This is a genomic window from Paenibacillus solani (genome assembly GCF_050475945.1).
In the GTDB taxonomy this organism is placed as follows: Bacteria; Bacillota; Bacilli; order Paenibacillales; family Paenibacillaceae; genus Paenibacillus_AQ; species Paenibacillus_AQ solani_A.
This window is the reverse complement of the sequence record NZ_JBCMXJ010000016.1, coordinates 633,407-691,077: the sequence shown is the minus strand read 5'-3', so window position 1 is coordinate 691,077 and position 57,671 is coordinate 633,407. Positions and strand designations below refer to the sequence as shown.

At 42.6% G+C, this 57,671-nt stretch carries 45 protein-coding genes and 2 pseudogenes (2 of these 47 running past the window's edge); 37 read left to right on the top strand and 10 right to left on the bottom strand.

From position 1 onward, the window contains the following. From ABEQ74_RS21840 to ABEQ74_RS21795, 10 genes are all read left to right on the top strand, one after another. Positions 1–1,444, top strand: the 3' portion of a protein-coding gene (locus tag ABEQ74_RS21840; protein WP_430124229.1) for a UDP-glucose--hexose-1-phosphate uridylyltransferase. The gene continues 146 nt to the left of window position 1, outside the view; 1,444 of the gene's 1,590 nt are visible here — the last part of the coding sequence; its start codon lies off the left edge, out of view; its stop codon occupies positions 1,442–1,444. Positions 1,445–1,600: 156 nt separating this feature from the next. Beyond that, a complete protein-coding gene (locus ABEQ74_RS21835; RefSeq protein ID WP_430124228.1) occupies positions 1,601–2,764 on the top strand; it encodes an iron-containing alcohol dehydrogenase in 1,164 nt (387 codons plus the stop codon). 202 nt (positions 2,765–2,966) lie between these two features. Next, on the top strand, positions 2,967–3,500 hold the full coding sequence (locus ABEQ74_RS21830; RefSeq protein WP_430124227.1) for a protease: 534 nt from the start codon (positions 2,967–2,969) through the stop codon (positions 3,498–3,500). Between the two features lie 4 nt (positions 3,501–3,504). Beyond that, the gene (locus tag ABEQ74_RS21825; RefSeq protein ID WP_430124226.1) at positions 3,505–5,034 is read left to right on the top strand and encodes a flotillin family protein; all 1,530 of its coding nucleotides are present in this window, start codon (positions 3,505–3,507) and stop codon (positions 5,032–5,034) included. Positions 5,035–5,138: 104 nt separating this feature from the next. After that, the gene (gene glcT, locus ABEQ74_RS21820) at positions 5,139–5,990 is read left to right on the top strand and encodes a glucose PTS transporter transcription antiterminator GlcT (RefSeq protein WP_430124225.1); all 852 of its coding nucleotides are present in this window, start codon (positions 5,139–5,141) and stop codon (positions 5,988–5,990) included. A gap of 290 nt (positions 5,991–6,280) precedes the next feature. Further along, entirely contained in the window at positions 6,281–8,359 is a 2,079-nt protein-coding gene (ptsG, locus tag ABEQ74_RS21815; protein ID WP_430124224.1) for a glucose-specific PTS transporter subunit IIBC, read from the top strand. A gap of 59 nt (positions 8,360–8,418) precedes the next feature. Beyond that, the gene (locus ABEQ74_RS21810; protein WP_053489237.1) at positions 8,419–8,694 is read left to right on the top strand and encodes an HPr family phosphocarrier protein; all 276 of its coding nucleotides are present in this window, start codon (positions 8,419–8,421) and stop codon (positions 8,692–8,694) included. Beyond that, complete coding sequence (gene ptsP / locus ABEQ74_RS21805) at positions 8,687–10,408, top strand: phosphoenolpyruvate--protein phosphotransferase (protein ID WP_430124223.1); 1,722 nt, start codon at positions 8,687–8,689, stop codon at positions 10,406–10,408. The genes ABEQ74_RS21810 and ptsP overlap by 8 nt, the downstream gene beginning before the upstream one ends. Positions 10,409–10,736: 328 nt before the next feature. Beyond that, complete coding sequence (gene pulA, locus ABEQ74_RS21800) at positions 10,737–13,094, top strand: type I pullulanase (RefSeq protein ID WP_430124222.1); 2,358 nt, start codon at positions 10,737–10,739, stop codon at positions 13,092–13,094. A 190-nt stretch (positions 13,095–13,284) separates the two neighbouring features. Further along, the gene (locus ABEQ74_RS21795; RefSeq protein WP_430124221.1) at positions 13,285–13,914 is read left to right on the top strand and encodes a 50S ribosomal protein L25; all 630 of its coding nucleotides are present in this window, start codon (positions 13,285–13,287) and stop codon (positions 13,912–13,914) included. Between the two features lie 77 nt (positions 13,915–13,991). Here ABEQ74_RS21795 and ABEQ74_RS21790 read toward each other — a convergent pair whose 3' ends face one another. From ABEQ74_RS21790 to kduI, 4 genes are all read right to left on the bottom strand, one after another. Then, on the bottom strand, positions 13,992–14,876 hold the full coding sequence (locus ABEQ74_RS21790; RefSeq protein WP_430124220.1) for a transporter substrate-binding domain-containing protein: 885 nt from the start codon (positions 14,874–14,876) through the stop codon (positions 13,992–13,994). Between the two features lie 192 nt (positions 14,877–15,068). Continuing rightward, complete coding sequence (kduD, locus tag ABEQ74_RS21785; RefSeq protein ID WP_430124219.1) at positions 15,069–15,821, bottom strand: 2-dehydro-3-deoxy-D-gluconate 5-dehydrogenase KduD; 753 nt, start codon at positions 15,819–15,821, stop codon at positions 15,069–15,071. Between the two features lie 89 nt (positions 15,822–15,910). Continuing rightward, positions 15,911–16,660: a DeoR/GlpR family DNA-binding transcription regulator gene (locus ABEQ74_RS21780; protein WP_430124218.1), complete on the bottom strand. Its 750-nt coding sequence runs from the start codon at positions 16,658–16,660 to the stop codon at positions 15,911–15,913. Between the two features lie 40 nt (positions 16,661–16,700). After that, positions 16,701–17,534: a 5-dehydro-4-deoxy-D-glucuronate isomerase gene (kduI, locus tag ABEQ74_RS21775; protein ID WP_430124217.1), complete on the bottom strand. Its 834-nt coding sequence runs from the start codon at positions 17,532–17,534 to the stop codon at positions 16,701–16,703. 274 nt (positions 17,535–17,808) lie between these two features. Between kduI and ABEQ74_RS21770 the strand changes: the two genes are divergently transcribed. Then, positions 17,809–18,696, top strand: coding sequence for a glycerophosphodiester phosphodiesterase (locus ABEQ74_RS21770; protein WP_430124216.1), 888 nt, complete (start codon positions 17,809–17,811; stop codon positions 18,694–18,696). 119 nt (positions 18,697–18,815) lie between these two features. Here the strand turns inward: ABEQ74_RS21770 and ABEQ74_RS21765 are convergent. Next, a pseudogene (locus ABEQ74_RS21765) lies at positions 18,816–19,733 on the bottom strand (ArsR/SmtB family transcription factor). 170 nt (positions 19,734–19,903) lie between these two features. Between ABEQ74_RS21765 and ABEQ74_RS21760 the strand changes: the two are divergent. Continuing rightward, positions 19,904–20,119 (top strand): DUF2905 domain-containing protein, encoded by a 216-nt coding sequence (locus tag ABEQ74_RS21760; protein WP_430124215.1) that lies wholly within the window; start codon positions 19,904–19,906, stop codon positions 20,117–20,119. A gap of 65 nt (positions 20,120–20,184) precedes the next feature. On the opposite strand, the gene ABEQ74_RS21755 is transcribed toward ABEQ74_RS21760, so the two are convergent. The 5 genes from ABEQ74_RS21755 to ABEQ74_RS21735 form a co-directional block, all read right to left on the bottom strand. Continuing rightward, on the bottom strand, positions 20,185–21,054 hold the full coding sequence (locus ABEQ74_RS21755) for a YitT family protein (protein ID WP_430124214.1): 870 nt from the start codon (positions 21,052–21,054) through the stop codon (positions 20,185–20,187). A gap of 15 nt (positions 21,055–21,069) precedes the next feature. Further along, the gene (locus ABEQ74_RS21750) at positions 21,070–22,314 is read right to left on the bottom strand and encodes a cation:proton antiporter (protein ID WP_430124213.1); all 1,245 of its coding nucleotides are present in this window, start codon (positions 22,312–22,314) and stop codon (positions 21,070–21,072) included. Between the two features lie 3 nt (positions 22,315–22,317). Next, entirely contained in the window at positions 22,318–22,809 is a 492-nt protein-coding gene (locus ABEQ74_RS21745; RefSeq protein ID WP_053489224.1) for a cation:proton antiporter regulatory subunit, read from the bottom strand. A 237-nt stretch (positions 22,810–23,046) separates the two neighbouring features. Continuing rightward, a complete protein-coding gene (locus tag ABEQ74_RS21740) occupies positions 23,047–23,394 on the bottom strand; it encodes a hypothetical protein (protein WP_430124212.1) in 348 nt (115 codons plus the stop codon). Between the two features lie 143 nt (positions 23,395–23,537). Beyond that, positions 23,538–23,723 carry a hypothetical protein gene (locus ABEQ74_RS21735; protein ID WP_430124211.1) on the bottom strand — a complete coding sequence of 62 codons (186 nt, stop codon included), beginning with the start codon at positions 23,721–23,723 and terminating at the stop codon, positions 23,538–23,540. 203 nt (positions 23,724–23,926) lie between these two features. Here ABEQ74_RS21735 and ABEQ74_RS21730 point away from each other — a divergent pair, with 203 nt between their 5' ends. The 25 genes and pseudogenes from ABEQ74_RS21730 to ABEQ74_RS21610 all read left to right on the top strand — a co-directional run. Continuing rightward, the gene (locus tag ABEQ74_RS21730) at positions 23,927–24,547 is read left to right on the top strand and encodes a copper amine oxidase N-terminal domain-containing protein (protein ID WP_430124210.1); all 621 of its coding nucleotides are present in this window, start codon (positions 23,927–23,929) and stop codon (positions 24,545–24,547) included. A gap of 42 nt (positions 24,548–24,589) precedes the next feature. Then, the gene (locus ABEQ74_RS21725) at positions 24,590–25,024 is read left to right on the top strand and encodes a zinc ribbon domain-containing protein (RefSeq protein ID WP_430124209.1); all 435 of its coding nucleotides are present in this window, start codon (positions 24,590–24,592) and stop codon (positions 25,022–25,024) included. 266 nt (positions 25,025–25,290) lie between these two features. After that, a complete protein-coding gene (locus tag ABEQ74_RS21720; RefSeq protein ID WP_430124208.1) occupies positions 25,291–26,847 on the top strand; it encodes an extracellular solute-binding protein in 1,557 nt (518 codons plus the stop codon). A gap of 29 nt (positions 26,848–26,876) precedes the next feature. Next, positions 26,877–28,670, top strand: a complete 1,794-nt coding sequence (locus tag ABEQ74_RS21715) for a sensor histidine kinase (protein ID WP_430124207.1) — start codon at positions 26,877–26,879, stop codon at positions 28,668–28,670. A 35-nt stretch (positions 28,671–28,705) separates the two neighbouring features. After that, entirely contained in the window at positions 28,706–30,313 is a 1,608-nt protein-coding gene (locus ABEQ74_RS21710) for a response regulator transcription factor (protein ID WP_430124206.1), read from the top strand. A 627-nt stretch (positions 30,314–30,940) separates the two neighbouring features. Further along, a complete protein-coding gene (locus ABEQ74_RS21705; protein ID WP_430124205.1) occupies positions 30,941–31,147 on the top strand; it encodes a hypothetical protein in 207 nt (68 codons plus the stop codon). A 251-nt stretch (positions 31,148–31,398) separates the two neighbouring features. Further along, complete coding sequence (locus ABEQ74_RS21700) at positions 31,399–32,370, top strand: ABC transporter permease (RefSeq protein ID WP_430124204.1); 972 nt, start codon at positions 31,399–31,401, stop codon at positions 32,368–32,370. Positions 32,371–32,386: 16 nt separating this feature from the next. After that, positions 32,387–33,304 carry a carbohydrate ABC transporter permease gene (locus ABEQ74_RS21695; protein ID WP_430124203.1) on the top strand — a complete coding sequence of 306 codons (918 nt, stop codon included), beginning with the start codon at positions 32,387–32,389 and terminating at the stop codon, positions 33,302–33,304. 93 nt (positions 33,305–33,397) lie between these two features. Then, a complete protein-coding gene (locus ABEQ74_RS21690; RefSeq protein WP_430124202.1) occupies positions 33,398–34,936 on the top strand; it encodes an extracellular solute-binding protein in 1,539 nt (512 codons plus the stop codon). Between the two features lie 133 nt (positions 34,937–35,069). Next, a complete protein-coding gene (locus ABEQ74_RS21685) occupies positions 35,070–39,770 on the top strand; it encodes an S-layer homology domain-containing protein (protein WP_430124201.1) in 4,701 nt (1,566 codons plus the stop codon). 693 nt (positions 39,771–40,463) lie between these two features. Further along, positions 40,464–41,611 (top strand): annotated as a pseudogene (locus ABEQ74_RS21680) (IS3 family transposase). Positions 41,612–42,505: 894 nt separating this feature from the next. Continuing rightward, positions 42,506–43,483, top strand: coding sequence for a C39 family peptidase (locus ABEQ74_RS21675; protein WP_430124200.1), 978 nt, complete (start codon positions 42,506–42,508; stop codon positions 43,481–43,483). Positions 43,484–43,633: 150 nt separating this feature from the next. Continuing rightward, on the top strand, positions 43,634–44,425 hold the full coding sequence (locus ABEQ74_RS21670; RefSeq protein WP_430124199.1) for an FkbM family methyltransferase: 792 nt from the start codon (positions 43,634–43,636) through the stop codon (positions 44,423–44,425). Between the two features lie 97 nt (positions 44,426–44,522). Next, positions 44,523–45,914, top strand: a complete 1,392-nt coding sequence (locus ABEQ74_RS21665) for a bifunctional folylpolyglutamate synthase/dihydrofolate synthase (protein ID WP_430124198.1) — start codon at positions 44,523–44,525, stop codon at positions 45,912–45,914. A 2-nt stretch (positions 45,915–45,916) separates the two neighbouring features. Beyond that, complete coding sequence (locus ABEQ74_RS21660; protein WP_430124197.1) at positions 45,917–46,405, top strand: flavin reductase family protein; 489 nt, start codon at positions 45,917–45,919, stop codon at positions 46,403–46,405. 58 nt (positions 46,406–46,463) lie between these two features. Next, on the top strand, positions 46,464–47,207 hold the full coding sequence (gene thyX / locus ABEQ74_RS21655) for an FAD-dependent thymidylate synthase (protein WP_430124196.1): 744 nt from the start codon (positions 46,464–46,466) through the stop codon (positions 47,205–47,207). Between the two features lie 23 nt (positions 47,208–47,230). Next, positions 47,231–47,713, top strand: coding sequence for a dihydrofolate reductase (locus tag ABEQ74_RS21650; RefSeq protein WP_430124195.1), 483 nt, complete (start codon positions 47,231–47,233; stop codon positions 47,711–47,713). 5 nt (positions 47,714–47,718) lie between these two features. Further along, positions 47,719–49,176, top strand: a complete 1,458-nt coding sequence (locus tag ABEQ74_RS21645; RefSeq protein WP_430124194.1) for a coproporphyrinogen-III oxidase family protein — start codon at positions 47,719–47,721, stop codon at positions 49,174–49,176. A 20-nt stretch (positions 49,177–49,196) separates the two neighbouring features. Continuing rightward, positions 49,197–50,972, top strand: a complete 1,776-nt coding sequence (locus tag ABEQ74_RS21640) for a non-ribosomal peptide synthetase (protein WP_430124193.1) — start codon at positions 49,197–49,199, stop codon at positions 50,970–50,972. A gap of 118 nt (positions 50,973–51,090) precedes the next feature. After that, positions 51,091–51,942 carry a hypothetical protein gene (locus ABEQ74_RS21635; protein WP_430124192.1) on the top strand — a complete coding sequence of 284 codons (852 nt, stop codon included), beginning with the start codon at positions 51,091–51,093 and terminating at the stop codon, positions 51,940–51,942. A 45-nt stretch (positions 51,943–51,987) separates the two neighbouring features. Continuing rightward, a complete protein-coding gene (locus ABEQ74_RS21630; RefSeq protein WP_430124191.1) occupies positions 51,988–53,301 on the top strand; it encodes an ATP-grasp domain-containing protein in 1,314 nt (437 codons plus the stop codon). Positions 53,302–53,337: 36 nt separating this feature from the next. Beyond that, on the top strand, positions 53,338–54,258 hold the full coding sequence (locus ABEQ74_RS21625) for a hypothetical protein (protein ID WP_430124190.1): 921 nt from the start codon (positions 53,338–53,340) through the stop codon (positions 54,256–54,258). A 23-nt stretch (positions 54,259–54,281) separates the two neighbouring features. Then, positions 54,282–54,518 carry an acyl carrier protein gene (locus ABEQ74_RS21620; protein ID WP_430124188.1) on the top strand — a complete coding sequence of 79 codons (237 nt, stop codon included), beginning with the start codon at positions 54,282–54,284 and terminating at the stop codon, positions 54,516–54,518. Between the two features lie 57 nt (positions 54,519–54,575). Next, on the top strand, positions 54,576–56,381 hold the full coding sequence (locus ABEQ74_RS21615) for an ABC transporter ATP-binding protein (RefSeq protein ID WP_430124187.1): 1,806 nt from the start codon (positions 54,576–54,578) through the stop codon (positions 56,379–56,381). Position 56,382: 1 nt separating this feature from the next. After that, on the top strand, positions 56,383–57,671 hold the 5' portion of the coding sequence (locus tag ABEQ74_RS21610; RefSeq protein WP_430124186.1) for an ABC transporter ATP-binding protein. It continues 493 nt past the right edge of the window; 1,289 of the gene's 1,782 nt are visible here — the first part of the coding sequence; it begins with the start codon at positions 56,383–56,385; the stop codon falls past the right edge of the window.

The following is a 57,671-nucleotide window of genomic DNA, read 5'->3' as shown; positions in this document are numbered from 1 at the left end:
CAGCGAGCCATATCTTGACGAAGTGAATGATCCGATGCCGGATAGTCCTCAGGCCATGCTTGACGTGATGATCGATTATGCTGCGGCGCATGGAATGATCCCGGAGAATACTGACACGTACCGGGATTTGTTGGACGCTAAAATCATGGGAAGGCTCATGGCGAGACCTTCGGAAGTCATTGCTCAGTTCCGGGCGGTCCAGCAGGAGCAGGGGATCATCGAGGCTACCCGGCAGTTTTACAATCTGTGCATCGACTCCAACTATATTCGCATGGATCGTGTAGCCAAAAACGAGTACTGGCAGCATGCCAGCGTATATGGCGATATTGAGATTACCATCAATCTATCCAAGCCGGAGAAGAGTCCGAAGGAAATCGCCATGGCTAAACTGCTGCCTCCACCGATCTATCCGAAATGCCAGCTCTGCCGGGAGAATGTGGGTTATGCAGGCAGGGTCAATCACCCGGCGCGGCAAAACCTGCGCATTATTCCGCTGGAGCTAAACGAAGAACCATGGTTCTTCCAATACTCGCCGTATGTTTACTATAACGAGCATTGCATTGTGTTCCATCACGATCACGTGCCGATGAGGCTGACCAAAGCGACGCTTGCCCGTCTTCTGAGTTTTGTTGATGCCTATCCGCATTATTTTCTCGGATCGAATGCGGATCTCCCGATTGTGGGTGGCTCGATTCTAACGCATGATCATTTTCAAGGAGGGCGTCATACCTTCCCGATTCAGAAAGCACCGAAGGTAGCCGGATTTACGCACAGGGATTATCCTGGTGTATCTGCAGCCATCGTGAAATGGCCGATGTCGGTGATCCGGTTATCCTCAAACGACCGTGAATCGCTTCTGGAATGCGCGAATGGCATTTATGAGGCTTGGAAAGTCTACAGCGATTCTTCGGTTGACATTGAGGCCTATAGCGAAGTGGATGGAGAACGGGTCCGCCATAATACGGTGACTCCGATTGCCCGCCGAAATGACGAAGGCATCTATGAAATGGATCTCGTTCTGCGGAACAATCGAACAAACGAGCAGCATCCGGAAGGGATCTTTCATCCTCATCGGGAAATGTTCCACATCAAGAAGGAGAACATCGGCTTGATTGAAGTGATGGGACTGGCGATCCTGCCGGGCAGGCTCAAGGAAGAACTCGATCAAATCGCCGATATTCTGGCGGGGAACGAGGAGCTGTACGCAAGCAGCAAGGCAGCGGACCATCCGCTAGCAATCCATGGGGACTGGATCGAGGAGCTGCGGGGACGGGGAGCAGCCGTGCCGGATAAAGCTGGGGCGGTCGAGCTGATTCGTCAGGAAGTCGGTCACAAATTCACAACGATTTTGGAACATGCCGGGGTGTACAAACAAACTGCGGAAGGACAGCAGGCATTCCAGCGGTTCCTGGCCCATATGGGTTACATTGCAGACGATAAATAATGTGTTACGGATAGCTATACCTCTAATCATAATTCAGACAGCCGATCTTTCTCCGGAAGGACGGCTGTTTGTTTTGCATAATGGGAATGGTATAGAATGAAAAAGCATCGCAAGATTGAATATAGATGCGAACAAGCAACGATGGAGGTAATATACATGAGACCTTTTGTCTTTCATAATCCGACTCAGTTGATCTTTGGCAAGAGCAAACTGAGCGCTTTAAGCGGTGAAGTGGCCAAATATGGCCGGAATGTTTTGCTGGTGTACGGCGGCGGCAGCATTAAGCGAAGCGGGCTGTATGATCAGGTAATCGCATTGCTGAAAGAAGCGAATGCGGTGGTAACAGAGCTTGCAGGGGTGGAACCGAACCCACGTTTGTCGACAGTTCATAAAGGCGTGGCATTATGCCGCGAGCATAATATTGATCTTATATTGGCTGTTGGGGGCGGAAGTGTAATTGACTGCTCCAAAGCTATTGCCGTTGGTGCCAAGTATGACGGAGATATGTGGGATTTCGTAGAACGCAAAGCCGTTCCGCAAGCGGGTCTGCCGCTTGGAACTGTGCTTACGATGGCTGCAACAGGTTCCGAGATGAACGGCGGGTCCGTCATCACGAACGAAGCTACCCTAGAGAAAATGAGCTGGGGAAGCCTACACGCGTACCCTGCATTTTCGATTCTGGACCCCGTCCATACATTCTCTCTTCCGCGAGATCAGACGGTGTATGGTATCGTGGATATTATGTCTCACGTGCTGGAGCACTATTTCCACCAAGACACCAACACACCGGTACAGGATGGCTTCTGTGAAACGATTCTTCGCACGGTTATCGATACGGCTCCGAAGCTGGTTGAGGATCTGGAGAACTATGAGCTCCGGGAGACGGTTATGTATTGTGGAACGATGGCATTGAACGGCATGATTAATATGGGAATGGCAGGAGACTGGGGAACCCATAATATCGAGCATGCGGTATCTGCCGTCTACGATATTCCTCATGGCGGCGGACTGGCGATTCTGTTCCCGAATTGGATGAAATTTAATCTAAAGTCGGATCCACAGCGTTTCAAATCGCTTGCCGTGAACGTATTCGGAATTGACCCTGCAGGAAAAAGCGATGAAGCCATCGGATTGGAAGGAATCGAGGCCCTTCGCCGCTTCTGGACTTCCATCGGTGCGCCGAGCACACTGCGAGATTACAATATCGATGATAGTCAGATCGAAGCTATGGCGGATAAAGCGATGCGATTTGGTCCTTTTGGCAACTTCCGCAAGCTGCAGCGTGATGACGTCGTGGAGATTTATAAAATGTCGTTATAAGGGTTGTCCTGTCGTGATATGACAAGGAGTAGCAATGATTATAAGTCTGCCGGTTGATACCGTGCAGGCTTTTTTAATGCGGTGCCGAATATAGATTATGAAGAGATTTTCATACGTTTGAGGCAAATAATTGAAACTTTAGCAAACATTTTGCCGTATTACTTGTTATACACAGTAAGGAATTCCAGAGGGGGCAATCAACATGGAAGCGTTATATTGGGGCTGTCTGATCGGAGGCGTGATTTTTGCCATCGTCACCGTGGTGCTTGGAGACATTCTTAGCTCTGCACTTGATGGATTGCTGGACTTTTTGTCAGTAGATTTTCTCAATCCGGTTGTGATCGCCGGAGGGATCACGGTATTTGGCGGAGCCGGAATCATGCTGACAAAATACACGGAATTGACGACAGGTGCTCATGTAACGCTATCTGTGTTGGCGGCTATCGTCATTTCGATTCTCGTCTACTTCGGATATGTTAAACCGATGGAGAACAGCGAGAACTCGACGGGATTCTCCATTAAGGAGCTGGCGGGCAGGATCGGCGTTGTTACCGTACCGCTTCCTGCAGAAGGATATGGTGAAGTGATGGTCAAGATTGGTGCAGGCAATACACTGCATATCGCATCAAGCTTTGATCGCCAAATTCTTCCCGCAGGCGTCCGTGTGGTGGTTGTCGATGTGGTTGAAGGTGTCCTGAGAGTGTCTGAACTGGAAGAACGAAAAGGAGAGGGATGATTCAATGCCAGAATACTTAGTAATTCCATCGATTGTTGTAGGTGTCATTGTCGTGTTAGGACTTGCGTTCTGGGCCCGTTACAAAACGGTGAGCCCGGATGAAGCGATGATCGTAACCGGTTCTTTTTTGGGAAGTAAAAACTTATCGGAGGATGAATCCGGCCGTAAAATCAAAATCGTTCGCGGCGGAGGTGCTTTTATCCTTCCCGTATTTCAGCGTTCCGAATTCGTATCGCTCTTATCTCATAAACTGGATGTAATGACCCCTGAAGTTTACACGGAGCAAGGGGTGCCAGTTATGGCAGATGGGGTAGCCATCATTAAAGTGGGAAGCTCGATCGAAGATGTGGCGACTGCAGCCGAGCAATTTATGGGCAAACCGATTGAAGCGCTGAAGGGTGAAGCCCAGGAAGTGCTGGAAGGCCATCTGCGTGCCATCCTTGGTTCCATGACGGTTGAGGAAGTATACCGTAACCGCGACAAGTTTGCACAGGAGGTTCAAGGTGTTGCAGCAAGAGATTTGAAGAAGATGGGTCTGCAGATCGTTTCCTTTACCATCAAGGATGTTCGCGACAAACACGGATATTTGGAAGCGCTCGGTAAACCGCGGATCGCAACAGTCAAGCGGGATGCAGAGATCGCTGAGGCAGAAGCGATGCGCGATGCGCGGATTCAGAAAGCGCGTGCCGAAGAAGAAGGTCAGAAGGCCGAAGTTATACGTGATACGAATATCGCAGAAGCCGAGAAGGAGCGGGAGCTGAAGGTCGCGTCCTTTAAGAAGGAGCAGGATACGGCGAAGGCCGAAGCGGACCAAGCTTACCATATCCAGGAAGCCCGTGCCAGACAAACAGCGGTTGAGGAGCAGATGAAGGTTGAGCTCGTTCGTAAGGAACGCGAAATCGATTTGCAGGAAAAAGAAATTACGATACGCGAGAAGCAGTACGACGCGGACGTGAAGAAGAAAGCCGAAGCGGATCGCTATGCCGTTGAGCAGGCAGCCGAAGCGGATAAGGCCCGCAAAATGCGCGAAGCGGATGCCTTGCAATACTCCATTGAAACTCAGGCTAAAGCCTCTGCCGAACAGAAGCGACTCGATGGTTTGGCTGTTGCGGATGCTGAACGTGCGAAGGGTACAGCTGAAGCTGAAGTTATCCGCCTCCGCGGTATTGCCGAAGCTGATGCCAAAGAGAAGCTGGCCGAAGCGTTCCAGAAGTTCGGAGAAGCTGCGGTGCTCGATATTATTGTGAAAATGCTCCCTGAGCTTGCAGGCAAGATTGCTCAGCCTATTTCGTCTATCGAGAAGCTGACGGTTGTTGATACAGGCAAAGGTGAAGGAGCAGCTCGCGTGAGCAATTATGTGACAGAGCTGATGTCGACTGCGCCTGAAATGCTGAAGAGTGTATCCGGGATCGATGTGGAGGAGCTCATTAAAGGCTTGACGACCAAAAAATCAGCCCCAGCCCAACAACCGGTGGCTGCTGAGCAGGAGCTGGTAAGGGTACCCGTAGAAGCTAGCGCCGCTAAGGAAGAGTAGTACCAGCAGCAGCGGGAGGCGATTCATACGATGGATTTTGCCGTGCTCCCATATTTCTGATAAGATATCCGAGTATACGCGTATGAATCAAATGAGGTGCGAATGTGAGCAGCTTACAAGTGGCTAAAGTGTTGAACAATAATGTAATCATAGCGAATCATCCTCTGCACGGCGAGGTTGTTGTTATCGGAAAGGGCATCGGCTTTAACCGCAAGACGAAGGATCGCATTCCCGACTCGGCTGCCGAGAAAATGTTCATTTTGACGAAGCCGGAGGAGCAGGAACAGTATAAGCAGTTGGTCCCTCACATCGATGAGAAGCTGATTGAAGCGGTGAATGATATCATTCTAAATGCCGTCAAATCCAGCGATGCTCCGCTAAACGAGCATATCCACATTGCATTAACCGATCATATTGCATTTGCGATTAAGCGTCATGCTCAGGGACTCTATATTCATAATCCTTTTTTATATGAAACCCGTGAGATGTATCCAGAAGCTTATGAGATGGCAGAGTATGCTGTGGATACGATTAGAGAGAAGCTGGGGGTTGATCTGGGGCAGGAAGAAATCGGATTCATCGCCCTTCATTTTCACAGTGCACTAACGAACCAGCACATTTCAGAGGTTCGCAAGCATTCCGAGCTGATCGCGGATCTGGTACATACCGTCGAACAGCAGTTGGATTTCACCATACCCAGGGATACGCTGGATTACTCGCGCTTGCTGACACATCTTCGGTTTGCCATAGAACGGGTTAGGCGAGGTGAAACGGTAACTGAGATAAGTTCGCTTGATGGTCTGCTGAAACGGGAATATCCTGAGATTTATTCTTTGGCATGGAAGTTGACAAAGATCATGGAGCAGCGGTTGAAGAAGCCCGTATATCCCGCGGAGGCTGGTTATTTGACCATTCACTTGGAGCGGTTGGTCCAGCGTAAAGAGCAAAACGGTTAAATGTGAAGATTTTATTAAGCCCCTTATATGTGGTTGCATCGCTAAATGAACGATGTTACAATACGATCAGTTATGAATCATACAACAACAAATGAAACGTGTAACTGATTCGATCAGGCATGAGTATTGCAGGAATTTGTGGTTGCTATTACCCAATTTTGGGTAATCTAATCCAAGAGATTAGCCAACCATTTTCCCGCAGTTACTCATGCCTTTTTTATTTGTCTGTTGTAAAGATGCGTCACAGTAAAGTATGTATCAACAACTGGTTAGAGGGGGTGAGGATACTCATGTTTAAACGGCTTTTTGGCGTATTGCAAAGGGTCGGGAAAGCTTTGATGCTGCCAGTAGCTATATTGCCTGCGGCTGGACTTCTGCTTGGTCTTGGGAATATGCTGGTTAATCCCGATTTTCTACAGTATGCACCGTGGCTGGATGCGGCTTGGGTACAAGCAACTGCTACAGTCATGATGAATGCAGGCCAAATCGTATTCACGAATTTATCTCTGCTGTTTGCAGTGGGGGTTGCTGTCGGCTTGGCCGGAGGCGAAGGTGTGGCTGGGCTTGCTGCCATTATCGGTTACCTTGTAATGAACGTTACCATGGGAAGTGTCATTGGGATAACACCGTCCATGATCGGTACGAATTATGAGTATGCGAGCGTGCTGGGTATTCCAACCTTGGCAACGGGCGTATTTGGCGGGATTATCGTCGGTATATTGGCCGCAAGCATGTATCGTAGATTTTACAAAATAGAGCTGCCGTCTTACCTGGGCTTTTTTGCCGGCAAACGGTTTGTTCCGATCATGACCGCTGCGACATCCGTTTTGCTGGGTCTTATCATGGTATTTATATGGCCACCTATCCAGTCTGCGCTTAACACTGCATCCCATTTCATGCTGGAGCAAAATCTGACGCTGTCCGCTTTCGTGTTCGGCGTTGTGGAACGGGGATTGATTCCGTTCGGTTTGCATCACATTTTCTATTCTCCATTCTGGTTTGAGTTCGGGGAATATGTGAATAAGGCGGGTCAAATGGTGCGCGGTGATCAAAATATATTCATGGCCCAGCTTCGGGATGGCGTAGAGTTTACCGCAGGTACCTTTATGACAGGGAAATATCCGTTTATGATGTTTGGCCTTCCCGCCGCAGCACTCGCCATCTATCATGAAGCGAGACCGGAGAACAAGAAGTTCGTGGCGGGCATCATGGGGTCGGCAGCTCTGACTTCTTTCTTGACCGGAATCACGGAACCACTTGAGTTCTCTTTCCTGTTCGTGGCACCAATCCTGTTTGCAGTGCATGCGCTCTTCGCTGGTCTTTCATTCATGACCATGCATATCCTAGGCACTAAAATTGGCATGACCTTCTCGGGCGGCCTGATCGATTACATGATATTCGGTGTCATTCCGAACCGGACGCCATGGTGGAATGTCCTTATTGTTGGTGCTATCATGGCAGTAATCTATTATTTCGGCTTCCGGTTTGTCATTCGGAAATTTAATCTCAAGACGCCGGGACGTGAAGAGGCCGCTGCCGCAACGTCAACCGCCAGCTCTCAGGAGGCGGGCGGCAGTCCTAATGATCTCCCGTCCAACATTCTGTCTGCACTTGGCGGTCAGCCTAACATCGCGCATTTGGATGCATGCATCACCCGGCTGCGTGTTGAGGTGAAAGACAAGAGTCATGTCGATAAGGGAAGGCTTAAACAGCTGGGCGCATCAGGGGTCCTGGAGGTGGGGAATAATATCCAGGCAATATTCGGCACTCGCTCTGATACCATCAAGTCGCAAATCCAGGACATCATGTCAGGTATCACGCCGACTTCTCCTCCTCAAGCTGCCGCGCCCGAAGCTATGCCAACTGCTCAAGAAGAGTTGCAGGCTGGACAGGACGGGGAAGCTCTAATCATGGAGGAAATCGTATCTCCAGTCGACGGAGAGCTGATGGATATATCCCATGTTCCTGATCCCGTGTTTGCCGAACGAATGACAGGAGACGGATTTGCGGTCCTGCCGCATAACGGAACGATTGTTTCTCCTGTAAACGGCACGGTATTCAATGTGTTCCCAAGCAAGCATGCCATCGGTATCATGTCCGATGGTGGTAAGGAAGTGCTTGTGCACATCGGTGTCAATACGGTTAAGCTGAAGGGGCAGGGATTTGATGTACTTGTGCAGGAGGGGGATCTGGTCACGACGGGCCAACCGATTATGCAGGTAGACTTGTCATATGTGAAGGAGAACGCTAAATCGATAATTTCTCCTGTGATCTTCTCGAACTTGCCGGAAGGAGCTTCTGTGAAGCTGAACAAGACCGGTGAAGTAAAAAACGGTGAACAAGACATCATAACCATAGTAAAACCTTAATCTTTAGCGTTATTTCTAGGAATTAAAAAATTATAATATACGAAAGTAGGATGATGAACATGCAACAAACATTCAAAATTATTGACGAAGATGGAATCCACGCACGCCCGGCAACAGCATTGGTAAATACAGCTAATAAGTTTCAAGACACCAATTCTTTCGCTGAAGCCAACGGTAAAAAAGTAACACTTAAATCGATTTTGGGTGTTCTGTCTCTTGGACTGGAACAAGGCGATACTCTTACATTGATCACAGAAGGCGGCAATGAAAGCGACGCATTAACAGCACTGCAAGAAGTGATGGTGAACGAAGGGTTAGGCGAGATTCATGAATAATCTGAAGGGAATTGCAGCATCCGCGGGTATCGCGATCGCTCGGGTCTTTACGCTGGTGCATCCTGATTATTCTGTTACTGAGAAAAAAGTGACGGATACCGAAGCGGAAGTGATGAAGCTGGATGGAGCCCTGGCTCAGTCCCAAACTGAGCTGGAAGCAATCAAAGAGCGCACGCTTCAGGAACTTGGTGAGAAGAAGGCTGAGATTTTCGAATCTCACCTTCTCATCCTGAACGATCCCGAGTTGATCGAACCGGTCAAAGCCAAAATTATTTCCGATAAGGTCAATGCCGAGTATGCACTTAATGAAACGGCAACGCAATTCATTCAAATGTTTGAGAATATGAAAAGTGCATATTTGCAGGAGCGGGCTGCGGATATGCGTGATGTAACCAAACGTATTCTAAAGCATTTGCTGGGCTTAAATTATGTTAGCCCTTCGGAGATCAGTGAAGAAGTAATCGTGGTTGCTGAGGATTTGACTCCTTCGGATACGGCACAGTTAAACCGCAACTATGTTAAGGGATTTACGACCAATATTGGCGGACGTACATCTCATTCTGCCATCATGGCCCGTTCCCTTGAAATACCTGCTGTGGTTGGGACGAAAAACGTACTCTCTACAGTCCAAAACGGAGATATGATCATCGTTGATGGATTGGAAGGAGACGTCATCATTAATCCCACGGAAGCGATTATTGAACAATATCGTGCCAAGCAGGACGCGTACGCTAAACAGGTCGAAGAGTGGAAGAAACTACGCTCTGAGCCAACGGTATCCAAGGACGGAGTCCATGTGGAACTGGCAGCCAACATCGGTACCCCGAATGACGTAGCTGGTGTCATGGAGAATGGTGGGGAAGCCGTTGGACTGTACCGTACAGAATTCCTGTACATGGGCAGAGACAAACTTCCTTCGGAAGAAATCCAGTACGTCGCGTATAAATCGGTATTGGAGAAAATGGAAGGCAAGCCAGTAGTAGTCCGTACGCTTGATATCGGAGGAGACAAGGAGCTTCCTTATCTGGATCTGCCGAAGGAAATGAATCCGTTTCTCGGATTCCGCGCTGTAAGGCTATGTCTGGAGCGTCAAGATATTTTCAGAACACAGCTGCGTGCATTGCTTCGCGCAAGTGCTCACGGCAATCTGCGCATTATGTTTCCAATGATCGCCACACTCAGTGAGTTCCGGGAAGCCAAGGCACTCCTCGAGGAAGAGAAGGCGAAGTTAATTAGCGAAGGTATACCAGTCTCTGAGGAAATTCAGCTTGGGATTATGGTGGAAATTCCGTCTACCGCTGTATTGGCAGATCAATTCGCTAAAGAGGTTGATTTTTTCAGCATTGGAACCAATGACCTGATTCAATACACGATGGCTGCTGACCGCATGAATGAGCGGGTGGCTTATCTGTACCAACCTTACAATCCGGCTATTCTTCGTTTGGTCAAAATGGTCATTGACGCTGCTCATCGTGAAGGACGCTGGGTTGGCATGTGTGGTGAAATGGCCGGGGACTCAACAGCGATTCCAATTCTGCTTGGATTGGGACTGGATGAGTTCAGCATGAGCGCGACCTCCATTCTTCCGGCTCGCAGCCAGATCGGTAAGCTGTCCCGCAGTGACATGCAGGCACTTGCAGCCAAAGCGCTAGAGATGGGATCGGCAGAGGAAGTTGTGGCTTTGGTTGAGTCAATAGAGACTGCAGCCGAGTAAAGCCGAACACCTTTTGAACCATCTTTGGGATATGTGAAAAGTACCCCTTTTGGAGACTTCACCAATCCTTTTCCAAGATGGTTATAACATTCAAAACATCTGTCCCTATGGGGCAGATGTTTTTTTGTTAAAAGAAAGACACCCGGCATATTTGCTAGTATAATAGCCTAAATAAATAATAAATTTGCTTGTAACCCAGACCAAATAAGGGCTTTTAGCATACTATGGTATATGAAAGCGTTCTAAATACATGTGCTAGAGGTCTGTCTTATGATTCAGGCGCCCATACTAGGAAGTAAATCTACTATAAGTGACGGTGATGATGAGTATGGACATGATCAAGAGCTGCACAAGCATCAGGCTGGGAGCAATCTACCGGAGAGAAGGAACACACTTTCAGGTATGGGCTCCAGAAGCGTTGAATTTGAAATTGGCTTTGTATGAATGTGCAGGAGAGTATAATGAGCAGGGCTTTGTGACCGATCATGAGGGGGGGACCCTGTATTCAATGGATCGGAATGATGAGGGAGTATGGTCGGTAGTAGTTAGCGGGGACCTTCACGGCACCTATTATATGTATAGAATCGAGTCAACGAACGGAGCTGTTTGTTACGCCGTAGACCCCTATGCCACAGCTGTGTCTGCCAATGGCTGCCGCGGGGCGGTCGTTGATTTGGCAAAGAGCAATCCACCGGGCTGGGAGCAAGATACGAGACCCAAGCTGCTGAAGCCCACGGATTCAGTACTTTATGAGCTCCATGTGCGTGATTTTTCAATTCATAGCGATTCGGGAATGAAATATAGAGGAAAATACAAGGCTTTTACTGAGAGCGGCCTGCGGGATTCCGAAGGGAATGCTATCGGGGTGGATCATCTTGTAGAATTGGGCGTAACCCATGTGCATTTGCTGCCGATTTTTGATTTTCGAACGGTCAATGAATTGGATGGATATGAAACAGGTTCTCTGAACCGTGAATACAACTGGGGCTACGATCCGCAGAATTATAATGTACCTGAAGGTTCATATTCTACAGATCCTATGGATCCTATCGTGCGTATCCGTGAACTCAAGGAGATGATCCTGTCCCTGCATGCACGAGGAATCCGGGTTGTCATGGATGTGGTATACAATCACACGTACACGGTCGACGACGGTCCGTTTGAACGGTTAGCGCCTGGATATTTCTATCGCAAGGATGTTAACGGAAATCTGTCGAACGGTTCGGGCGTAGGTAACGAGCTGGCTACGGAGAAGCTGATGGTGCGCAAGTACATCAAGGATTCTCTAAAATATTGGGCCGAGGAATATCATATCGACGGGTTTCGGTTTGATCTGATGGCTCTGATCGACAGAACAACGATGAAAGAAATCGTTAGCGAGCTGCGAAGAGAGGTGGATAGCTCTTTGCTGTTTTACGGGGAACCTTGGACGGGAGGTATGAGCCCACTGGTCGACCAAACGGTGAAAGGAAGTCAAAAAGGTCAAGGTTTTGCTGTATTTAATGATCATTTTCGTCATGCGATCAAGGGGGATAATGACGGACGCGGAAGAGGCTTTGCTACAGGGGAGCCTTGGTATGAAGCTGCCATTGTTGAAGGGATCATGGGATCGATTCATGATTTTGCGCTTGATGCAAGCGAGACGGTGAATTATGTCACGGTGCACGATAATTTGAATCTGTGGGATAAAATATTAGTGGCCTGTGGTATGGATGGTCAGGCGGGGCTGCTCAGTTTGTTGGATGGGAAGCTGGCTAGTGACAGTGATGTATGGCAGGCTGTTGCGGCCTCCAGACCATATGCTGATATTCCTGATGGCAAAGTGATGTCAGCAGTACCCGTACGGCGCAGCTTGCTGGCTAACGGCATTGTGCTGCTCGCCCAGGGGATTCCGTTGCTGCATGCGGGAGATGAGCTGCTTCGCACGAAATATGGCGATCATAACAGCTACCGTAGCGGGGATGCCATCAATGCCATTCGCTGGTCGAATAAGCAGCGCTTCCGCTGCATTTTCGACTATTACAAAGGTCTTATTGCTCTGCGTAAAGCTCAGCCGGCTTTTCGGATGACAAACCGAGAAGAGATCGAAGCTAATATGGAGGTACTGCGCAGCAGCGATCGGATGGTTGCCTATCGGCTATCGAATGATACAACACAAGACGATTGGGGCCAAATCATTGTTATCTTTAATGGGAATGAACATGAAATGGCACTTGATTTGCCGCCTACACCATACCGCTATAACGTTGTGGTGGATGATTGCAAAGCGGGTACGGAAACGATTAAGGTGCTGGATCAAGGGGCGGTAACTGTTCCAGGGCTGTCGATTATGGTGCTGCGGGAGGATCGGACTCATAAGAAGGAGGATCTCACTAAGATCGAAATCGATTATGAGAGACAGGACCAAGCTTATGATGGATGGAACGTATGGGTATGGGGAACGGGCGTACAGGATGGAAGCATACCGTTCTCCCTGACTGACAACGGCACAGGCCGGGCAGTTTTCTACGCTGCTTCTGGAATCAAGCGGGTTGGCTGCATTGTCAGGCTGAATGATTGGGAAGATCGGGAAGGCGAGCATGATTGGTATATCGATATTCCTCCAGATGAAAGAGAAGTTCAGTGTTCGCTGAGAAGCGCCTCTGACGATGAGTTCCCTAAAGAGCAGCAGGATGTAGCAAGTTAAATATGATGTAAAAAAATGAGGAGCCTTCCTTTCCATGCTGAAAGGGGGCTCCAATTTATTATATTCAAAGGGGTTAGTATGTATTACCCTTAATCATTATTTATAAAACATCCTTCCCCAAAGATTAATTAGCAGGTAAATAGGGTAATAATGAGATAGACTTTGTTTGCGATAAAGGAGGATGTCACTCATGTCAAAAGGAAACACAGTTCAACTCCAAGCAAATGTTCGCGATGAATTTACCCGTGGTTCCCGCCGCGAGCTCCGCGAAAATGGCGGAATTCCAGGTGTTGTGTACGGTGCGGGTGAGGAAAGCATCCCGGTCGCTGTAAGTTTTAAGGATACCGCCAAGCTGTTCCATACGGGACGTTCGGAGGTATTCCAGTTAGACATTCCCGGCTCAGGTAAAGTGCCGGTGTTAATCAAGGATATTCAGAAAAGACGTGGACACGTGTCCCATATAGACTTCTTGCGCATCTCCATGAGCAAGCCGGTTCGTGTCACTATTCCAGTCGATTATCAGGGAACTGCTGCTGGTACCAAATCCGGTGGCATCTTGCAAACCCAAGTGACTGAGATCGAGGTAGAGGGTTTGCCAGGCGACCTTCCTTCCGTCCTGGAAGCGGATGTATCAGCTCTAGAGATTGGCGACAAGCTTACGGTTGCAGACATTAAAGTACCGAAAGGAATTACGCTGCACGCTTCGGAAGAAGAGATTATTGCAACTGTTATGGTGCCTCGTGCAGTTGAGGCGGCAGAGGCAGAGGATGGATCCGAAGCAGGAGAAGACAAGACGGAAGAGACAGCGGAAGAATCCTAATCATCCCGTTGAAAAGGCGTTTGCTGTACTGGTTAGTTCAGTACAGCAGACGCCTTTTCTAGGTATAAACATAAACACTATTTAGCTTTGCGGTCATGGATGCCTTTGTAACTCATCGGGGCTTCTCCGAAGTATTTGTTCCATATATTCAAATAGGTTCCGTCCTGCTGCATCGTGGCCAACGCATTATTCACAGCTGCCAAGAGATCCGGATTCCCTTTGACAAAGGCTGCGGAAATTTCAAATACCTGATTGGCTGATTCGGCGGTCGTGACCGGCATATCCGGAAAATGCTGTTTCAGATTGGTTACGGATAATTGGTCGGAAATGACCGCATCCAGTTCGCCTTTGACAAGCATATCGGCCGCGTCCGATATATATTGCACGGGAATGATCTGGGCATTATACTTTTTTGCCACATCTTGATAAATTCCAGTTGGATTCATACCAACGCGCTTTCCCTTAATATCGGGGAAGGTACGGATCGCAGCTTCACCTGAAGAATGCACTAGCAATACCGGTGTGGAGGATAAGTAAGCGACCGAGAAATCATAGAGAGCTCTCCGGTCTGGCCGGTCTTCTACTTGATTAAATACGGCATCGTATTTGCCTTCTGTCAGCCCTGGCAGCAGATTCTCCCACTTCGCTTCAACGAATTCTGCTTTTAATTCCATATGCCGGGCGACCTCTTCAGCAATCTCCACATCAAAACCCGTCAGAATTCCGCCTGTTCCCCGGTAACTGAAGGGAGGATAATCCCGTTCTGTCGCGATTCGCAGGGTTCCTCGTTTTACGGCATTTCGAAGCAGATCGCCCGTATTCACCCGATAGGGATCAACGCCCATATTCGGATTTGGCACCCGGTCATTGGTGTCTGGCGTGCAGCCGGCAAGCATAATTGAACCGATCAATGTGAATATACAGGTAATACCAATAAAGCGAGTTGGTGTAGTTCCACGCATGACTCTAAAACCATCCTTTCTTTATTCACGGTCCTTCGAGGCCCATTTCGTAAAGTTAGCATGTCCCAAAGGATGGTTCGTATATGCGTGTAAAGCCAGAACTCGTCAGGGGAGATCAGTTATGCACCCGGGGAGTCAAAATGACTCGCCTATGATTCTGAGAAGAGCTCAGGTTCATGCCGTTTGCCCTGGTTAGCGGGCCATCCATCCGCCGTCTACGCACAGCACATGGCCGTTAACGTAATCTGAAGCAGAGGACGCGAGAAATACGGCAGGACCACCGAGATCCGCTGGTTTACCCCAGCGGCCAGCCGGAATGCGGTCTGTAATAGCGGTCAAGCGCTCTTCATCCTGACGGATGGCAGCCGTGTTATCAGTTTCTATATACCCCGGGGCAATTCCGTTAACCTGGATGCCGCTGGCTGCCCACTCATTGGCCAAGGCCTTGGTCAAACCTGCAATACCATGCTTGCTCGCAGTGTAACCGGGTACATTAATTCCGCCTTGGTAGGACAGCATGGAGCATATATTAATGATTTTGCCGCTGCCGCGTTCTATCATATGTCTTCCGGCCAATTGAGACAGCAGAAAGACCGTATTAAGATTCAGATCGATCACATCGAGCCAATCCTGCTTGCTATGATCTTTAGCCGGCGTCCGCCGGATAATTCCTGCATTATTCACCAGAATATCGACCTGACCCGTCAACTCAAGCGCTTGATCAAAGGTCTGCTGTAGTTTACTGTGATCGCTTAGATCAACTTGTATTTCGGATGCTTTCTTGCCGAAACCCCTGATGGCTTCTACCGTTTCCGCACTGGTGTTCATGGACACAGCAACGACATCCGCGCCAGCTTGGGCCAGAGCTATTGCAATGGCTTGCCCAAGTCCGCGGGCAGACCCAGTGACGATAGCCGTTTTGCCTGATAAATCAAAACTGTTCATGCTCCGTTATTCTCCTCTCATAAGTTCGCTTAGTAGATGCAGTACGAAACGAGTCGGTTCATTTCAAGCTATAAGTCTGAGAGAGGCGATTACAGCATGGTAACGCCGGCTCCCTTGAATTTCTTTACTGTCTCTGGAGACAGTCCTGCATCGGTAATGATGCCGCTGATCTCCTGCAGGGAAGAAAATGTTCTTAAAGCCGTTTGACCGAATTTATGATGGTCAACGACAGCGTACACCTCCAGCGAGGTTTCGATTAATGCTCGTTTGAATGGGATCAAATCTCCGGTATAAATGGACAATCCATGATCCAGATGGATACCGGTAGCCGATACGAAGGCTTTCTGAATATTCAGTTGTTTTACATACGAGACGCCTTCAGGGCCCGCGAGCATGTTTCGCACACGGTAGCCCCCCGGAACGACAAGTCGAATCTGATTCTTGCTGGCCAGTTCACTGATGATATAGACATCGTTCGTGACGATGGTTAAAGGCATGTCTTCCAGTCTACGTGCGATCGCCAGCGTGGTGCTGCCCCCGTCAAGCGCAATGATGTCATCAGCTTGAATATGTTTCAGGGCTTTCAGCGCAATCTCGGTCTTTTCATCCTGATATTTGGCCAGCGGCTCTTTTGATGGCAGGATACCGAATTGATCGCTATGTGCTAGCATAGCTCCACCATGTACACGAACGATCAGGCCCTGCTCCTCCAGCTTGGTCAGATCCTCGCGGATTGTTTTACCGGTCACCTCAAGCTGCTGGCTTAAATCGGCGACCGTCACTTCTTTATGAGTAAGCAGATATTCCATTATTTTTTCATAACGTCGTAACGGGTTCATATGAATCTCAACTCTTCCGTGGGTTTATGGATAATCCCTTCTATTTTAAACCCTGCATGGACACGGGGTCCATATCATCGTAACGTTTATTGTCCCCAGCCATACCCCAGATAAAGGTGTAGTTACTCGTACCGACTCCGCTGTGGATCGACCAGCTCGGTGAGATTACGGCCTGTTCATTACGCATAACGATGTGGCGTGTTTCGTCAGGCTCACCCATTAGATGGAAGACAACAGCTTCTTCAGGCAAGTCAAAGTACAGATAGGCTTCCATACGTCTTGGGTGGGTATGGGCAGGCATTGTGTTCCACATATTTCCTTCCTTAAGCAAGGTCATACCCATAACAAGCTGGGCGCTATCAATCCCTTTTTGATGAATGAAACGGTAGATTACGCGATCATTGGAATTTTTGATATCGCCTAAAGCACTGGAATCAGCTTCTTCCAAGGTAGCTTTTGCTGTAGGGAATGATTGATGCGCCGGTGCCGAGTTCAAGTAGAACTTAGCTGGATTCGCTGGATCTGTACTTTCAAATAGGACCTCTTCAGCGCCCATGCCAACGTACAAACATTCTTTGTTATTCAGCACATGCTCCGTTCCGTCAACCCTTACAGTACCTTGTCCGCCAATATTGATAATGCCAAGCTCTCGGCGTTCCAGAAAGGAGGAAACACCTAGCTCCTTCAGATCGGTTTCCAGTTTGACCTGTTCTTTTACGGGAGCAGCACCGCCGATAATCATACGATCTTCATGTGTAAGGACAAGCTCCAGTTTATCAGGCGTAAATAGTACAGGAATATGGAATTCCTTACGGAGTCGCTCCGTATCGAAATGTTTTACTTCATTTGGGTGTGAGGCATAACGTCTTTCCATTTCTTTCAGCTCCCTGTTATTGTATTGGATAAATTATTGAGTTCATATAAGTACAAATTACTCCATTTACGTTCATATTACAAGAGGAGAATTGCAAAATGAACATTATTTTCAATCCGCAGCCTCTTTTTTTATGATTGAAACGGTGACAGAAAGGGAAGAATGAATCACAACCATGATTAGAAGAAGTAACCAATTTAGATAGGGAAGAGGTTCGATCTCTACAGTAAAAAAAGAGCTAAGTGAACAAGGTATAGGTAGGAGTTGGATAGCGATGAAAAGGATGACTGCCATCATCATAGCTGCCCTTGTCATGACCGGTTTTCGGAGTTCTGCTGATGTCCCCAATTATCCGTATCACTTGAATAGGGACCGGGTTACGTGGATGCAATCAGGGGATGAACTTGGCCGCTCCTGGATCAATATTGCCCATCGTGGAGCATCCGGTTATGCTCCTGAGAATACAATGGCTGCTTTTGAAAAAGCTTTTGAGATGGGAGCGGACATGCTCGAACTTGATGTTCAGTTGAGTAAAGATGGACAGGTCGTTGTTATTCATGATTCTACAGTTGAACGAATCACCAATGGGCAAGGAAAGGTCGGAGATTTAACTTTAGAGGAGCTGCGGAAGCTGGATGCAGGTTCGTGGTATCACACGGAATTCAAAGGGGAAGTCGTTCCCACATTGACAGAGGTGCTTGAGTATTATGGAGGACAGATCGGCTTGTTAATCGAAATAAAATCTCCGTCCCATCATCCGGGCATCGAGCAAAAGATCGCAGAGTGTTTAGAGAAGTCAATGGTGAGTTCGAATGGTTCAGGGAGTTACAAGGACATGGTGATTGTACAATCTGCGGATACTGATTCGCTCGTCCAGTTCCACAAACTGATGCCCGATATCCCTCTTGGCGTTGTTGTCACGAGCTCCAAGGAGATATCCATGCAGCATCTGCAGGATATGAAAGCTTACGCAGATTATGTGAGTGTGTCAATGCGGCTAATTACTAAAGGGCTGGTTCAAAAGATACATCAGTCTGAGATGAAAACGCTGGTCTGGACGGTTCGGGACATGCTGCAGATTCCTTACCTGCTTCAGATTGACGTAGATGGAGTTATTACGGATTATCCGGATCGGGTGCCTCTTTCTCATGGAAAGCACTAATAATTAGAGAGTATTGGGCGCAAGGTTCTAGTTCCCTTGCCAAAACAGAAAAGGGGCTTCCCATTAATAAGGAAAACCCCTTTCTGTTTATGTGCACATCCAAATAAATAGAAACGGTGTTACTCTTCCTTCACATCATATAGCATGCGGGCTAGCAGGTCCTGGCTGTAATTGCCGAAATGCTTGCCGTATATGGTTAAACCATGTTTGTTTATCGATTGCTCGTTTACGGGGATACGGAAGGTAATCTCACTTTTATAATCTAGCCCAATTTGGTCCAAACCAACATTCGAGATCCGGCTGCCATCGATAAAGCTGCCTTCTTTATTAATACGAATCAGCTTCAGCATGCCGTATTGGTTTAATTGGGGCGGCCACCATTCAGGGTTGAACGTACCACGTTTGTCTCCGAAATCTCCTGGACTCGTCCAGCTTCCAATTTCTATTCCCGTTGACGGAAAAGAAAATGTCAGATGGATAATTGTTACAATAACCAGGGGCCTCCGAGCCAAGTTCTAAAGAAAATTGGATTTCGCGGAATGCTTGATTGGATTTCAAGTAATTTGGAATGTGATATTCCAGGAAGCCCTCGGTAAGCCAAATGATCTCCGAATTAATTCGATCAGGATCGGCAAAATAACGAGGATCATCGAAATCGCCGATAATGTGATCTCTGGTTGCAAGGCCACATGTAGGGATAGCTTGGTAATTGCTGTAATGGCCTACCGGTATTTCTACCTCATAAAGATTATCATGATTTTTGCTTTGAAGATCGACCATGAAATTATCTTCGTTCAGGTAGCAGATCTTTTGAATACCGTGTTTTCCACCCGTTGTATGAATTTCGATCAGACCACTCTCTTCTAATTTCCTGATATGCATGGTGATGGCACCATTACTTAGATTCAGCCTGTTGGCGAGTTCATTCAGATTCAAACTTTGATTTTGGAGAGCAGTTCCAAAATCTGAATGCGTATCTCGGAACTCAATGCTTTGAAGATATTGAGCCCGCTCATTAGATCCTTAATATAGATCATATTAATTCAAACCTCTCTCCAATGGGGATAACCAATATAATGTATTTATTTCGTATAATCATAAATCAAACAGAGATAGAAGTGAAGAAATGCCAGAGTCTGAACTTGCGGTTGGCATTTCAAATCCATTATGATTATCGTGAGTGATCTGATGAATGAGGTGACGTTTCGTGCATCCTGTAACAAAGGCTCTATTATGGATAGGCGGCGCCTTGATCGTGATTGGGCTGCTGTGGCCTGTCATTGGCCGATTCGTTGGCCGGCTGCCGGGCGACATCGTCGTGGATAAACCCAATGTCAAAGCATATTTTCCGATCGTAACCTGCCTTGTCATCAGCGTGGTGGGCTCATTGATTCTGTTTCTGATCCAGCATTTTCGTAAATAGCTTCATACCAAACAGGCCGACTAGGGCAAATCCTTAGTCGGCCTGTTTATATGGAGGAGAGAAACTTATTTTTGTATGATAATAATTTCGGCATTCGGATCTAAACTTCTTACAATGGATTTAAGTCTGGGCATCTCCAGAATATGAACCCGGTAGACCAGAATTTCCGAACCGATGGAGTCACCTGTAAACGTAGTATCGTCTCCAGGCTCTGCAGCCCGGGATTCATACCCCATAATAGCTTTCATATTATGCCTAATGTCCGCTTCGTTCAAGGTACGAATCCGTACCTCTCGTCTGAGAGGAAGGCTTGAAGTAGTAATGCGTCCGGTCTCCAGTGCCGTCAGACATGCGATAGCAGAATACATTGCCCTTTCCCAGCCAAGCAGCAGTCCTGCCAGTGTCAGTATAAAAAGATTGATTGCGACCTGGATGTAGGGCAGCCTCAGTCTGGTCAACATATAAGACAGCGGCTGAGGTATTTTGGGCATCTGAAGTGTATCCAGGATAACGCCGTAGCGAAGGCCGATTCCGATACCGAGTCCAAGGAAAATACCACCAATTCCTGCGCTTCCGATCTTGCTGTCTATGAGAGCGGGAACCGGAAAGAACAGGATGGAGCAAATCGAGAAGCTGAGGAGTCCAACTGCCGCTATCCTAATTTTTCTCCTGACCGATTCACGGTAGGCAAGCAAAAGCAAAGGTAAATTTAAGGCAAACACAAACATGCCAGTATGAAGTCCTGTCAGATGCGAAGCGAGCGCGGAGATCCCGGTCACACCGCCTGCAATAATTCCGCCAGGGACAAGAAATAGATCCAAGCCGAAGGCTGCTATCAGGCCGCCGAGGGCAGCCATGACCAATCTTCTGCGGGTACTTGCATGTTTGGAGACCACATGTGTATGGTCCGCTGTGCTTAATGGAGCTGGAACCATGGCACTATCCCCCTTTTAACCGTTAACACTTTCGTCCTTTAGCTTCGGTTTAACCGGTTTCTTCTCCCGATGATCTTTAAATTTAAATACTTTATTTAATAAGTTATATACATGTTTAGACTCCTTAGTGAGGAGTGGCCCGAGTATCGCGAGTATCAGGACATACAAGGCTGCAAAAGGCTGAATGAAGGTCATAAGCCCTCCCGCTTTCCCCATATTAGCGAGAATGATGGAGAATTCACCACGGGATACAATTGTCAGACCGATGTTGGATGACGCTTTGGAAGATAATCCCGCACTGCGTCCTGCAAGCATCCCTGCAATAAAGTTACCGAGGAGCGTAATGATCACGGCGATAAGTGATAACCACACAGCCCCGCCTAGCTCGGATGGTACAATCGTTAAACCGAAGCTAAAGAAGAATATGGCCCCAAAGAAATCGCGGAAGGGTAAAATCAAATGCTCAATGCGCTCCCGATGCTCCGTCTCAGCCAAAACGAGACCGACAAGAAGGGCGCCGATTGCCTCGGCAACATGAATCGTTTCCGCGAAACCTGCCAGTAAAAACAGAGCGGCAAAGACAACCAAGGCGAATAATTCGTTGGAACGGATGTTTAATGCCCGGTTCAAGAGCGGAACGGCTTTCCGGCCAACAATAATGACAAGCAGCATGAATCCGAGGGCAATCACCGCAGATATCAAAACTCCGCCCAGAGATGATGATCCACTCAATACGAGGCCTGACAGAATAGAGATATATACAGCCAGGAAAACATCCTCGAACATGATAATACCGAGAATCATTTCAGTTTCGGGATTCGCGGTTCTTTTCAGGTCAACCAGCACCTTAGCAACAATAGCGCTTGACGAGATTGTGGTTATTCCTGCGACAATCAGTGTTTCGGCTAGGGGAAATCCAGCAAATATACCAATCATCAGTCCAAGCGTAAAGTTAATCGCTATATAGATACTGCCCCCGACAATGATGGACTTGCCTGATTTGATTAATCTTCCGACAGAGAATTCCAAGCCGAGATAGAATAGAAGGAATAGTACGCCGATCCGGCCCATAAAGTCGATGAGCGGTGCACTTTCTATAAAACGAAAATCGAATGTTCCAAAGTGAAAAGCATGAGGACCAACCGCCATCCCCACCAAAATATAGAAAGGGACGACGGAAAAGCGGAGTTTAGCTGATAGCAGCCCCGCAATGGCGATCAGAGCAATCGCCAATCCAACTTCTAAAACCAAATGATCCATCCATCAACCACGTCCGTTCATCAAGATTTGTTTAAAGAGCCGCTGCTGCTGACGTTCACCGACAACGACAAGTGTCGAATCCGGTGTTATCATAACGTCTGGTCCGGGGTTGATATGTTTACTGTTTTTATCGACTCTCGCAATGATGGTTGCACCTGAGGCTTGACGTACGTCCAGATCACCTATCGATTTACCTGCCCCATAATATTGAGGTTCGATACGATACCACTCAATAATCAATTCGTCCAAAGCCATATCAATTGTTTCAAGCGCCTTGGGTTTATAGGTTAGACCGCCAACGATTGCGGCAATTTGACGAGCCTCGTCATCATCCAGGGAAATCATCGAGATGCTTTCATCGGGATCGTCATGCTCATAATGGTACATTTCCCGACGGCCATCATCATGAATGATGATGACAAGTTTGTCGCCTCCCCGGGTATCAATCATGAATTTTTTACCGATTCCGGGCAAATCCGTTTCGCGTACATGCACAGTTAACCCCTCCTAAATAACACTTAATTTACAGTTTCGTAGATCGGTCAGACAACTTACAAAAAAATACACACAGTCAAATAAATCAGCCTTTGTGGATGATTTTTAAACAGTCTTTAATAACCCCAAGCAATGATAATGAACAAGGGATATCGGATTTATTTTAAAACTTCCAAAAAATGGGCGATTTAAAGATACCGCAGTCCGTATGACTGCGAAATTGGAAAGGGAATGGTCTCAAACGAATTTTGAGGTGAATTTAATGGGGAATAATAATAAAAGCCGGAGTCGAAGCGGGATTATCGACCGATAGGGCAGACGTGACTTGAGCGTCTGCTGCAGAAGGGCGGCCGACATCATTAAGAACAACAAGGGCAAAGAATTGCCGGTTGCCTTAACTTTGGTAACCATTTGGGAATGCTTCAGAACAGTCGCTTTTAGTAGCAGGCCGTCTTTATACGCTGGCCGCTCATCTAAAGTCTCATTGCTATAATACTCCTGGAAGGGAATGTGGATAGCCAGAGCCGTAACCAACATGAGTACCAGCATTCCTGTGATTCTTGCTGTTTTTAATAAACGCTGCACGGCTTCTGCCCCCTTCGTCCTAAGCTCTTTTTCATCATAACACAAAAATAATCGTTCTCATAACGAGAACGATAAATTATTTTTGAACACTTTTGTAGATCGATTGTGATCGATTTAATAGATGAAGTGAGTGTTCCGCTATTTTATTTTTTACGAAGTTTATTATTGTTCTCCGCTTTAGGTTTTGAATGCGCTTTGTCTTCTTCTCCCAATAGCCCAAGGACAAGGTCATCAAGCTTGTCTGTTGCAGCTTGATCCGGGTGGTCGGGTTCCGGGATAGGGTCCACGCCTGGGAAGCGACCGTCTAGTATGGGTTTCTTATTGCTCATGAGGCATCCTTCCTTTCTGGCAATAGATTGCCACAAAACGATTGGTTATATGTAACGAATAAACATGGGGAGAGGAACTGAAACAATGCACCTTATCACCTGGAAACCATTTTCTTTTTATATAATGCAAATCTTTATAGCAATCTGCTATATAAGAATATGCTAGAATATAGAGAGGAAAATGATGCCAGGGGGTTTTTGTCGTGAAGAAAAAAATGATATGCTGCACCATCGCTTTATTGCTTATATCCAGTTCGGTTGTTTCTGCCCATCCTGGAAGAACGGATGCCAGAGGAGGACATACCTGTCGCACCAATTGCGAACGCTGGGGGCTCTCTTACGGCGAGTATCATTATCATAACGGGGGGAGTTCATCAGGCAGCAAGTCGTCTGCATCCACTCCTAAATCCTCTCAAAAGAGCAAGGCGAAAGCGACTGCCCCCAAGCCTGCGGCTCCGGCTTATACGAAATCCGGCCTTAGTGTATACGTTAACGGTAGCAAAGTGAAGTTTGACAGTGAGCCGTTGGTTTATAACAACATCAATTTGGTACCGCTGCGTGAAATTGCAGAAGGAATGGGAGCTCAAGTTACGTGGAATCGTGACGCTGGCAGTATTGGTGTCCAAAGAGGCAATCATAAAATGACTCTTACGATTGGAAGCAAAACCGTTTATTATAATGGCAAGTCGGAAACTGTTACGGTTGCCCCGAAAGTGATCAATGGCGTGACATATGTCCCCATCCAGGTATTTGCAAGAGGTCTTGGTGCTGGCATAAATTATTCGGATTATGATAAAACGCTAAAAATTTCATTCGAAGGATAACAACATTACGTTTTTATCTAATTTAGGGAGAGGGGCATTTGCTTGAGTTTCTTTGATAAATTTAAGGCTGGCGTATCTGACGCTGGGAATAAAGCCAAAACGCTGGTCGAGATTAATCGGTTAAAACTGCAAAATAGCGGAAAGAAAAACGATATTGATGAACAGCTACTGGAAATCGGGAAGGTTGTATTCGCTGCAACCGAAGCAGGAAATTGGCCGCCGGATCAGGAAAGTATTCAAGATTACGTTGCCAGGATTCATCAGTTGAAATTTGAAATTGAACAAAACCTGCTTCATATTGCTAATCTTACTGATGAGAAGGTTTGCAGAAGCTGTGGGAACAGTTCGGCAATCAATGCTAAATTCTGTGCCTCTTGCGGCCGGACTTTCGAAATCATACAAGTACAGTCTGATGAGGAGCAGCGCGAAGAAATCCCTCTCTTGGAGGATGGCCAGGACCAAGTCAAACCGAAGTAATAAGATGGTTTTCTAGCTTGAACATAGATTTAAAGAGCGGCTGAGGACAGCGGTTGTGCTATACGTTCAGAGGTGACCGAATAAGATGGCGGGATGAAGGTCTGTATAATGAAGCCGTACCCTGGTTCGAAATAACCAGGGGCGGTTTTTTCTCTGTTCTATGTGAAGGAAGCAGCACTTTGTTACAGAATGTTAATAAAGACTCTTATTCATAATATAATCGTTTTATGGAAGGATTTCTTACTAGCTGATGGGAGTGGGGACATATGCCATTGAACAAGTCCTGGAATGATGAGTTTTTTCAACAAAGGCATCGAAAGAGATCAAGGCTGCTTAAAGGTAAAGTTCTATTCCTTCCTGTATGCGCTTTCTTGCTGTTCCTAACTGCTGGGTGTAATGGACCCGGCCGCATAGCAAATGACCCGCTAAAGAAACCGTCAGAGAGTAATTCGATCAACATCGTCATATCCGGCTTGGGGATGCCCTTCCCGGAAGGCATGGACGAGAACGACAATCCGTATTTGAACTATATCGAGGAGCAAACAGGGCTTGAGATCGGAGTTCAATTACCGCCAACTGAGGTTTATAACGAGAAAATGGATGTGATTATGTCTTCAGGCAACTTACCTGACATGCTCCATACGTATGAGCCGGTGTGGTTCGACAAGTATGTCAAGCAGAAGGCGTTTATGCCGCTGGACGAGTTGATTGATGAATATGGTCCTCATCTTAAAGAGAAAATTCCGGCAGAGGTGTGGGATCGGGTCCGATATGGAGGTAAAATCTATGCGGTTCCGAGTTTGAACGAAGTAACTGGCGCAGAGTTAATGTATGGCCGAAAGGATTGGCTTGATCGACTTGGTTTAGAACCGCCCGAAACGTTGGAGGAATATTACGAAGTCATTCGCGCCTTCACATTGGATGATCCGGACGGTAACGGCTTGCCAGATACGATCGGGCTTACCTTGACATCAAATCTTGGACGGTCATCTCCCTTCTTTGGTGCTTTCGGTACACAGCGAAATACGTGGTTTGAACGGGATGGACAACTGGTCAACGGCAGCATTCTGCCTGAGACGAAGGAGACCTTGGCGTTCTTTGCCAAGTTGTATCAAGAGAACCTGCTGGATCGGGAGTTTCCGCTGAACCTGCAAAATAATATATTTGAAAAAATAGAAAACGGCCAGGTGGGGCTATTCTCTGCCGCGTGGTACGACACGAGAGGACCAATCGCGGCCAATATGAGCAAGGATCCGGAGGCGGAATGGATTCCCCTTCCTTATCCTACAGGACCAAAAGGATTCAAAGGGGTGGAAGGGAAGAACATTATCCGCGGTTACAATGTCATTCCCGCCGAATCGGAGAAAGCTGCCCAAGTGATTAAATTTCTGGATTTCATTGCTAGCGATTATAAAACACTGAAGCTTGGTTTTGAGAACGAAATCTGGCGCTGGGAGAATGGAGCCATCGTGACTGACTTTGCTCTTCACGACAAGCATTTATATCGTGGAATATATCAGTCTCTGGTTGATGTGCCGGATCAACAACTATTTAAGCAGCGGCTGGACTCATTAGGCGATTTTAATCTGTATAACAATTTACAGTTGATTCATTCACATATAATTCCCGATGCATTCTACGGAGTACCCACACCGGCGATGACGAAATACAACAAGAAGCTCAAGAATTTGGAAGATGTGTTTACGAAGATCATCATGGGTCTTGAACCTCTGGATGCTTTCGATGATTATGTGAGGACTTGGAAGGAAGAAGGAGGAGATGAAATCACGAAGGAAGTGAATGAGTGGTATTCCAAACAATAATGGTGAATGCCATGAGAGGGGGGAGCTGAATGCTAGCGGTGATTCGCTGGATTCGGGATCGCTTTTCACAACATATTCAAACTCGCTTAACGGGTTATTTTCTATTGATCTTGCTCCCGCTTGTCATCATCAGCTTGTTTGCGGTGGAAAGGTCCAGAGACATTCTTTACGAACAGGCCGTCGAGAGAACCAAGTTGGCATTATCATCAGCGATGAATCAATTTGATCTGGCCCTGCAAAACGTAGAGGAAATCTCAACATTGATTGCTGGTGATCTAGGAATAAATGAATTGCTTAATAAAAATAATGTTAATTTTTCACCCCAGTCAATCGTCGACTTCTCTGATATTTTGGAGAAGTTATCAAATTACGTATCCGTTAACCGGTTCTTCGTATCCCATATTTCGGTATACCATCAGGCATCGAATATGTTTATATCCACCCACTATGGCGGAAAAAAGCTGACGAGCGAGACGCAGCAGGAATGGCTTGTCGAGGCTGCCCGGCGGAATGGAACAGGGGTCTCCTACGTCATGTCGGACTCCCCCGTAGCAGAAGGCATTACCTTTGGCCAGATGACGAATACGGATAGCATCTCTCTGATTCGGGCCATGGATCTGTCCAACAGTGAACGGCAGTCGAACCTGCTGATGGTTTCATTTAATAAAAGCAGGCTGCTAAATATTGTTAAGACACTGCTGCCCTCCAAGAATAGCCGGATAACGTTGCTGAATGAAAAAGGCGAAGTGGTAGTGGAGACTGGAAAAGTGTATGAGGAGCACATGTCCGACAAGGATATGACCGTAGCGATTGACTCGGATTATTCAGCATGGCGCCTCGCGTTGGTTCAGCCCAAAAGTGAGCTGTACAAAGAGACAGACCAGCTTCGCTTATTCACGGTTGCTATTATCGGACTAAGCATCCTGTTGGCTGTCATTATTTCATGGGTGGTTTACAGTGGAATTGCCTCACCAGTACTGAAATTGTCACGCGGGATGAAGAGGCTCAGCAGCGGGGAGTTGAATATCCATGTTGATACAAAGCGGAAGGACGAGTTCGGTTTTCTCATCCAGTCGTTTAACAAGATGGCGGTTGTCCAGAAGCATCTGATTGAAGATCATTACGAACAACAGCTGCGATTAACGACAACGGAGCTGAAGTTTCTGCAATCACAGATCAACCCGCATTTTCTGTACAATACGCTCGATTCCATCTATTGGACAGCCAAAAACTACGATGCCGATGAAATCAGCGAGATGGTGATGAATCTCTCGAAGTTTTTCCGGTTGAGTCTTAACAAGGGCAGGCAGGTCTTTACTATTGAAGAAAGCATTGCTCATCTGCATTACTATATACGGATACAACAGCTCCGTTTTATGGATAGTTTCACGGTGGAGTATCAGATTTCGGACGAGAGCAAAGGAGTTCCGCTGTTGAAGCTCCTGCTTCAACCATTAGTCGAGAACGCTATTATTCATGGTATGGAAGGCAAGTCTTCAGGAGGAAATCTGATCATTTCCAGCCGAATTGATAGAGGACAAACCGTGATTATCAGCGTACAGGACAATGGTCCAGGAATTGAGGAGGAACGTTTAAGTTATATCCAGCATGAGCTGGATATGTTGAGCTCCCGCAATATGCCCGCATCCACCCAAGATGAGGAGCATGTCAAGGATCTGTTTGGGCTTCGAAATGTGCTGGGCCGAATGAAGTTGTATTATGGAAATGAAGCTCATTTGACACTGCACAGCGTAGCAGGTGAGGGCACAACAGTAACCATATCCATTCCGCTGGATCGCTGCAGGGAAGTGAATCTGGTCTAGTGACTTCGATCGTTTGAAGAAGGGGGAGTTTTCGTTTGAATCTGATGATTGTAGAAGATGAACCACGCTTGCGCCTAGCACTGGCTTACAATATCCCATGGGACAAGTATGGGATTGAAGTGGTAGGTATGGCCTCGAATGGTTTAGAGGCACTTGATCTCGTTAGCCGAAAAAGACCGGATATTATGCTAATTGATGTGCAGATGCCTGAAATGGATGGCCTGACGCTCCTAGGTGAGCTTCGGAGCCGAGAAGAAATCAGCCGATTGATGAAAACGATCATTCTCAGCGGTCATGATAATTTTGAATTCGCTCAGCTGGCGCTTGAGCATGGAGTCTCCAAATATTTGTTAAAGCCCGCAGGCGAGGAAGATATTCTGGAAGCCGTACTGGAAGCGAGACAACAGCTTCGCCAGGATTTGGAGCAGTGGCAGCGCAAGGCGGCCTTGGAGCAAAAGTGGAAGCATAACCTTCCGCATTTGCAAAATCTTTTTTTTATCCAATGGGTGAACGGTAAATTTACGAAACAGGATGTTTTGCGAAAGAGCAGGGAATTATTCATTTCGTTAAAAGAAGATGATCAGATTGCGGTAGCCGTGGTGGATCTGGATCCCCTGCCGGAGGATGAGACCCGGTTTCATCGAGGGGATGCCGAACTGCTGCAGTTTACGATGCTGTGCCTGGCGAAGGAGCTGCTAGGGCATCCCTCCCGCTGGATCACATCGGATTCAGGCAATATGCTGCTGATGATCATGATTGTCGAGGAGGACCAAGATGCGAATGAGGCGATGCTGCGGTTGAATGCGGATGTTTCCAAGCTGCTCTCCCAAACGAAGGAAGTGCTGAAGCTAACGGCAAGTGCAGGTATCTGTGCTTCCATCGGGACGATTGAAGAAATGAGCTTATTGTACGCACAGGCCTGTCGGGCCCTACAGGAACGTGTTGTTTATGGACATGATCTGGCTATTCCGTATCGTGAGCTGAAACAGGATATGCAAGGCGTCATGGTGCAGCAGAACCTGGAGAAAATGCTGGAAATCGCGCTTGAAACCGCAGATGAAACGAAGACGCTCGAGGCGTTAAAGGGATTATGGGAGGAAGCCTTCACCAAGTCTGAGTCCTCGGATGAATTTCATGAGGCGGTTCTTTATATGAACAGTTTCTTTACCCGGATGATCCAGAAGCAAGGCTGGACAGTAAAAAGAGTGGTTGGCGAGGATATCGAATATTTTCAAAACGTCAAGCTGCTTAGCACCAAAATGCAAACCTGGTCTCTGTTGGAACGCACGGTTAAACATATCGTCTCGTTTATGAGTGAACAGCGAAAAACGACGAGCAACCAGGTCGTCAAGGATATTCTAAATCTGCTCGAAGAGGAGATTGACCAGGAGATTACCCTGCACACGGTAGCTGACCGGCTCTATATCAATTCATCCTATCTCAGCCGGTTGTTCAAGCAGGAAATGGGAGTTGTCTTCTCCAGCTATGTGATGGAACGCAAAATGGAACGAGCCAAAACACTGCTTCAGGAAGGGCAGAAGGTATACGATGCGGCCCGGCTGGTCGGGTACCGCGATGTCAGCTATTTCACAAAGGTGTTCCGAAAGTATTGGGGCGTGAACCCGGGGGAAGTCAAGGGGTGAGCGTTGGGGAGAGGCTGGAGTTGTAAGGTCGCGAACCCCTTCGCTCTAGGCCGCTGCGCTGACGTATCGTTCCTCCAATCGCTGTTGTCGCTAAATTTCCTTGAACGAATGTTTATAGGGGAAGAAATTCAGCTCGAGTCTATGCTTCCGATGTGAGTTTTCCGTTGGAAAACTTTCAGCCGACCGCTACGCTTTTCCGGAATCGATTCGTCCTCTCCGCAGATCCGCGCGGGCTAAACACAGTACAGCCATTCCCCTGAGGTTGGGGTGAAGGGAGAGATGTGAAAGCCCGCTACGCTGACGTATCGTTCCTCCAATCGCTGTTGTCGCTGAATTTCCTTGAATGAATGATTATAGGTGGAGAATTTCGGCTCCAAAGGCGACCGCTAACGCTTTTCCGGAATCGATTCGTCCTCTCCGCTATACCATGTGGGCCCTATATCCTCCCCCAAGTAGGTGGGGGAGGGGAGCAAAACGCAGCGCAGCAGAGCATGCGCAGTTAACAAAACAACCAAAATAGCCGTTCGGGGCATACATCCCGAACGGCTATTTTGGTTTTACCCTCAGCCCCAACCCTGGGCAGGGCGGAAGCCCACCGGGGCAGAGGGCACTAGGAGGCCAAGCTCGGTGCAAAGCAGCGAGGCCTCCCCTATGGCGACGAAGCACGGCATTGCCGTCTTCGGATGCCAGCAGGTTCAGCTTCTACGGAGCAGGCGGAATTGTTCTGGAGAAGCGGCAGTGGTCCCCTTTATCACCGGATTTCCACATTGCTTAATCCATTCAGAGAAATCCGGGGGTAACAGGGATCGGAAGAACAATCCGCATGCGGAGTGATGATCAGCTCTCTTTTTTATAAGGGGTTTTCGAGTGGTTCTAGCAAAGGGTTCCGTCGATAGCATCAGCTGATAAGTCAGCATCATAGGCAGCACCCGCCATCCTCATGATATGCTTACTGACGCCCTGCCCCAACACAACATCATATTACCATAAATAGTAATGATCCTCGGCTACTCCGTTTTTCCGATGCGCATTACAATTTGTATGAACGAAAGAGATTGAATCATTAGAAAGGGGGAGACGAGTCGATGAAACCCACATTAGAACCATCGCCCGCACCACCGCATAGAGAATTGAAACGAAAAAGAGGCTACTGGGGCAGTTTAGGGTCGGACATATGGAAAGAGTGGGATTTATATTTACTGCTCGTACCCGGCATCTTGTTCATTTTACTGTTTAAATACACGCCGATGTACGGGATTACAATCGCATTCAAGGATTTTAACATATTCACCGGATTTGCTGACAGCCCATGGGTGGGATGGAAGAACTTTGAGAAGCTGTTTACGTCGCCGGACTTTGCGCAGGTATTCAAAAATACGGTCATCATCAGCTTTCTGAAAATTGTAATATTGTTCCCGCTCCCCATCGTGATTGCGCTGATGCTCAATGAGCTGAGGAATATGGTATTTAAGCGAACGGTACAAACCGTCATATATCTTCCGCACTTCCTGTCTTGGGTTATTGTTGGCGGATTGTTTATCGATCTTCTCTCGACCAACGGAGGTATCGTCAATAAGGTATTGGTATCTCTCGGTATGGAACAGATTGCATTTTTCCTGGATAACAGTGTATTCCGGAGCGTGCTAATTACATCGGCTGGCTGGAAAGAAACAGGCTGGAGCACGATCGTATATTTGGCAGCGTTTACAATGATTGATCCGGCGCTGTACGAAGCGGCAAAGATTGATGGAGCAGGCCGATGGAAGCAGCTGTGGCATATTACATTGCCGGGAATCGCCCCCATTATCATTCTTATGTTTATTCTGCGACTGGGGAATGTGCTGGAAGCGGGAACCGAGCAGATTCTCGTCATGTACAATCCGGTGGTGTACCAAGTGTCGGATGTCATTGGAACTTATGTATACCGGCAAGGTCTGGGCAACCAGGACTACAGCTTCTCGACCGCAGTTGGCTTGTTTGAAGCCGTAATCTCATTCACATTGGTCATCGTAGGGAATTCCCTGAGCAGAAAATACTTACAACGCGGGATTTGGTAAAGAAAGGGTGGGGAAAATGGATCACAAAAAAGCTTTAGAAGGAACAAACACCACCCGGGGTGTCATTAAAACATCATTCTCGGAAAAATGCTTCTCGGTATTCAATTATGTTTTCTTCATCGTCATGGGTTTGACAACCCTGCTGCCTTTCTTAAACCTGATTGCCAAATCTTTAAGCAGCGAGAGCGCTGTTATATCTGGACAGGTGGGACTGTTCCCAGTGGGGGTTCAATTCGAGACATATAAATACGTGCTTCAAGACTCCATGTTTTTGAATTCGCTTAAGATATCTATATTTTTGACAGTGGTCGGAACAGCCTGCAGCCTACTTCTGACCACGTTGACAGCCTATCCGTTATCGAAAAATCGGCTCCGTGGAAGGAAAGGACTTTTGCTGATATTCGTATTCACGATGCTTTTCAGTGGTGGACTGATTCCGACTTACCTGCTGATGCAAAACTTGAATTTGGTGAACTCCTTTCCGGTGTTATTTCTCCCGGCCATGGTGAACGTGTACAACATGCTCATTATCAAAAACTATTTCGAGGGCCTTCCGGATGAGCTTGAGGAGTCTGCCAAGCTGGATGGTGCCGGAAATATTCGGATCCTGGTTTCGGTCATTATACCTTTGTCTCTCCCGGTTATGGCAACGATTGGACTGTTCTTTGCAGTTGCTTTCTGGAATGACTACTTTGCGGCGATGATCTATATTACCGATCCGGCAATTAAACCGATGCAGCTGTACTTGAAGGAACTGCTGGTTTCGTCGAGTGGAGACTTTCTGAAGGATAATGTGGATGCCGCGATCAACGCAACGCCTCAGTCTATTCAGGCTTCTTCGATACTGCTTGCAACGATTCCGATACTGCTCGTGTATCCGTTCTTGCAAAAATACTTTGTAAAAGGTGTCTTGGTAGGCTCAGTTAAAGGTTAGGTCTCATCGAGATTTTGATAAAGGTGGTGATGCGTCACGTATTGCCCAGATGGCAGAATTCATTGAATTTCTCAATCATAAGGAGGGTTATCCATGATCAAGATGAAAAGATCTGCAATACTGGCCGGAATTCTCGGATTCACGCTCGCTTTATCCGGCTGCGGCGGCGGGGGAGGAAGCGCGACAGAACAACCGGCGGCTCAACCATCGGACACACCGGCAACCACACAAAAAGATGAAGGCGATGGAGGCAAAACGGCCGATAAACCAAATCTGCGCATGATTATGCAGTACGGGTTGTTTGATCCGAAGACAGAATATGTAGCCAAATACATCCAGGAGAGAACTGGATACAATGTGGAATATGAACTGCTGCCGGCAGAGAACGCGGATGAGAAGCTAAACCTGCTTGTATCCGGTAAAAATAATTATGATATCGTAAAATTGAATGCCATGCAGTTTTACAATCTCGCATCTGCAGGAGCCCTGGAGCCAATCGATGAGCTACTTGAATCTCATGGGAATTATATTAAACAATCCATAAAACAAGAGTCCTTTGGCAGTGCAACGATTGATGGGAAAATCTTTGGAATTCCAGAGACAGGAGCAGGCGTAAGCATCGGCGAGGCACTGGTGGTCAGACAGGATTGGATGGATGAATTAGGCCTGGCTATACCTACAAACACCGATGAGCTTTACAATGTGCTTAAAACAATTAAAGAGAAGAAGAATGTTATTCCACTCACGGTGAGCAATAAGGCCCCTGCTATCTATGGCAACATTGCTGCAACATTTGGCGTTTTCACCGATTGGAAGGAAGTCGATGGCAAGTTGATGCATCGGGCTGAACTGCCTGAAATGAAAGAATATCTTACTTTTATGAACAAACTGTACAAAGAAGGATTGATCGATACCGAGACTCCGATTAATACCGCACAGAAATCCATTGAAAAATTTTCGGGTGGTAAAGCTGCGATGTATGAGCTGCCTTGGTGGAGCGCCGGGACAACGATTGAGGCGCTGACCAAAAATTCACCGGAAGCAAAAACAACCATTATTCCATATCTGAAGGGCAAAGATGGTAAGGCTGCTATGGGAGTTAAAACCAATACAACTTGGTATGTGGCTATCCTGAAATCTTCGAAGAACAAGGAAGCTGCCATGGATTTCCTCAATGCGAAGTTGGAGCCTGAGACATTTAAAGGCATAGCGCTTGGTAAGGAAGGCGTTCACCACGAAGTAAAGGATGAGAAATACTATCCGATTCTGCCGATATTTAACGATGAACTGAATAATGCAAGCAACTTCCTAACCGGGGTAGATGAAGAAAAGTATCCGATTTACTGGCAAGCACGTGTACGTAAAGATCCTGTTCTTCAGGCGTATTTCGAAGAGTATCAGAAAAATGCCGAAGGAATTATCGTTGTAGATCCTATGTCTACTGCTCCGCCTATTGATGCGGTGTCCAAAAACCAGCTGAAATTGTCGACTATGCTTGATGATCATGTGCTGCAATTCATCTCCGGAGCGAAACCGATTGATGCTTATGATCAATTCCTTGCGCAATGGAGAGCTGAAGGTGGTACCGATATGGTGGCTGCCGCCAATGAATGGTTTCAATCTACGAAGTAAGTGATTCAATTTGAAAAAAAAGCAGTCTGCGTTAGCGGCTGCTTTTTTCAAACTTACATAAAGAGAGGGTGTTGGCTGAATTTCTGGGAAAGTAAAAACACTAAATTTGAGAAGAGAAAGGTGGTAATCATGGATGTATCGTTTGTTTCAAAGGCGGATCGCTCTGATTCTTAGTTTGTCGCTGGTCATTTCGCTCCTCGTTCCCATTGGTTCTGCAACGTATGCGGATAACGAGGTTTCTCCGATTCAAAGTGCGGTTCCAGAGCCAGTAACTCTAGTTTCTTCAGATGGAGCAAACCTGGAATTCACAGATATTAATGTGGCCGTTGCCCCGCTGGAAGGCCGGGACGATTATCTCGCGCTGTACACAAGCGGGGCAACGGTTACGGGCTCCGTATACAGTAATGAAGTGTGGGTTCCTACACTCCATGTCGCAGTGCTTGTGGATGACAACGGTCAAGTATTGGAGAGGGTTGGACCAGATGCTGATCCACCGACAGTATGGAATCCCGGCACTTTGATGCAGATTCCTCCCGGAGGCTATATTGTACTGGCAGGCGGCACCACCCCGTGGGATCAATCCGCATATCAAAAGCCACTTTTTAATCATAATCAACCTGGAAGTACGGTGAAGCTAATGCGGGCCGGTGCGGAAGTAAAGGCAGATGACTTTTTGCCTGATCAGCCTGGTCCTGGTCCCGGGCCAGATCCAGATCCTGATCCCCTGCCTCCGGAACTTCATATGATCACACCCGAGAATGAAACCGTGGATATTCCGGTCATCGAGGTTGCTGGCTTTGTGGCCAATTATGCGGAAAATCAAGACTTAAGTGTAACGGTCAATGGTGAGAAGACTGCCCTTACAGCAGATGGTGTGTTTCGCGTGAATGTTTATTTAGATCCAGGGCCTAATTCAGTGACTGTAAAGCTGTATCAAGGGGACAAAGAGCTGGCAGTTCGTAGTCTGAATATTCTTTACGAGCCACTCGAGAGTGAGGATTATATTGAGATCGAAGCGGCTCCCAAGGACATCACAATCGGCATTCAGGGTCCTCGCAAAAAAATCGACTATGTCGACAAGGATGTAACCGGGGTTCCAAATATCGTGGCGATTTTTACAAGGGATTATGGTAGCTCCATTACGATTCCTCAAACCAATGTTGCTGTACAGGTGGACGCTAATAATCGCGTAATACAAGTGATTAACCCTTCGATTAATGGCAAGCCACCCGTTTGGACGGGGCCGACTGACCTCGAAATACCTGAGGGCGGTTATGTGCTGATGGCACAGGACAGCAGCTACGCAGGCAACAATATTAAGCGTTATTTAGCTGAAAACTTTAAGGCCGGGGATATGATCAAGCTGCGGAAGAACGGTGAAGTGGTCCAGGTACGCGACATCATGAGCGGCAATGGTCTCATTGCACGGCTCACGCTTGAGAATCAGGCGATGTATACCGTCACGGAAGGAAGCACTTCGATTAAGGGACGCATCGACAATATCGACGATATTTCTGCGATCAAACTGCTTGTGAACGATCAGCAGATCTCTTTTGAACCGGATGGAAGTTTCACTCATAACTACTCATTAACGAAAGGCACCAATTATATCGAAGTCAAAGTGTTAAAGAATGACACGGAACAGGATGTTCGGCATCTTGCCGTCTTTGCAAGACCAGATTTTTCGCCGGAGAAAGAAGTCATTCTGTGGGTGGATCAGGCTTCGAACGCGAGAAAGTTCAAGACGAGTGAACAGGTTCAAGCTTTCTTGCAAAAGGCGAAGGATTCAGGCGTTACCTCCATCGCTTTTGACGTGAAAGGTGTTGAGGGTTATGTTTCGTACAAGAAGAACGATTTGACAAACAGACCTTACGTCAGTGAGATTAAGGCACCTGAAAAAGCAGGAGCAAGCCCGGATCTGGATCTGCTGCAGGAGTTCGTTGATCATGGCCATGCGCTGGGATTAGATATTCATGCGGCTATCAATGTATTTGCTGAAGGGTCGATTGCTCATAACGAGTATGCGGTTCTTAATGATCATCTGGATTGGGAAGAGCGAGTTTATTTTGCGGAGAACAATGGTGAGATTAAGCGTCTGCGTGAAAGCAACAAGCAAGGATTGGTTGCCTTTGTCAACCCTGCGAATGACGAGGTACGGAACTATCAGCTTAGAACATTTGAAGAGATCATCAAGAACTACAATGTGGACGGCGTTATCCATGACCGTAGCCGCTATGATAACGAAGGGGCCGATTTTAGTGAAGAGACTCGACTTAAGTTCGAACAGTTTCTGCACGCTCGCGGCAAGCAACTTGATAATTGGCCAAAAGATATTTTTTACTATGAAAATAATGTAAGGCAGTACGGTCCGTTGATTCAGGATTGGTGGGAATTCCGCTCTGGTACAATCCAAAGCTTCTTCGGTGAAGTGAAGGCAATGGTGGATTCCTACGAAGTATCTACAGGGAGAAAAATTGAGGTATCCTCCTATGTAGGGTCCTGGTATGAAACGTATTATTTGAATGGTGTAAACTGGGGCAGTAAGAACTTCCGGTTCGATCCCGCACTTGGCATGCCGGACGAATCTGTGTATACGCCGGAATATTATAATACCGGGTATATCGAGTATTTGGATTTTCTAATGATCGGGGCTTATCAAACGACCAGTCAGGAAATCCAAAAATACATCACACTCGGTAATATCGTAACGAACGGGGAAATCCCTCTCTATGCGGGTATTGCAATGAACAACGTGCAGGCACCTGCTGTACAACGTGAAGTGTTTCAGGCTGGGTTGAGGTCTACCAATGGACTGATGCTGTTTGATGCATCCCAGGTCAATTGGCCGATCGCGGCTGCTGCTCTCCAAGATAAGGAATGGGTGAAGGACTACCAGCTCGGCATGAGCTTGCCAGGTAATCCGGATACGTTCTTAGAGGGCAATTTTTACAATATCAACCGGATTGAAGGCAACGTCAATGTGATGACGGAAGCTTTCGGTTATTCGACAGGAACGAACCGTTTCGGGGTTGAAGTGGTTGTAGATGACACAGGTCATGTAACCCGGGTAGTTAACCGAAATCAAGCCATTAAATGGAGTTGGGGGGCGCCCGAAGAGAATAACAGCATCATTCCTTCCGGAGGTTTCGTTATTTCTGCCTTGGACCCTTCAGGCACAAGAACGCTGCGTCAGCTCGTTGCCAATGCTTACAATACAGGTGATCAGGTACGGTCAGCCGTATTGAGCGGGCTGATGGATGATGAGGGCCGGGAGACGCGCGATAGCCAACTTGCTCTCAAAGGACTGGTGGAAGTTCTCGGGCCCGGCAAAGCGACCGTTAAGGTGAATGGACAGGATGCTACCGTGTCCTCCAGCGGTGAATTCACAGCCCAAATTCCTCTCCAAACCGGCGTGAACCCGGTCACTGTGGATGTATTTGTCGATGATTTCAAAACCAACAGCAAAACGTTTGAGGTGATTCGTACCTCTACGGGAGATGGCGGTGGCTCAGAGCCAAGTCAACCCGGGTCGCCCGGCGATTCCGGTTCCTCAGGTTCTGGCTCATCCGGAGGTGGATCACCAACGTCGCCACCCAAAGCACCAGAACCTTCACAATCCGAGTCTCTGACTATCAAGAAAGAGACTACACCGGATGGAGGGACCCTCATTGTAGCGAATGCGAACGAGAAACAAATGTTGAGTGAGATCGAACGTCTTAGTAAGCTGCCTGCATCTTCGCGTGTGCTTACGTATTCGGTGACCGACAATGCGGATGCGGTTGCTTTTCAACTGCCTGTTCAAGGGTTGCGTACGGCAATGAAGGATTTGTCGATGGGTACCATGCTGTTGAAAACGGCCCTTGGTCAGTTGGAGATTCCGCTGCATTCGCTGTCGGAAGCTATGCAGCAGCAGAGCACAGCGGATCATCTGCAGATCCGGATCGGTCACGCTACAAAAGCAGAAGAGAATCGGATAAACGCAGCCTTGGAGGAAGGGGCTTCTAAACTGGATACATCACTTGCTATAACTCTAGCGTGGAAGCAGGGTGACAAATTATCGCCATCGCCAGCATTTAAGGGGAATTATGCGAAGTTCACCAAGCTTCTATCAGATGTCGTCAATCCATTCGAGACAACGGTGCTGCGTCTGGACTCGACATCCGGCAAGCTGGCCTTCGTACCAGCAATAATACGTTCGTCAAACGGTAAATCGCAGGTCGAGTTCAAATGGAATGAGAGCGGAATTTATTCCGTTGTCTCCCATGAGAAGATTTTTGCGGATTTAAAAGGCCATTGGGCCAACAAGGATGTATCGCTGCTGGCTTCGAAAAAAGTAATTGAGGGACTCACGGATACCCGCTTTGGTCCAAACGAGCCGATCACAAGAGCGCAGTTTACGGCGATGCTCGTCCGTGCACTCGGGCTAAATGATCAGGAAGCGAATACGAGCTTCCGGGACGTAAAGACTAACGACTGGTATGCAGCCGCTGTCGCCACAGCTGTGGAGAATCAGCTGATCGAAGGTTTTAATGATGGTTCGTTCCGTCCGAACGAGGAAATCACCCGGGAGCAGATGAGTGTTTTGCTGTTAAGAGCACTGAAGCTTGCCGGTATGAATCTGGAGACAGGAGATTCGGACTCCATATTGGAAGGGTTCAAGGATCGTGAACACATAGCTTCTTGGTCGGAAGAGGCCGTGTCAGCCATTGTGAAATCAGGGTTGATGGAAGGACGATCAGCTGATCGGTTCGTTCCAGATGCCCGTTCCACCCGGGCTGAAGGAGCGGTGGTATTAACCAGAATGCTGATGATGGCAGAGTTCATAAATCGTTAAACAAGCTGACCCGTTCGACGATGTCGAACGGGTCTTTACCATACATTGCTCTACTTAATGGAGGCATTAAAGAGTTCGATCTTCCTAATAAGTCAAGTAAATGCTTTTATCGATTGGTATGAGACAAAAGCAGGAGGAAGTGGCTCAATATTTTGCTATCAAATCAACAAGGGCTATTAAAGTTAGGAAAAAAATTTTGATAATTCAAACGATAAGAATTTGAATATAAGTTTAGTTCGAAAGAATTCTATGGCGGATGGTATATTGGACTCTAGCTTAAGTCCCTATTTTAACTTATTCAATTGGCAATTATGCTTAAGGGGATAAGCTGGAAAACATGATTAAAACATATTGACGTTTTATAAATATGGATTTCTCTATAAATAAATATATTGCAGATTGAATGTCTTCAGGAATAAATGTATAGACAACGAAGAGAGTCTTTGGTTAGGGCGATGGATCACTCTAAAGGCACAAGCCACAAAAGGGTTTCTCGTAAAAAAAGTATTTCAGCCAATATTCGTCTTATTCTTATTGAGTTGAATGTATATACCATTAAAATGTAATCTAAAAGAGCTTGAAAAGCTTTATAATACTAGGGACTGACCCCATAGCGTGAGAGAAATTAAAACACCTTCAAGAGAATGCAACCATGTCGTAAGATATGGAGACAACCTTGGAGGTGTTTTTGCGTTGGCAACAAGAGTTAGCTATCCGGTAGAAGTGAAGAAGAAAGCCATTGAAATGAGATTGGATGGCATTCCAGTGAAAGAAGTCATGGACCAACTGAACATACGAAATAAGACACAAGTAGAGACCTGGATGAGATGGTATCGCAGCGGCCAATGGAACCGGTTGGAGCAGCCTGTCGGTAAACAATACAGCCACGGTAAAGGGCCTGAATATACGTCAGAGCTGGAGAAGGTACAGGCGGAAAATCGGTTTCTAAAACAACAATATAGATCTGCTAAAAAAGTTCGCGGAAATGCAAAGGAGGTGTCGCCAAAGACTATAGTGGAGTGGATGGAGTCCGTTCGAGGGGAAGTCAGTGTGACTCAGGCGTGTGCGTGGATCGGGCTTTCTCGCTCCACTTACTATCGCTGGAAAGCCGCCTACAGGAGTCCATATAAAGATCACATGGTAGAGAAGATTCGTGAACTCACTCTGTAGTTAGCATAAATTTCGTTACGGATATCGGAAGATCACGGCGCTGCTTCGAATGGAACGCAAGATTAACCATAAACGCGTACAGCGGATTATGCAGCGAGAGGGGCTCCAATGTAGTGTCAAGTGAATAAACGCAAACCTACAGGACAGCTGGCTTACATCGCAGAACACTTGTTAAAGCGCCAATTTGAAGCCGATGCTCCCATGCAAAAACTCGTGACAGACATTACGTATTTGCCGTTTGGCGGAAAAACGTTATACCTGTCGAGCATCTTGGACTTGTTTAATGGAGAGATTGTGGCATACAGTATATCTGACAAGCAAGACACAGGGTTTGTCCTGGACACGCTGGATCAGCTGCCCACTCTGTCGGGCGCCATGCTCCATAGCGATCAGGGCAGCGTTTATACCTCTCAGGCCTATCAAGAAGCTGTAAAGGGAAAAGGTATTACCATGAGCATGTCCCGAAAGGGTACGCCCGCTGATAATGCCCCATCGAATCGTTTCAATCCACGCTAAAGTCTGAAACGTTCTATCTCGAAGGTTTAACCTGTACGACGACGGCAAGCGTCGAGCAAACTGTTCGAGACTACATATCATACTATAACTCAGTTCGCTTTCAAACAAAACAAAACAGCCAGTCGCCGGTTCATTTCCAGCAACTGGCTGCTTAAACTTGCAAGGTGTTTTGATCCCTGTCTCACAAACGGGGGTCAGTCCCAAGATCATATACCTTTTTTGTAATTCGAAATTATTATCGAATTTAGTTTATTTTAATGTTGCTATTATGCTCTTCACAGGAACATTACAGATATTTTTCTCCTCAAGGTGTAGTAGAATTAGTTTATTCTAGCTTGATGGTTTAAACAGCAAAAAAATATAGTGTTCGGAAATGAAGCAACTTTATAAGTTTATTTACCGAATGAAAATCTTCAGATTAATGAAACAGAGTTCCGTCCTTTTTTCAAAATAGTTTTTCAGAATCAATAGCTAATATACTTAAAGAGACAGAAATGTCACGAAATCTTTAGGTATTTAGAAGTACTTCAACATGAAATTAAAATATAAATTAACAGCGAGGTGATCTCTTTCGGATCGTTGAGTAAAGCGATGTGGTGAGAAAGATGAAAGATTGGATGCGCACCCTTTATTTTGTTTATAAATGTATTGATCTAATATGCTAAAAAGACAAGAAGGCAGCCGATTAAAACAGTCGGCTGCCTTTTGCTACGCTTATGGGCAAAAGATATATATTGCAGTAGTGTTCAATAAGATCTTTATTGAATGGTGTACCTCCCTTATACGCCTTTTTTCTGTGACAATATACAATGCAGACACAGCACTTGAAAAGAAAATCCACATCCATACTATCTCTTAGAGCATGAATTATTCATAAAATAGTAACAATATTACCAAAGATAGTAATTAAATTCCCGTATTCCTTGAATTACTTTTACTATATCATATGGAATTAAGATTAATTCTAAATCTTCACATTTTCAGAGAATTCTGTATTTTGAAAATTTGAAATAACAACTTTTTATCTCAAAAAAGATTGGAGGCTTACTTTGATATTAAATATTATACCCAAAAAGGGAGAGTATGCGGATTGCAGACAGCATCTTTTGATAACAGTTTCCGAATGGTGGAATAGAAGGTATGAATTACTATTTGTGAAATCCTGTAATTTTGATTTTGTCATGGATAATAATTTCAAACATAAATTAGTTGGGGAAAGATTAGTGACAAATAGGTTCTATGCGTATGATTACTTTGAAGAATATCATGGGGTAAAAGTCATTTTATCAGATGTAATAGAATCGTCAAATAAACTGGATACATTAATATTAAAAATAACAAACAACTCTCCAGTTTTGATATCTCTCAATTCTTATTGGACTCCGTGGAATAGCTTTGCATATAAGAAAATTAAAGCTAATCACTATTGTCTAGTAATAGGATTCAATAAAATGGATAAGATATTATATTGCTTAGATCCTACTTACAGTATGGAGACATTAAAATTACCTTTTACAGATTTTGTTAATGGATGTACTAAACCTTACGTATATTTTGAAAAAACGAATCATTCAAAACTTGATACTATTAAAATATTTGGAGAAATAAATCAAACATTAAAGAATATAAACACAAAAGCAATTAAGGAGTTTGCTATTGAGATTAGAGATTTTTTTGATTACAAGAAGGAAGTGATTGAATTTCCTAGACTGAGTGATGCCCCTATTAATATTAATTTAGTAAAGATAATTTTTAGTCATCAATATCTTTTTAAGGGATTGAAGTATATTTTATTAGCTAATCTCAACTTAACAAGAAATATGACAAAAATAATGGAAGATTTAAACAATATTACTAATTATTGGAAAATGATTCACAATGTAATATCCAAAGAATATGTATTGTATCAACGAAACGGGCATATGCCAACCATTAAAAGAATCTCACCAATTGTTCGTGAATTGGGTGAACGTGAGGCGCTATTTAAATATAATTTTGAGCAAGTTTATCAAAAGCTAATAAAATAAATAAATTTTTTATTTACAACTGAGCTTCTTTCTATCTCCATGTATGGAATGAAGAAATATTTTTTGATTTTTTACTATTTATATAATAATAGTCTCCAATTATATATCCTTTACATTACAGAAATTGAGCATATTTATAGGAGGTTAGGGATGGATTTGACAATAATGCAAATAACAAAAAAAGGGATTGATCTAAACATCAATCTGAAGAAAGAGTATCGACAACATTATGATTTTTGGACCCTTTATTATGATAAATGGGAAGAAGCAACATTTAATATATTCGATAGATTTCTTGATGAAAATTATAATTATCTTGATATTGGTTCATGGATCGGACCAACAGTAATTGTGGGAGCGCATAAAAGCAACCACGTCTATGCTATAGAACCAAATAAATTAGCGTTCAATGAGTTGGTTGGTAATATATCCCTTAATCCCTTAATAAAAACAAAAGTTACTTGCATTAATGCAGCACTATCTCCAAAATCTCAATCTATTAAATTATATATACGAACTGACCCGAGTGAATCAATGTCGAGTATAGTACCAAATAAACAAACGGGAGATTATTATGACGTGAAGGGAATAACATTCGACCAACTTCTAATAGATAATGATATAAAAAATGTGAACTTTATTAAAATGGATATCGAAGCAGGGGAGTACCAAGTATTGCCAACCATGCGTGATTATTTAGAAAAGAATAAACCAATACTATACTTATCAATGCACCCTCCATTTATATTGGACTCCGCAGAATTGCAGTTTCGCCGACATAATGATAAATTCAAACACCTTGAATACCTAACAGAAAGACTTATGAGTTCATTGGATTTCTATAAATATATTTATGACTCTAATGGTAATTTAATAGATGCGAATGAAGTCGCCAAAGGGAAATATTTCCAATCATTTGTTTTTTCGAATGAAAAGTGGTGAATTCAGAGAGAGGGTCAAAAAATAAAATGATGATTCGTAAATAAACTACTAATAATCTACATAAAGTTGTTTTTTGCTTAAAAGGGGTTGGAATTGTATGGAGGTCCAATATACTTATTTTACAACTGTAAAGCAAGCAGTTGAATGGATTACCGAAAGGAAATATGCAAAGAAAAGACCTGGTTTGAAACGAATGGAACTAATTATGAATAAACTAGGGTATCCAGAAAAAGAATTGAAGTTTATCCATATTGCAGGTACTAATGGCAAAGGCTCCACCTGTTGTTTTTTAACAAATATACTGATTTCTTGCAAATTTAATGTTGGAACCTTTACCTCGCCTTATATTGAAAAATATCAGGATCGAATTCAATATAACGGAATTGATATTGACGATAATTCATTATTACTACTTATGAATTATATGAAGCCAATCTTTGATCAATTATCTCAATCTGATTTGGGAGCCCCTTCGATGTTTGAAATATCCACTGCACTCGCTCTTATGTATTTCTCAAAAATAGCGAAGCCAGACTTTGTTGTATGGGAGACAGGGATAGGTGGACTGTTGGATTCGACTAATATCGTGACTCCAATAATTTCAATCATTACTAACGTTGGTCATGACCATATGGATCAGCTAGGCGATACGATTGAAGAAGTTGCTGTATCAAAGGCCGGAATCATTAAAAAGGGGATTCCTGTTGTTAGCTCAGTAGAACACGAGGAAGCAATTAGGGTGATTAAAGATTATGCTTTAACTCAGGATGCTCCACTTTATTTGCTAAATCAAGAATTTTACTTTGAAACAGTGAAGTGTGAAGTGAATTCGCAAATCATTAATTTTTATGGACCATTTCAGGAACTTATTAACATAGAAATGGGGATGAATGGTAGCCACCAAGTGAAAAACCTGGCAAATGTTTTAATGGCTATGGAGATACTAAGAAATGACTACAAATTTAATATTAATACTAGACAATTGTATGAAGGAATCAAACAGACTTATTGGCCAGCAAGATTGGAAATGCTTAGTGATTCTCCACAGGTATTACTTGATGGAGCACATAATTTAGAAGCAATGAAAGCGCTAACAGAATCTTTGGACTCAGTATATAAATATAATAAGTTACACTTGTTGATAGGAATGACGAGTACAAAAAACCACAAAGAAATTCTAGAGGTTATTTTACCCCTGGCTACCACTGTTATCATAACTGAGATTGATTTTTTTAAAAAGCAAGATGCAAAAGTTCTTAGTGATCTTGCGAATGAAATCTTAGTTGATTCTAATTTAATTGGTAAAGTAATTGTTGAAAAAAATTGGGAAAATGCTTTTTGTTTACTGATTAATAAGAGTATTCCTGGTGATCTCGGTCTAATTACTGGGAGCTTATATTTAACATCCCTAATTCGATCCATGGTTATGAAAAATCAGGTTGGAGATATAAGCAAGTTAAAAAAAGAACTGATGTTAAATGGAGGATAGAAATGTACAAAGAAGATTTAGTGAATGGTTTGTGGAATTTAACAAATTCAATTGTTTTGGTAACAACAGAATGTGATGGACAATTCAATGTAATGACTTCTTGTTCTTCTACGCCTATTGGTGACGAACCGCCAATAATAGCATTGAATATATCTAAAAGTCGGTTAACATATGAATTAATTACAAAATCGCAAGAATTTGCTATAAATATACTTTCTGAATCACAAAGCGATATTGCCAAAATATGCGGAAGTTACTCCGGAAGAAATGTAGATAAATTTAAAAAGGCCCACTTGCAGACAAAAACACCTAAGATCATTAATTCTCCACTAATAGAAGAATGTGTTGCCAATTTAGAATGCAAGTTAATAAAAATCATCCAATACCCTAAGCCAATTATTATTGGTGAAGTAGTTTCTTCATACATAGATTATGAAAAAAAACCCTTGATTTTCTTTAGAAATCAAATGGTAACTACTAACACTATATAAAGAATTTTTTAAAGTTGCCGGTTTCATCTAAAGAATATGAGAATAAGGAGAATTAGATATGTCATTAATAAATCTCTTGGATAAAGGTTATGTACGGTTAGTTAACAACATGGGATCGGATCTAACTGTAGTAAACGCAGCCAGAGTCTCTTACGCAAAACAGTCTAATGATCTAAATGAAAAAGACATAAAATTGATTGAATATTTAGCTAGAAAAGGCCACACTTCTCCTTTTCGTCACGTAATATTACAATTTGAAGTTTACGCTCCACTGATGGTTGCCAGACAATGGTGGAAATACGTGGTTGGCTCGGCTCATTATGAGGGAACTGGCGATTCTCTGGATGCTTGGAATGAGTCTAGTCGTCGATATATCACCGAAGATCCACTTTTCTATATCCCAAATGCAGCTGAATGGAGAGAGAAACCGGAAAACACCAAGCAAGGTAGTGCAGATCCGATTGCATGGGAAATCGGATGCAAACATACTGAAGCATTGATGAATTATGTAGATCTTGGTATATCAAAATATGAAGCAGCACTTGCTGATGGAGTATGCCCTGAGCAAGCTAGATTATTCTTGCCTGCATATGGAATGTATATTCGTTGGTATTGGACAGCGTCATTACAATCAGTAACCCATTTTTTACTTCAGAGACTCGAGCATGATGCTCAAAAAGAAATACAGCAGTATGCAAAAGCTATTCTTGAATTAACAAAAAGGGCTTACCCAGTTTCTCTGGAACAATTAATCCCTAATCCTTATTATTCAGAAGAGAATAACAATGAAGTAATTCCCTAAACAAAGGAGTGATTTCAAATTTTATGAAAAAATGGAAAGCGATTGTGGCAATGAGTGAGAATTTTATTATTGGATCTAATAATAAAATCCCCTGGGATATTCCCGAGGAAACGGATTGGTTTCGACAGGTAACCGCGGGGCAGCAATTAATTATGGGGAGAAAAACATTTGAAACGATAAAAAATCTTAATCCAAGTTCAATATATTATGTTCTTAGCAGAAGTGGAGTTAAGGGGAATACCGGTAATAACGTGGTCGTAGTACCTAGAATAGAATTATTGGATGAGTTATTAGCTGCTGATAAAGAGGTATGGGTTTGCGGAGGGGGGGAAGTTTACAAACAACTATTAAATGAGTGCAGTGAATTATTTTTGACAATTATTAAGCAAAAAATCGATGGTGATTGCAGGTTTCCATACTATGAAAAATTGTTTATTACGGATAGGATACTTGTCTTTCATTCAATGTTTGAAATATACAAATTAGTAAATCGTAAAGGTGTGTGAATTTCGTGAAAATAAATAGGTACAAAAATTACAATGAAGCAAATAATACTTTAGATGCATATCTAGATGGAGCTAAGTATGGTGTAGTAGGGCATTTCACGAACTATCCATTATATAGTAAGAATATGATGGGGAATCCCATTGATGTTCTTAAAACTGGGTTGGATCTATCAAATATTTCAGGAATGTATATTCATTGGCCCTTCTGTTATTTGCCATTTGGAATTGAGAAATGCGATTTTTGTATGTGTAACACTAAAAATGACACTGAGTCTGTTTCGCTCAGAAATGAATATTTTCAATCAATTCTAAAGGAGATTGAACTCTACAGTTCTTTTATGCAGAATTCCGTCTTAGAATGGGTTTATATCGGTGGAGGGACACCTTTAACTATGTCTGCTTTAGAACTTGATCAACTGTTCACTTTAATGAAAGAGAAGCGACTAGTTAATAAAGATACTTACATTTCGATTGAGTCAAGGCCAGAAGTTATTACCGAAAAAAAAGTCAATGTATTAAAGAAACATCATGTTAAAAGAATAAGTATCGGAGTGGAATCTTTTAATGAAAAGACCTTAGTAGAAATGGGCAGAATAAGGTCTGGATTAAATTACTATGAAATAGTACAAAAAGCAGTATCAATGATTGAAAATGCTGGAATTCCTTACTTCAATTTAGATTTTCTGTACAGTCATCCGAATGACGATTTTGAGACTGTATTAGATTCTATAGAAAAGGGAATAGATTTTCTACCGAATAGTTTTGCAATTTATCCTCTTGGCTTGCCCTACAATAGAACAGAGATTGAGAAGAATATCGGTGAATTAGAACTTAAACCATTAGATTTTAGATATAAATGTTATGTAGCAATTAATGAACTACTAGAGAAAAATGGCTATAAAGCTGTATCGGACTCAATTTGGTCTAAGGACGATATGTATTCACATAAATCTGTTACTAATAAAGATAATTCAATATTAAACTTTTGGAATCAGACATGTTCTTTTCCTGATGGGAACTGGATGCCAGTGGGAGTTGGTTCAATTGGGTTTATAGAAGGTTTTGGTTCGGTAAGCAATACATATAGCATGAGTCAATATATCGAACTTATAGCTCAAGGTAAATTAGGTATAGTAAAAGGGGAACAAAATAGTATTGAGCAATTGATGAGAGGTTTTTTAGTAATATCGATTTTACATCGAATTATAGATATTGATAATTTCACAGAAAAATTTGGGTATAATCCTCTGGAAGTATTTAATATAGAATTTAACATATTGAAGCAAAAGGAACTAGTTGATATATCAAATAACGAAATAATATTAACTCCCAAAGCTATTCCTTTATCTCAAGGAATAGCAAGATTTTTTCTAAGTAAAGATGATGAAGAATTATATAGAAAATCGGAACAACTTAGAGTTGATTATAAATTCTATAATGTAAGTTACCAGGGATTAAAATAACTGACATAGGGGTGGTGTGAGTGTTATCAAACAAAAAAGAATATATTTTCGATCATGAAGCGTCTATACAGAAAGTCTTTCAAGCAACCGTTGATCTGTATAATAGTAAGACCGCAATCACAGTCGATGATAACGAATATAATTTCATAATGTTAAACAATTATTCTAATCAATTAGCGCGTTTATTAATGAGAGAAACTAAACCCCAAGAAATAATAGGGATATTTATGAAAGAGTCTATAGAAATGATAATAAGTATTTTTGCTATTCTAAAAGCTGGATGCACTTGTTTAATATTAGATCCGAATTTACCGACAAAAAGATTTAATGAAATAATTAAAGATTCAAAAATTGAGTTGATAATCTGTCGAGATTATTGTGATGTAAAGAATATTACCCCAACTAATTTTTTGAAATGTAACCTCAATTCAGATTTTCCATATAATGAATCAATTGAAAATATAGTATCTAATCAAAAATTAACAGATATTTCTTTCTTATTTTATACTTCGGGGTCAACTGGTACGCCTAAAGGAGTCAGAGTATCTCACGGAGCTATTTTAAATGATACTCATCCCATGATAGCACAGCCTCCTTTAAATGATTTGGATAAATTCTTGTTTACGAGTCCATTGAGTTCTATAAGGTTAATTGGGGAATTATTCTACCCTTTGTTCTTCGGAGTAAATGTTGTAATTTTATCCTCCGAATTTCATAACAATGTGGATATTATTATTGAGACGATAATTCGCGAACAAATAACAGTGCTTTTTGTTGTGCCAACCTTACTTCGTGAGATGGTATCACACTCTAGGTTTATGGAGTGTAAAAGTTTAAGACTTGTACAATCAATGGGAGAAAAATTATCAAAGTCCGTAAGGGATTCTTTTTATAAAGCTATAAACGATGTAATTCTAGTAAACATCTATGGTCAGACAGAGACAGGTATGTGTACCGTGCATTATTGCTCTTCAAGAACCAATGAACCATATAATATAAGTGGGCTTCCTGTAATAAATAGAATCATATATATATTAAATGATAATTTAACGGAAACAAAGATGGGGGATATAGGGAATATTTACATTGGAGGAAGATACTTAGCGGACGGATATTTAAATGATAGCGCATTAACACATAAGGTTTTTTTGCAAAGTCCCTTTAACTCTGCTGAAAAAATATATAAGACTGGAGATGTTGGAAGGATTTCTGGTGAAGGATATTTAGAATTTCTAGGGCGATCGAATGAGCTTGTTAAAATAGGAGGAATGCGTGTTAGTTTGCTAGAAGTTGAATCTAAAATACTAAGCTTAGAGAATGTTTCCGATTGCAAAGTGGTAACATATATTAACCACCGACAAGATAATCGACTTATGGCTTTAATTATACAAAAAAACGGGAACGAATTGAGCGCTTTTCATTTTAGAAAAGCATTGAAACATAAATTGCCGTTATTCATGATTCCAAGTAGGTTTATTTTCGTTGATAAATTTCCGACAAATAGCCATGGAAAGATAGATATTCAAAAAATACAGGAACTATCAAAAGGTGCTTATCATCAAAGTGACACAAAATTGCCAGCAAAATTATTAGATATAATTTCGTCTATACTTTGTATTTCATCAAATTCTATCAGAAATGATGATTATTTTATTGAATTGGGTGGGGACTCAATCACTGCAGTCACACTAGGTATAGAAATTGAAAAACAATTTGACAAACAATTACCTTTTGAGCAGCTCCTTTATGAATTAAATATTCAAGAAATTAGTGAATTGTTAAATTTTAAGGAGTGATTACACTGATATATAATGAAAGCAATCCAAGAGTAACTTGTTTCTTTTCTGCAGTTTCAAGCATTATTTCAAGTTACAATAACAATTATTTATTAAATGAAACCATGGTTTTTTTTTAATGAATGGCTTGAATATAAAATTTGATACCGATGAATTGGTTTTTGGGTATGATTTTAAAAGTGTAGATAAACATTCATATTTTCAAAATGGTGATCATTCCATCCTTATACCATCATTTAATAAAAAAAATGAAGTGTTGAACTATATGGTTGGTCACTTAGATCTTGGAGAGCCTTTGATTTGTTTCATAAATTCGAACATTCTTACACACCATCAAGTATATAGAAAGAACAAAGGACAAATTCATGCAATTATTATAGATAACATAAATATTTTTACAAATAAATGCAGAATAATTGACTCTCATATCAGGATTAGTTCAGAAATAATTGAAGAATTTATAGGCGAATATAATTTAAATGATATATTGCCCTTCATTATATGCATGTGGTCTTTTAAGAAAAGAGCTTACTATCTAAGCAATGAAGAATATTATAAAAAAATATTACTAGGAATGCAACGTTATATTACTGGGGATAGTAGAAACTCAGTTCATTATGGAAATTCTGCCATACATGAATATTTGAATACCAAAAAGGAAAGTTTACATCTTCTTAAAGAAGAAGAATTAATAAATTTTTGTATTCAATTATATTATGATATCCAAATTAATGGATTTGGATTTTTATTAAAATACACAATATTACTTCAGAAGGAGCTTGGAATCGATATCTCAAAAGGGACAGCAATTGAGAATAGCCTAAAAAAAATAAGTGAAAATCTTCTTAGAGCAGGGCATAAAAAAGACTATAAGAAACTAGTAACTGTGATTACCAGTCTTACTGACCTTAACTTTAAGCTAAATATCTATTTTAACGAAATAATTACTGAGATTAAAAATATTCAATAAATGTTGATGATTGAATATTGAAAATACTAACATAAGGGGAAATCAATGAAGAACGTTTTTGATTTTGATACACCTGTTGTATGGATTTTTAATATTGGTGCTGAACGATTTTGGTACCCCGAATCTAAGGGACTAACGAATTCAACCGAAGAAACTGTTATAAACTATATAGAAGAAATTAATTTACTGATTACACGAGAAATTGATTATATAATCATGAGGAAAAAACCAGATGCCTTTTTTCTTGATAATTTAATAAAAATGGGTTTTAAAATTCCTGAAATATTGCTTTTAAATATTAATGATGAAAAAGCATCAATATCAGAATTGATTCTTCGTGATGAAATTATATTAAATAAAATTAAAGAACTAGTTAAAAGCCATAAAGTAAAACTACTACCTTATGCTATTACTAATTTAGAAGAGAAAATTTCTGCTATTTGTAAAATTGATATAATACTAGAAGTTTCTTCTGAAATGGCTATAAAAATAAATGACAAAATTTCCAGCAGGAAAATAGCTCAGAAATTAAATTTTCCTATTTGCAAAGGCTATATCTGCAATAGCATTGATGAATTGATTTGTAGGTTCGAAGAATTAATTAAAGAAACTCAAAAAGTAGTGATAAAAGAACCGCATGGTGCTTCTGGTAAAGGTCTCTACATCGTTGATAATTTAAAATCATTGAAATATATAGCGCGATTAATCAAACGTATTAATAATGGTTCTGGTAAATGGTTGATCGAAAAGTGGTATCATAAGAAATTTGATCTTAACTGTCAACTGTTTATAACTGAAAAGGGAACTCAAATTTTCTCAATTAAAAAACAATTGCTTGATGGAGCAGTATATGTCGGTTCATTAAACCCTTTCATCATTGAAGAAGAATTATTAATAAAATACAAGGAATATATGACTATTTTGGGCAACTACCTTCTTGAAAGGGGATATAGAGGTGTGGTTGGGGTCGATTCTATTATAACAGTAGAAAATGAAATTATTCCACTTGTTGAAATAAACGGCAGGTTCACTCTATCTACTTATACTTCATTCTTAGAGAATATTTTTGGTCATGTATTTATATTAAATAGGTATTTTAGAGTATTATCTGGTAGATATGTGTCATATGAAGATTTAAATAAAATACTTCTAGAAAAAGATTTATTATATTCAAAATGTCAAGGAACTGGAGTATTGTTATATAATTCTGGAACTCTACCGATTCATCCAATTATAGAGAATTCTGAACAATATATAGGTAGAATTTTCTGTCTAATAATATCATCAACAGAAGAAGATGTTTATAAAATAGCGGATCGATTACAGAAAATATTACAAGGGTACTTTAAGATATTATGAGAGATTAAGTTCTTTTGATTGAGGTGAGAAAAGCATATGAATGAAACAATTAAGCTAAATGATTTTCAATTAATAAGCAATGGAGATTGTATAAACTCTTGTTTACATTCAGTATTTGACTATTTTGGTTATCGATGTGACGATTTTGCTTTATTTCTACAGTCTAATCCATTCTCAGCTTATAATCAAAATGATGAACCAGATGAAATTTTCATCGATCTCTTAAATCAATTCAAAATGATAAATACATGGCATGAAAAAAAACCGGCGTATGAATTTTTTTTAACTAGTATTAAGGGGAATTACCCAATAATTGTTTTTTTAGATACTAGCTGTTTATTCTATGATTCTGTATATCAAAAAAATACAGGAAGGCGTCATTGTATAATAGTTCATGGTGTAATTCCAGAAACCCAAGAGTTATTAATTTCGGATACTCATATCAGAACTGATAATAGTGAAATATGCAAATTTACTGGATATATTAAATTTACTGATATCAAAAATTGTATATATGTGTCTACCGCTTTAAGTCCAGGCAACAATATTGATGATATTATATTTGATCAAAACTTAGTGATAAAAGCATTAAAAAATTCGTTTAACAACGGGTTTTTCACTTCTTTAAGAGCGTTCTATGAAGAGCTGAACTTAATAGGAGAATTGAGCTGTGAAGAGTTCGAAAAAAAATGTGTTGATTACTATTATCATATTTCTGTTGCTCGATATATACAATTTAATTATTATTTAAAAGATTATTATGCCACAACTCAATTGAACTTGGAGATAACCTTATTAGATCAAATAATTGATTCTTGGGAAATAATAAAACACTTATTAATTAAAATATCTATTAGGAAAAATAAAATGCAGATTATCAAAGTGGTTGAAAAGATTAATCAAAGCATCGATTTAAGTGAAAATTTCTATTATAGAATAATAGAGAAAAATAAATAATTTTATAAAAGGGGGGATGTTAAATGAGAGAGACAATACTAAAAATATTAACAGAAGTTCTTGAAGAGAATTCCGCTGATATATATCTTATTGAAAATGATGAAGATCTAATTCACTATAACTTAAATTCTATTAAATCAATTCATTTAATTATTCATCTGGAAGATGAATTTGGTATTGAAGTCAACGATGAGGATCTGCTTTTTGAAAATTTTAATACTGTAGAAAAAATTATTAATATAATACGGAAAAACCAATAAATTGCTTACTTCTTACTATATGTAAAATTATCAAATGAGGTGTGATTTTTTTATAAAATGAAAATCAATATCCCCGGTGTATTTCTAAAAAAATTTCATAATAGAATGCAGGAACATATCAAATTAAATCTTTGGTTATTCTCCTATGTAAAGCCGTATACATGGTTTCTTATTTTACTTGTTTTTTGTAACGTAACAATTTCAATTGGGGATTTGGGCATACTCAAGACAATAGAATTGATTGTCGATAGTGTCACTGAAAAAGACGATATTCATTACTTTAAAATACTAATTTTAAGCGCTATCATTATTTTATTATTAAAATTAGTAGCGATGACCAGTAAAAATTTGCTCGAGAGAATAATTCGCGAATATGCTGCTAGAGACATTCAATATGCTTGTTTAAAACATTTCCAGAAATTAGGTGTTGGATATATTGATCAGCATCCGTCCGGGGAAACACTCACTATTCTTCAAAATGATGTAGCCGCAGTACAAAATATATATCGTACCCATTTACCAGCAATTCTATCAAATTTCATTATTCTTGCTTTCACTATGATTTTTACATTAACTATACATCTTAAATTAACAATATTATCCTTTTCTTCATTTCTAGTAGTCTATTTCATAGGGGATTTTTTTGATGAGAAAGTTTCTAAGTGGGCTAGGTTACGTATAGATGGTATACGACAATGGAATAAAAAATTGTACGATAGTTTATCTGGAATTATTGAACTTCGAGCGTTCGGGTCAGAAAAGTGGGACTTAGCTAGGTTCAAATCTATTCAAGATAATTTGAATTTCAATTATTTGCGAGCAAAAATATATATAACTTTACGTGGTGTCATTAGAAGTGGTGCCACAGTAGTTAGTCTAATAATAATACTCATTTATGCCCCAAACTATTTTATTTTAGGTGAAATCACAGTGGGACAATTCACAATATATATACTTTGCTTTCTGAATCTATCCCAAGCATTGGCTAATATAATTAATTCAATTGTTGAATCTAACTTATTACAGCATCAAGCCGTAAGAATTAAAAAATTTATAGAAACTCAGCCAATTATTACTGAAATAACTGAACCAATTATTCTCTCTTCAATAAAGGGAGACTTAGAATTTAATAATATTAGCTTTGGTTATAAAGTTCAGCAACCACCAATTATTGACCAACTAAATTTGAAAGTAAAAGCTGGTGAAAGAATTGCTATTGTTGGATCGAGTGGAGAAGGAAAAACAACTTTACTAAAATTAATTGGGCGATTTTATGATCCGAACCAAGGAGAAATCAAATTAGATGGTGTTCCTTTACAAAAGCTAAGTTTAGAACAGATTCGGCAATCTATAGGGTATGTCTTTCAAGAAACATATATCTTTGGAACAACTGTGTTGGAAAATATTAGATTCGGTAACATTGAGGCATCGGATGAACAAGTTGTCATGGCAGCTAAAGCAGCTAAAGCACATGAATTTATTATTAACCTTCCAGAAGGTTATAACACGTATCTAACAGAAAGAGGAGTGAATTTGTCAGGAGGACAAAAACAGCGTATTGCCATAGCTAGAATGTTAATTAAGAATCCTAAAATCGTCATTTTAGATGAGGCAACTTCTTCAATTGACAACATTAATGAAGTCTCAATTCGTAAAGAGCTGGATTTATTTTTTAAGATGAAAACTATTATTACAGTAGCTCACAAACTCTCTACTGTAATAGACTACGATCGCATAATAGTCATGCACAGAGGGAAAGTAGCAGAAATGGGAACTTATGTAGAATTAATGAGAAAACAAGGCCGTTTTTATAAGAGTCAGATACGATTTAATTTCCAAAATTCTACAGGAGAGGAAGATTGATGTGACGAAGCATCAATGGTTGTGGGGATATGTACGAGCAACCTTCCTATGGTTAATTCTGGGAGTTTTGATGTTGATATTTGAAAAAGTAGCTATTATTATCGGTAACCTTACTCAAAAATATATTATTGATGATGTAATAATCTTAGGTAATTACCATTTAATTCAAAATGTTATAATGATATATGTTATTTCTCAGTTTTTTTGGTTAGTAATGAAAATAGGTAATGATTATTTTCTGACAAAAACAGAAATAAAAATTGGCAGTTTAATGGACTATAATTTACTTGGAAATTTACAGAGAAAAGAAATTTCTCTCCTTCAAAAGAAAAAAACAGGTGAAATGCTTCATTATTTTACAAATGATATTTTTTCTCTGTGTAGATTTGTGGCTCATGAAATACCAAGAGGAATACAGCAAATATTTTCAGTGTTAATTTTATCATTTGTAATTATCTGGGAGGCCCCAGAAATTTTTGTGCTTATAACAGTTTTAAGTTTTCCGTACATATTAATTATAAACCGAATGGCCCCTAAAGTGAAGAAAGTTGCTCGTGAGATTCAGAGACGAAAGTCCAACATTACTGTGAAAATTGATGAAGGTGTATCTTCAGCTCGTGAAGTAGCGGCTTTTAATAGGCATAAATGGTTTGAATTATCCTATTTTAGTATATTTAATACATTTTTTGATGAAGTAATGAGAGAAGGTAAGTTGGTAAACAAACAATTGTTTTTTAGTAGCTTAATCCATTGGGGCGTCTTAATAGCTGTCCTTGGAATAGGTGGTTTAATGGTTCTACGTGGTGAACTAAATGTTGGAAGTTATATTTTAATTTATCATTTTTCAGGTCAACTGTTAGAAGCTTATAATGAAGTGTTTCAGTTTTTCATGACTATGACAGGAAAGATGGTGTACGCGGAAAGAGTTAAAAACGTGATGGAGGAAGAGGAAATTCTGGATAGTAAACAACCATTAGTAGGACAAATTAAAACTATTCGCTTTGATAATGTTTCCTTTTCTTATTCTGTTAATCATCAATTTGTATTAAGTGATATGTCAATAGAAATAACTAATGCACAAAAAATAGCAATTGTAGGCCCAAGTGGTAGCGGTAAAAGTACAATGGTTCGTTTGATACTTGGTCATTTCATACCGCGTAATGGAGAAGTTTTGATTAACGGATTAAATCAAACAAAAATAAAAAAACAGGACTATGTTTCTAAAATCAATGTGGTTTTCCAAGACCCATATATATTACCTGATACTATAAGGAACAACATAATACTAGG

Excerpts from the sequence above, each read along its gene's own strand:
- ABEQ74_RS21670 (WP_430124199.1), top strand. The coding sequence starts at position 43,634 with ATGGATTTGACAATAATGCAAATAACAAAAAAAGGGATTGATCTAAAC.
- kduI (WP_430124217.1), bottom strand. The coding sequence starts at position 17,534 with ATGGAAAGACGTTATGCCTCACACCCAAATGAAGTAAAACATTTCGAT.
- ABEQ74_RS21715 (WP_430124207.1), top strand. The coding sequence starts at position 26,877 with ATGCTAGCGGTGATTCGCTGGATTCGGGATCGCTTTTCACAACATATT.
- ABEQ74_RS21615 (WP_430124187.1), top strand. The coding sequence starts at position 54,576 with ATGAAAATCAATATCCCCGGTGTATTTCTAAAAAAATTTCATAATAGA.
- ABEQ74_RS21835 (WP_430124228.1), top strand. The coding sequence starts at position 1,601 with ATGAGACCTTTTGTCTTTCATAATCCGACTCAGTTGATCTTTGGCAAG.
- ABEQ74_RS21630 (WP_430124191.1), top strand. The coding sequence starts at position 51,988 with ATGAAGAACGTTTTTGATTTTGATACACCTGTTGTATGGATTTTTAAT.
- ABEQ74_RS21790 (WP_430124220.1), bottom strand. The coding sequence starts at position 14,876 with ATGCGTGGAACTACACCAACTCGCTTTATTGGTATTACCTGTATATTC.
- ABEQ74_RS21755 (WP_430124214.1), bottom strand. The coding sequence starts at position 21,054 with ATGGTTCCAGCTCCATTAAGCACAGCGGACCATACACATGTGGTCTCC.
- ABEQ74_RS21665 (WP_430124198.1), top strand. The coding sequence starts at position 44,523 with ATGGAGGTCCAATATACTTATTTTACAACTGTAAAGCAAGCAGTTGAA.
- ABEQ74_RS21810 (WP_053489237.1), top strand. The coding sequence starts at position 8,419 with ATGCAACAAACATTCAAAATTATTGACGAAGATGGAATCCACGCACGC.
- ABEQ74_RS21720 (WP_430124208.1), top strand. The coding sequence starts at position 25,291 with ATGCCATTGAACAAGTCCTGGAATGATGAGTTTTTTCAACAAAGGCAT.
- ABEQ74_RS21750 (WP_430124213.1), bottom strand. The coding sequence starts at position 22,314 with ATGGATCATTTGGTTTTAGAAGTTGGATTGGCGATTGCTCTGATCGCC.
- ABEQ74_RS21620 (WP_430124188.1), top strand. The coding sequence starts at position 54,282 with ATGAGAGAGACAATACTAAAAATATTAACAGAAGTTCTTGAAGAGAAT.
- ptsP (WP_430124223.1), top strand. The coding sequence starts at position 8,687 with ATGAATAATCTGAAGGGAATTGCAGCATCCGCGGGTATCGCGATCGCT.
- kduD (WP_430124219.1), bottom strand. The coding sequence starts at position 15,821 with ATGAACAGTTTTGATTTATCAGGCAAAACGGCTATCGTCACTGGGTCT.
- thyX (WP_430124196.1), top strand. The coding sequence starts at position 46,464 with ATGTCATTAATAAATCTCTTGGATAAAGGTTATGTACGGTTAGTTAAC.
- ABEQ74_RS21780 (WP_430124218.1), bottom strand. The coding sequence starts at position 16,660 with ATGAACCCGTTACGACGTTATGAAAAAATAATGGAATATCTGCTTACT.
- ABEQ74_RS21685 (WP_430124201.1), top strand. The coding sequence starts at position 35,070 with ATGTATCGTTTGTTTCAAAGGCGGATCGCTCTGATTCTTAGTTTGTCG.
- ABEQ74_RS21650 (WP_430124195.1), top strand. The coding sequence starts at position 47,231 with ATGAAAAAATGGAAAGCGATTGTGGCAATGAGTGAGAATTTTATTATT.
- pulA (WP_430124222.1), top strand. The coding sequence starts at position 10,737 with ATGGACATGATCAAGAGCTGCACAAGCATCAGGCTGGGAGCAATCTAC.
- ABEQ74_RS21770 (WP_430124216.1), top strand. The coding sequence starts at position 17,809 with ATGAAAAGGATGACTGCCATCATCATAGCTGCCCTTGTCATGACCGGT.
- ABEQ74_RS21635 (WP_430124192.1), top strand. The coding sequence starts at position 51,091 with ATGAATGGCTTGAATATAAAATTTGATACCGATGAATTGGTTTTTGGG.
- ABEQ74_RS21830 (WP_430124227.1), top strand. The coding sequence starts at position 2,967 with ATGGAAGCGTTATATTGGGGCTGTCTGATCGGAGGCGTGATTTTTGCC.
- ABEQ74_RS21795 (WP_430124221.1), top strand. The coding sequence starts at position 13,285 with ATGTCAAAAGGAAACACAGTTCAACTCCAAGCAAATGTTCGCGATGAA.
- ABEQ74_RS21735 (WP_430124211.1), bottom strand. The coding sequence starts at position 23,723 with ATGAGCAATAAGAAACCCATACTAGACGGTCGCTTCCCAGGCGTGGAC.
- ABEQ74_RS21625 (WP_430124190.1), top strand. The coding sequence starts at position 53,338 with ATGAATGAAACAATTAAGCTAAATGATTTTCAATTAATAAGCAATGGA.
- ptsG (WP_430124224.1), top strand. The coding sequence starts at position 6,281 with ATGTTTAAACGGCTTTTTGGCGTATTGCAAAGGGTCGGGAAAGCTTTG.
- ABEQ74_RS21660 (WP_430124197.1), top strand. The coding sequence starts at position 45,917 with ATGTACAAAGAAGATTTAGTGAATGGTTTGTGGAATTTAACAAATTCA.
- ABEQ74_RS21700 (WP_430124204.1), top strand. The coding sequence starts at position 31,399 with ATGAAACCCACATTAGAACCATCGCCCGCACCACCGCATAGAGAATTG.
- ABEQ74_RS21690 (WP_430124202.1), top strand. The coding sequence starts at position 33,398 with ATGATCAAGATGAAAAGATCTGCAATACTGGCCGGAATTCTCGGATTC.
- ABEQ74_RS21695 (WP_430124203.1), top strand. The coding sequence starts at position 32,387 with ATGGATCACAAAAAAGCTTTAGAAGGAACAAACACCACCCGGGGTGTC.
- ABEQ74_RS21825 (WP_430124226.1), top strand. The coding sequence starts at position 3,505 with ATGCCAGAATACTTAGTAATTCCATCGATTGTTGTAGGTGTCATTGTC.